The organism is Streptomyces sp. NK15101 (assembly GCF_020400725.1).
Classification (GTDB): Bacteria; Actinomycetota; Actinomycetes; order Streptomycetales; family Streptomycetaceae; genus Streptomyces.
Window position 1 is genome coordinate 1 of sequence record NZ_JAINVG010000044.1, and the last position, 57,671, is coordinate 57,671.

Annotated in this window: 40 protein-coding genes, 1 tRNA gene and 1 pseudogene (1 of these 42 running past the window's edge); 18 read left to right on the forward strand and 24 right to left on the reverse strand. The window is 72.8% G+C overall.

Annotated features, from left to right (window positions below; all coding sequences use genetic code 11):
- The first annotated feature begins 454 nt into the window (after positions 1-454).
- The 3 genes from K7G60_RS22935 to K7G60_RS22945 all read left to right on the forward strand — a co-directional run bounded on the left by K7G60_RS22935 (position 455) and on the right by K7G60_RS22945 (position 7,007).
- Complete coding sequence (locus tag K7G60_RS22935) at positions 455-1,321, forward strand: GNAT family N-acetyltransferase (RefSeq protein ID WP_225802807.1); 867 nt, start codon at positions 455-457, stop codon at positions 1,319-1,321.
- A 686-nt stretch (positions 1,322-2,007) separates the two neighbouring features.
- Entirely contained in the window at positions 2,008-3,774 is a 1,767-nt protein-coding gene (locus tag K7G60_RS22940) for a S8 family serine peptidase (protein ID WP_374115665.1), read from the forward strand.
- Positions 3,775-4,001: 227 nt separating this feature from the next.
- Entirely contained in the window at positions 4,002-7,007 is a 3,006-nt protein-coding gene (locus K7G60_RS22945; protein ID WP_225802808.1) for a LuxR family transcriptional regulator, read from the forward strand.
- A 246-nt stretch (positions 7,008-7,253) separates the two neighbouring features.
- On the opposite strand, the gene rox is transcribed toward K7G60_RS22945, so the two are convergent.
- Both rox and K7G60_RS22955 read right to left on the reverse strand, forming a co-directional pair.
- Entirely contained in the window at positions 7,254-8,690 is a 1,437-nt protein-coding gene (gene rox, locus K7G60_RS22950; RefSeq protein WP_225802809.1) for a rifampin monooxygenase, read from the reverse strand.
- Between the two features lie 204 nt (positions 8,691-8,894).
- Positions 8,895-9,704, reverse strand: a complete 810-nt coding sequence (locus K7G60_RS22955; protein WP_225802810.1) for a caspase family protein — start codon at positions 9,702-9,704, stop codon at positions 8,895-8,897.
- 246 nt (positions 9,705-9,950) lie between these two features.
- On the opposite strand from K7G60_RS22955, the gene K7G60_RS22960 reads away from it, so the two are divergent.
- From K7G60_RS22960 to K7G60_RS22970, 3 genes are all read left to right on the forward strand, one after another.
- A complete protein-coding gene (locus tag K7G60_RS22960) occupies positions 9,951-10,853 on the forward strand; it encodes a DNA/RNA non-specific endonuclease (protein ID WP_225802811.1) in 903 nt (300 codons plus the stop codon).
- 187 nt (positions 10,854-11,040) lie between these two features.
- Entirely contained in the window at positions 11,041-16,449 is a 5,409-nt protein-coding gene (locus tag K7G60_RS22965) for a trypsin-like peptidase domain-containing protein (protein WP_225802812.1), read from the forward strand.
- Positions 16,450-16,455: 6 nt separating this feature from the next.
- Positions 16,456-17,529 (forward strand): serine protease, encoded by a 1,074-nt coding sequence (locus K7G60_RS22970; protein WP_225802813.1) that lies wholly within the window; start codon positions 16,456-16,458, stop codon positions 17,527-17,529.
- A 7-nt stretch (positions 17,530-17,536) separates the two neighbouring features.
- Here the strand turns inward: K7G60_RS22970 and K7G60_RS22975 are convergent, their stop codons facing one another.
- On the reverse strand, positions 17,537-18,187 hold the full coding sequence (locus K7G60_RS22975; RefSeq protein ID WP_225802814.1) for a 1,4-alpha-glucan branching protein: 651 nt from the start codon (positions 18,185-18,187) through the stop codon (positions 17,537-17,539).
- A 131-nt stretch (positions 18,188-18,318) separates the two neighbouring features.
- Between K7G60_RS22975 and K7G60_RS22980 the strand changes: the two genes are divergently transcribed.
- The 3 genes from K7G60_RS22980 (at position 18,319) to K7G60_RS22990 (ending at position 20,953) form a co-directional block, all read left to right on the forward strand.
- A complete protein-coding gene (locus K7G60_RS22980) occupies positions 18,319-19,560 on the forward strand; it encodes a serine hydrolase (RefSeq protein ID WP_225802815.1) in 1,242 nt (413 codons plus the stop codon).
- Between the two features lie 99 nt (positions 19,561-19,659).
- The gene (locus tag K7G60_RS22985; RefSeq protein ID WP_225802816.1) at positions 19,660-20,124 is read left to right on the forward strand and encodes a GreA/GreB family elongation factor; all 465 of its coding nucleotides are present in this window, start codon (positions 19,660-19,662) and stop codon (positions 20,122-20,124) included.
- A gap of 4 nt (positions 20,125-20,128) precedes the next feature.
- Positions 20,129-20,953 carry a hypothetical protein gene (locus K7G60_RS22990; RefSeq protein ID WP_225802817.1) on the forward strand — a complete coding sequence of 275 codons (825 nt, stop codon included), beginning with the start codon at positions 20,129-20,131 and terminating at the stop codon, positions 20,951-20,953.
- 12 nt (positions 20,954-20,965) lie between these two features.
- On the opposite strand, the gene K7G60_RS22995 is transcribed toward K7G60_RS22990, so the two are convergent.
- From K7G60_RS22995 to K7G60_RS23005, 3 genes are read right to left on the reverse strand one after another with little or no spacing between them, the layout of a single operon-like run.
- Positions 20,966-21,601: a DUF1345 domain-containing protein gene (locus K7G60_RS22995; RefSeq protein WP_225802818.1), complete on the reverse strand. Its 636-nt coding sequence runs from the start codon at positions 21,599-21,601 to the stop codon at positions 20,966-20,968.
- A 4-nt stretch (positions 21,602-21,605) separates the two neighbouring features.
- The gene (locus tag K7G60_RS23000) at positions 21,606-22,421 is read right to left on the reverse strand and encodes a family 1 encapsulin nanocompartment shell protein (protein ID WP_225802819.1); all 816 of its coding nucleotides are present in this window, start codon (positions 22,419-22,421) and stop codon (positions 21,606-21,608) included.
- Complete coding sequence (locus K7G60_RS23005) at positions 22,418-23,407, reverse strand: Dyp-type peroxidase (RefSeq protein WP_225802820.1); 990 nt, start codon at positions 23,405-23,407, stop codon at positions 22,418-22,420. The genes K7G60_RS23000 and K7G60_RS23005 overlap by 4 nt, the downstream gene beginning before the upstream one ends.
- A 360-nt stretch (positions 23,408-23,767) precedes the next feature.
- Between K7G60_RS23005 and K7G60_RS23010 the strand changes: the two genes are divergently transcribed.
- A complete protein-coding gene (locus K7G60_RS23010; protein ID WP_263986214.1) occupies positions 23,768-25,951 on the forward strand; it encodes an FdhF/YdeP family oxidoreductase in 2,184 nt (727 codons plus the stop codon).
- A gap of 7 nt (positions 25,952-25,958) precedes the next feature.
- Here K7G60_RS23010 and K7G60_RS23015 read toward each other — a convergent pair whose 3' ends face one another.
- Positions 25,959-27,830: an FUSC family protein gene (locus K7G60_RS23015; protein ID WP_225802821.1), complete on the reverse strand. Its 1,872-nt coding sequence runs from the start codon at positions 27,828-27,830 to the stop codon at positions 25,959-25,961.
- Between the two features lie 230 nt (positions 27,831-28,060).
- On the opposite strand from K7G60_RS23015, the gene K7G60_RS23020 reads away from it, so the two are divergent.
- Complete coding sequence (locus K7G60_RS23020; RefSeq protein ID WP_225802822.1) at positions 28,061-30,394, forward strand: FdhF/YdeP family oxidoreductase; 2,334 nt, start codon at positions 28,061-28,063, stop codon at positions 30,392-30,394.
- A 177-nt stretch (positions 30,395-30,571) separates the two neighbouring features.
- Positions 30,572-31,501 (forward strand): LysR family transcriptional regulator, encoded by a 930-nt coding sequence (locus K7G60_RS23025; RefSeq protein ID WP_225802823.1) that lies wholly within the window; start codon positions 30,572-30,574, stop codon positions 31,499-31,501.
- 57 nt (positions 31,502-31,558) lie between these two features.
- On the opposite strand, the gene K7G60_RS23030 is transcribed toward K7G60_RS23025, so the two are convergent.
- Complete coding sequence (locus tag K7G60_RS23030; protein WP_225802824.1) at positions 31,559-34,072, reverse strand: ATP-dependent Clp protease ATP-binding subunit; 2,514 nt, start codon at positions 34,070-34,072, stop codon at positions 31,559-31,561.
- A gap of 179 nt (positions 34,073-34,251) precedes the next feature.
- Here K7G60_RS23030 and K7G60_RS23035 point away from each other — a divergent pair, with 179 nt between their 5' ends.
- Positions 34,252-35,538: a YhgE/Pip domain-containing protein gene (locus K7G60_RS23035; RefSeq protein ID WP_225802825.1), complete on the forward strand. Its 1,287-nt coding sequence runs from the start codon at positions 34,252-34,254 to the stop codon at positions 35,536-35,538.
- A 67-nt stretch (positions 35,539-35,605) separates the two neighbouring features.
- Here the strand turns inward: K7G60_RS23035 and recQ are convergent, their stop codons facing one another.
- The 7 genes from recQ to K7G60_RS23070 all read right to left on the reverse strand — a co-directional run bounded on the left by recQ (position 35,606) and on the right by K7G60_RS23070 (position 43,018).
- Complete coding sequence (gene recQ, locus K7G60_RS23040; protein WP_225802826.1) at positions 35,606-37,681, reverse strand: DNA helicase RecQ; 2,076 nt, start codon at positions 37,679-37,681, stop codon at positions 35,606-35,608.
- An 87-nt stretch (positions 37,682-37,768) separates the two neighbouring features.
- Positions 37,769-39,586, reverse strand: coding sequence for an ABC transporter ATP-binding protein (locus K7G60_RS23045; protein ID WP_225802827.1), 1,818 nt, complete (start codon positions 39,584-39,586; stop codon positions 37,769-37,771).
- A gap of 109 nt (positions 39,587-39,695) precedes the next feature.
- Positions 39,696-40,163, reverse strand: a complete 468-nt coding sequence (locus tag K7G60_RS23050; RefSeq protein ID WP_225802828.1) for a hypothetical protein — start codon at positions 40,161-40,163, stop codon at positions 39,696-39,698.
- A gap of 129 nt (positions 40,164-40,292) precedes the next feature.
- Positions 40,293-40,377, reverse strand: a tRNA-Leu gene (locus K7G60_RS23055).
- A gap of 109 nt (positions 40,378-40,486) precedes the next feature.
- A complete protein-coding gene (locus tag K7G60_RS23060; protein ID WP_225802829.1) occupies positions 40,487-41,650 on the reverse strand; it encodes an oxygenase MpaB family protein in 1,164 nt (387 codons plus the stop codon).
- A gap of 44 nt (positions 41,651-41,694) precedes the next feature.
- A complete protein-coding gene (locus K7G60_RS23065; protein ID WP_225802830.1) occupies positions 41,695-42,750 on the reverse strand; it encodes a polyprenyl synthetase family protein in 1,056 nt (351 codons plus the stop codon).
- Positions 42,740-43,018 (reverse strand): polyprenyl synthetase, encoded by a 279-nt coding sequence (locus K7G60_RS23070; protein ID WP_225802831.1) that lies wholly within the window; start codon positions 43,016-43,018, stop codon positions 42,740-42,742. The genes K7G60_RS23065 and K7G60_RS23070 overlap by 11 nt, the downstream gene beginning before the upstream one ends.
- A 197-nt stretch (positions 43,019-43,215) precedes the next feature.
- Here K7G60_RS23070 and K7G60_RS23075 point away from each other — a divergent pair, with 197 nt between their 5' ends.
- Positions 43,216-43,527, forward strand: coding sequence for an STAS domain-containing protein (locus tag K7G60_RS23075; protein ID WP_225802832.1), 312 nt, complete (start codon positions 43,216-43,218; stop codon positions 43,525-43,527).
- Between the two features lie 114 nt (positions 43,528-43,641).
- Here K7G60_RS23075 and K7G60_RS23080 read toward each other — a convergent pair whose 3' ends face one another.
- Complete coding sequence (locus tag K7G60_RS23080; protein WP_225802833.1) at positions 43,642-43,800, reverse strand: hypothetical protein; 159 nt, start codon at positions 43,798-43,800, stop codon at positions 43,642-43,644.
- A gap of 195 nt (positions 43,801-43,995) precedes the next feature.
- Between K7G60_RS23080 and K7G60_RS23085 the strand changes: the two genes are divergently transcribed.
- The 3 genes from K7G60_RS23085 (at position 43,996) to K7G60_RS23095 (ending at position 46,738) form a co-directional block, all read left to right on the forward strand.
- Positions 43,996-45,225 carry an alcohol dehydrogenase catalytic domain-containing protein gene (locus K7G60_RS23085; RefSeq protein ID WP_225802834.1) on the forward strand — a complete coding sequence of 410 codons (1,230 nt, stop codon included), beginning with the start codon at positions 43,996-43,998 and terminating at the stop codon, positions 45,223-45,225.
- A gap of 164 nt (positions 45,226-45,389) precedes the next feature.
- Complete coding sequence (locus K7G60_RS23090; protein ID WP_225802835.1) at positions 45,390-46,262, forward strand: serine protease; 873 nt, start codon at positions 45,390-45,392, stop codon at positions 46,260-46,262.
- 137 nt (positions 46,263-46,399) lie between these two features.
- Complete coding sequence (locus K7G60_RS23095; protein ID WP_374115666.1) at positions 46,400-46,738, forward strand: SCO0607 family lipoprotein; 339 nt, start codon at positions 46,400-46,402, stop codon at positions 46,736-46,738.
- A gap of 10 nt (positions 46,739-46,748) precedes the next feature.
- Here the strand turns inward: K7G60_RS23095 and K7G60_RS23100 are convergent, their stop codons facing one another.
- Complete coding sequence (locus K7G60_RS23100) at positions 46,749-48,473, reverse strand: acyl-CoA dehydrogenase family protein (protein ID WP_225802836.1); 1,725 nt, start codon at positions 48,471-48,473, stop codon at positions 46,749-46,751.
- Positions 48,474-48,519: 46 nt separating this feature from the next.
- A complete protein-coding gene (locus K7G60_RS23105; protein ID WP_225802837.1) occupies positions 48,520-49,077 on the reverse strand; it encodes a PadR family transcriptional regulator in 558 nt (185 codons plus the stop codon).
- A 132-nt stretch (positions 49,078-49,209) separates the two neighbouring features.
- Between K7G60_RS23105 and K7G60_RS23110 the strand changes: the two genes are divergently transcribed.
- Positions 49,210-51,552, forward strand: a complete 2,343-nt coding sequence (locus tag K7G60_RS23110; RefSeq protein ID WP_225802838.1) for an ADP-ribosyltransferase domain-containing protein — start codon at positions 49,210-49,212, stop codon at positions 51,550-51,552.
- Positions 51,553-51,668: 116 nt separating this feature from the next.
- Here the strand turns inward: K7G60_RS23110 and pntB are convergent, their stop codons facing one another.
- From pntB to K7G60_RS23140, 6 genes and pseudogenes are all read right to left on the reverse strand, one after another.
- Positions 51,669-53,087 (reverse strand): Re/Si-specific NAD(P)(+) transhydrogenase subunit beta, encoded by a 1,419-nt coding sequence (gene pntB / locus K7G60_RS23115; protein WP_225802839.1) that lies wholly within the window; start codon positions 53,085-53,087, stop codon positions 51,669-51,671.
- Between the two features lies 1 nt (position 53,088).
- The gene (locus tag K7G60_RS23120; RefSeq protein WP_225802840.1) at positions 53,089-54,618 is read right to left on the reverse strand and encodes a Re/Si-specific NAD(P)(+) transhydrogenase subunit alpha; all 1,530 of its coding nucleotides are present in this window, start codon (positions 54,616-54,618) and stop codon (positions 53,089-53,091) included.
- 262 nt (positions 54,619-54,880) lie between these two features.
- Positions 54,881-55,114 (reverse strand): annotated as a pseudogene (locus K7G60_RS23125) (hypothetical protein); the annotation flags it as partial.
- 26 nt (positions 55,115-55,140) lie between these two features.
- Positions 55,141-55,827, reverse strand: coding sequence for an HAD family phosphatase (locus K7G60_RS23130; protein ID WP_225802841.1), 687 nt, complete (start codon positions 55,825-55,827; stop codon positions 55,141-55,143).
- A complete protein-coding gene (locus tag K7G60_RS23135; RefSeq protein WP_225802842.1) occupies positions 55,824-56,579 on the reverse strand; it encodes an SDR family oxidoreductase in 756 nt (251 codons plus the stop codon). The genes K7G60_RS23130 and K7G60_RS23135 overlap by 4 nt, the downstream gene beginning before the upstream one ends.
- Before the next feature lie 77 nt (positions 56,580-56,656).
- Positions 56,657-57,671, reverse strand: the 3' portion of a protein-coding gene (locus K7G60_RS23140) for an acetyl-CoA C-acetyltransferase (RefSeq protein ID WP_225802843.1). Its footprint extends 212 nt past the window's final position; only the last 1,015 of its 1,227 coding nucleotides appear in the window; its start codon lies beyond the right edge, outside the window; it ends in the stop codon at positions 56,657-56,659.

The window sequence follows — 57,671 nt, forward strand, 5'->3', positions numbered from 1 at the left end:
ACCACCCGCGTCGAAGGCCTCCTGGAGGCGGGGCGGGGGCTGCGGCTCACCGTCGAGTCGGACCGCCTGGTCGCCTTCGGCGACGGCGTCGAGTCGGACGCCCTCGAACTGACCTGGGGCCAGACGGTCCGCCTCGCCGTGGCGCCCTCCCGCCTGCGGCTGGTCCACTGAAGCGGCGCCCCCGCCCCCGTTGTGGGCGGCCGTTCCGCGCCTCGTCGTCCGTTGTGGGCGGTCGTCCCGCTGGGGCAAGGGGGGTCCCCCCTTGCCCCAGCGGGACGACCGCCCACACGGAGGCTGGCCAGGGCACCGCCCAGCCGGGCGCGGGTCCACACGGGTGGGGCGTCGCGCGGCCGGAATCGATCGGCAGGGCCCGGCGCGACGTTATGCTCGGCGCGCTTTGCCCGGGTTCCGACCCCCGGGCGTCCGCCCGCCCCCGGCCGTCGAAGGACACCCCATGGCCTCCGCCCCCTCCGGTTCCCTGTCCGTCTCGTCCGCCACGCCGCAGGAGTGGGCGCTCGTGCGGTCCTGGGCCGCCGAGGAGGGGTGGAATCCCGGACTCTCCGACGTTCCGGCCTTCTTCGCCCAGGACCCCGCCGGCTTCTTCCTCGGCCGGATCGACGGGGAGCCCGTCTCCGCCGTCTCGGTCGTCGACTACGACGACTCCTACGCCTTCCTCGGCTTCTACCTCGTCCGCCCCGAACTCCGCGGCCTCGGGTACGGACTGGCCACCTGGCGGGCCGCGCTCGCCCACGCCGGCGACCGGGCCGTCGGGCTCGACGGGGTGCCGGACCAGCAGGACAACTACCGGCGCTCCGGCTTCGTCACCGCCTACCGCACCGCGCGGTACGTGGGCGAGGTCCCGGCTCCCGACCGCCCCGTGACCGGCCTCGTGGCCGCCGAGCAGATCGATCGGGCCGCCCTCGCCGCGTACGACGGCCTCTGCCACCACGCCGACAGGCCCCGGTTCCTGAACGCCTGGCTGACCACCCCCGGCCATCGGGCGCTGGCGCGCGTGACCGATGGCCGATTGACCGGATACGGGGTGGTTCGTCCCGCCGAGGACGAGGCCCGGGTGGGGCCGCTGTTCGCGGACACCCCGGCGGACGCGGCGGCCCTGCTCGACGGGCTCGCCGCCGAGGCGCGGAAGTTCGGCGCGCCCCGGATCGCGGTCGACATGCCGGAGACGAATCCGGCGGCGGCCCGGCTGGCCCAGGAGCGCGGCCTGGAGCCGACGTTCGAGACGGCCCGGATGTACACCGGCCCGGTCCGTCCCGTCGCACGGGAGCGCGTCTTCGGCGTCACCACCCTCGAACTCGGCTGACCCCGCCGCCCTCCGCGCCGGCAAGGGGAGGCGGGGAGGAACCGGCCCCGAGTCGGTGACTTCCCCGAGCCGACCACCTCACCCGACCGGCAGCCTGCCCGAGCCGACCACCTCACCCGACCGGCAGCCTCACCGAGCCCTCTCCGCGCCCCTCCAAGGCTCCGCACAGCCTCCCCGCACCCTCACCCAGGGCCCTCACGGCCTCCGCCGCAGGCCCCAGCCCCAGGCTCCGCCCCGCCCAGTTCCCACTCAGCTCCGGCCCAGTCCCCACTCGGCTCCCGCCCAGTCCCTGCCCAGTCCCCGCGCGCCCCTCACCCCCCTCCCCTCCCCGGACCCCCACCGCCCCCTGAGGGGTGACAAGGGTTTTCCCCGTATCGGGTTCACCCCCCCGTTCCCTACTGTCCTCCGCACCGGCAGATATCATCCCCCGAGCGCACCGTGACAGGTGCATGCGGAGGGTGCTGTCCGCCGGTGGCGGCCTTGACCCGGGTCGTCGCGCCGGTGGCGGCGCACGGGCCCCCCAAGCCCAGGGAACTGCGGACGCGACCCCACTTCGCCCCGTGTGTCCCCGCGCCGCCGCCACTGCTCCGCAGTTACGTCGTACTTGAAAGGGCCACACCTTGAACGGTTCCAGGCGGAGAGTCATATCCGTGGTCGCGAGCGCCGCGATCCTCGGTGCCGCTGCCATGACTTCCGGGGCGTTCGCCGCCACCCCGGTCGCTGCCAGCCCGAAGCCGGCTCCGGCTTCGCAGGCGATGGGGACGCTGCCCAGCGCCCCCGTCGAGAAGGTGATCGTCACCTACAAGAACCGGACCGCCGAGGCCGGTTCCAACGCCGCCGCGAAGAGCGACACGGCGGAGAAGGCCGCGAAGACGGGCGAGAAGCTCTCCTTCGAGCGCCGCCTCGCCGGCGGTGGCGCCCTCGTCGACCTGGGCGACGAGGCCACCAAGCAGGACGTCGCCGAGGTCATGGACGCGTTCCGCGCCGACCCGGCCGTCGCCTCGGTCGAGCCCGACATCCGCGCCTACGCGATGGCGGTCACCCCGAACGACACCGACTACGCCAAGCAGTGGGACCTCTTCGAGGCCACCGGCGGCATGAACGTTCCCGCGGCCTGGGACAAGACGACCGGCTCCGGCGTCACCGTCGCCGTCATCGACACCGGCTACGCGGCCCACTCGGACCTGGCGTCCAACGTCATCGCCGGTTACGACTTCATCTCGACCTCCGCCGACGCCCGCGACGGCAACGGCCGCGACGCGGACGCGAAGGACGAGGGCGACTGGAACGCCACCGACGGCGAGTGCGGCACCGGCTCCAAGGCCTCCACCTCCTCCTGGCACGGCACCCACGTGGCCGGCACCATCGGCGCCGTCACGAACAACACCAAGGGCATCGCGGGCATCGCGTACAACGCGAAGATCCAGCCCGTGCGCGTGCTCGGCAAGTGCGGCGGCTCGTCCTCCGACATCGCCGACGCGATCACCTGGGCCTCCGGCGGCTCCGTGCCGGGCGTCCCGGCCAACCCGAACCCGGCCAAGGTCATCAACCTGAGCCTGGGCGGCGCGAGCTCCACCTGCCCGAGCGTCTACCAGACCGCGATCAACGGCGCCGTCTCCCGCGGCACCACGGTCGTCGTCGCCGCGGGCAACAGCAACGCCAACGCCTCCGGCTTCACCCCGGCGAACTGCTCCGGCGTCATCACCGTGGCGTCGACCAACCGCGCCGGCGCCCGGTCGTACTACTCCAACTACGGCACCATCGTGGACGTGGCCGCGCCCGGCGGCGAGACCCGCAACGCCACCGACACGCCCGGCACCGTCACCACCCCCGAGAACGCGATCTACTCCACGCTGAACTCGGGCACCACGGTGCAGTCGACCGAGAACTACAAGCCCTACCAGGGCACCTCGATGGCCGCGCCGCACATCGCCGGCCTCGCCGCCCTGCTGAAGTCGGCCAAGAGCACGCTCACCCCGGCCGAGATCGAGTCCGCGATCAAGAACACCGCCCGCCCGCTGCCCGGCACCTGCACCGGCGGCTGCGGCACCGGCATCGCCGACGCGACGAAGGCCGTGGACTCGGTCCTCAACACCACCCCGCCGTCCGGCACCGTCTTCTCCAACGCGACGAACGTCACGATCTCCGACAACACCACCGTGTCGTCCTCGATCGCCGTCACCGGTCTCACGGGCAACGCTCCCGCCACCCTCAAGGTCGGCGTGGACATCAAGCACACCTGGCGCGGAGACCTGGTCATCGACCTGGTCGCCCCCGACGGCACGGTGCGCAACCTGAAGACCTCGTCCTCCTCGGACAGCGCCGACAACGTCCTGACCACCTACACGGTCGACGCGTCGAGCGAGCTCGCCAACGGCACCTGGAAGCTGCAGGTCCGCGATGTGGCCTCGGGTGACACCGGCTACATCGACTCGTGGAGCCTCACTTTCTGACGCACCGCCCGCAGCACCTCTGAACCACCCCCCACATCAGCATCATTGCTGGTCAGCAACGCGTCAGTGGTATACACCACTGGCGCGTTCTGGCGTGGTGGGAGCGCGTCCACCCCAGGCCCCCTGTCCGTATGCCGGACAAGGGGCCTGGACTGTGCCGGTGGGCTCCGTATCCTCTGCGCACGGGGTTCATGGGCCGGGCCCCGAGGGGCCGGAGGTGGTGGACAGTGACGACAGCTCCGCAGAGCCCTGCTCCGGTGGGCCGGGAGGAACTCCTCACCCGTCTCGAACGCGCGCTGCACACCCGGGGCCGCGCCCTGCTCACCGGCCCCGCCGGCGTCGGCAAGACCGAGGTCGCGCTCGCCGAGGCGGCCCGCGCGGAGGCGCGCGGCGAAACCGTGCTGTGGCTCGCGACCCTGCCGTCCGACCGCGAGATACCCGGGGCCGCGGCCGCGGCGCTGGTGGCCTCGGTGGCGGCGACCGTCACCTGGCCGGGGCTCGGCACCAGCCGCCCCGAACCTCCCGTCCCCGCCGCCGAGCCCTACGGATCCGGAGCGTCCGGAGCCGAGCAGGCCGCCGCGGGCGCGCTCGCCTCCGGGCCCCTCTCCCCCGGCTCGCTCGCCTCCGGGATCCTCACCTCCGGCGTGCTCAACTCCGGGATCTTCTCCTCCGGCGTCTTCGACCAGCTGCCGGGCCCCCAGCGCACCGCCGTCGCCATGCTCTGCCGCGAGGCGCCGATCGACGCCGGCGGCTGGGACCCGATCGCGCTGCGCCTCGGCATCGCCCGGATCCTGCGGGCCCTGACCTGCCGCGGCCCGGTGCTGCTCGTCGTCGACGGGGTGCAGCACGTCGACGCGGACAGCGCGGACCTGCTCCGGTTCGCCCTCCATCTGGCCCCGCCCACGCTGCGGGTGGTCGCGGTGGAGACCCCGGAGCCGTACGCCGAGACCCATGAGCCGCACCGCGAGAGCCACCGTCCCGAGGACCCGCACGCCGCGCACCTCTGGGTGCCGTCCGAGGCGGACGTGCTGCGCGTCCCGCCCCTGCAGGCCGACGAGATCGCCGAACTCCTCATCCACCACCGGCTGCCCTCCCGGATGGCCGGCCGCATCCACCGCGCGAGCGGCGGCAATCCACGGCTCGCGCTCGCCGTCGGCCGCTCCCTCGCCGACGCGCGGACCCCGGTGCACCACGCGGAGGCGCTGACGCTCTCCGGGCGCGCCCGCGACCTCGCCCGCCAGCTCCTGGGCGCCGCGCCCCCCGCCGTGCGCGAGACGCTGCTGCTCGCCGCGCTCGCGCTGCGTCCCTCCGCCACGCTGGTGCGGCGGGCCGGGCGGCCCACCGCGGAGGCGGACCTCGCCGCCGCCGAGCGGGCCGACCTGGTGTCGCTCTCCGAGGACGGCTCGGTGACGTTCACCGCCGGACTGCTGCCCTCCACCCTGGTGCACGACGCCGGTTGGGCCGAGCGGAGCGCCGGGCACGCGGCCCTCGCCGAGGTCGTGGACGACCCCGTCGAGGCGGTACGGCACCGGGCGCTGGCCACCGAGCGGCCGGACGAGGAGCTCGCCGCCGAGGTCGCGGCCGCCGCCGAACTGGCCCGGCGGCGCGGCAACAGCGCGCTCGCCGCCGAACTGGCCATGCTCGCCGCCGAGTCGACGCCCGGCCGGCACGGGACCCGGCGGATCACGCGGCTGGTCGACGCCGCCGAGGAGGCCGCCCGCGCCGCCCGCGCCGACCTCGCGATGCGGGCCGCCACCGATCTGCTCGCCCGGGACGCGGGGCCGTCCGACCGGGTCAGGGCGCGGCTCGCCGTGCTCGACACGGCGGGCCAGGGGCTCACCGGGCTCGACGAGATGTACGTCCACGCCATGGAGGACTCCGAGGGGGACACCGCCCTGCGGGCCGCGGTGCAGCTGCGGCTCGCCGTCAAGTACGTGCTCGCGGACGGCGATCCGGAGCGCTCGCGGACGGCGGCGGTCGAATCGGCCGCGCTGGCCTCCTCGATGGGCGATCCCCGCCTGGCGGCGCAGGCCCTGACCGTGCAGGCGCGGATGGAGCGGGCCCTCGGCACCCCGGACGCCGAGGCCGTGCTCGCCCAGGCCCGCGCCCTGGAGCTGTCCGAGCGTCCGCTCGGCATCCGGAACGCCGCCCAGATCCTGACGATCCGTCACGCCCTCTTCGACGACCGGCTGAACGACGCCCGGGACGAGCTGAACGCGCTCCTGCCCCTGGTCCAGCGGCGCGGCTCGGTGGAGGACACGATCGAGCTGTTCTCCACGCTGGCCGCGATCGAGTCCCGCCGGGGTGCCTGCGCGGCCGCGCTCTCGCACGCGGGGCAGGCGCTCGCCCTCACCCTGGAGGCCGGCCTCTCCCCCGGCCCCGCCTGGTACACCCTGGCGCTCGCGGAGACGGCCGGCGGCAGCTTCGCGCGGGCCGCGAGCTACGCGCGCCGGAGCGTGCAGGCCTCGGAGGAGGAGGGCGACCGCGTCTTCCTCTCCCGCAGCCGGTACGCGCTCGGCCGCGTCCAGCTGATCACCGGTGACGTCGCCACCGCCCTGGAGACGCTGCGGCGGGTCCAGGCCGACGAGCGCGCCCAGTCGACGGTGGACCCCTCGATGCTGCGCTGGCACGAGGAGCTGGCCGAGGCGCTGCTCGCCCAGGACGAGGCCGACGAGGCCCTGGCGCTCCTGGCGGAGGTGCGGCCGGTGGCGGAGCGCCTGGGCCGGTCCACGGTCCTGCTGGGCTGCGACCGGGCGTACGCGCTGTGCCTGGCGGCGGAGGGACGTACGGACGAGGCGGCCGAGCTGCTCACCCGTACGGCCGAGAGCTTCGGCCGGGCCGGGCTGCCGCTGGAGCGGGGGCGCGTGCTGATCGCCCTGGCCCGGGTCGAGCGCCGTCGCCGGCGTCGGTCGGCGGCGCAGACGGCCCTGCACGAGGCGGCCTCGGTCTTCGAGCGGGCGGGGGCGGCTCCGTGGCTGGCCCTGGCGAGCGAGACGCCGGCGGGCGAGGGCACCGGTCCCGGGGCCGGCGGCGAGGAGTCGGTCTCCGCGCTCTCGTCGCTGACGGAGGCGGAGCTGCGGCTGGCCCGCCTCGTGGGCCAGGGGGCGAGCAACCAGGAGGCGGCGGCGAAGCTGTACCTGAGCGTGAAGACGGTGGAGGCGCGGCTGACCCGCATCTACCAGAAGCTCGACGTCCGCTCCCGCGCCCAGCTGGCGACGGCCCTGCGCCCGTGACGGACGGCGGTACGCCGCCCCCCGCGCCCCGGTGGCCCCGCATCCCGCACGACCGCTCCGCCGGCACGAGCCCGCCCCGCCCCGCCCCACCCGAAGGCCCTGCCCACGACAGGCCCGCGCCGAAGCCCCGAAGCCCGAGGCGCGACGGATCGGCCCCCGCCCGCCGGCACGCCCTAGGCGAGGCGCGACGGACCGACACCCGTCCGACGGGCGGTCCGGTCGACCGGACCGCCCGTCGGGGCGCCGTCACGCGGTTCGGGCCGTCGCGGCGCCGAACCACTCGGCCAGGCGGCCCCGGAGCTCCTCCTGGTCCTCGCCGACCCACACCACGTGGCCGTCCGGCCGCATCAGCACGGCGGGGGCGTCCAGTTCCTCGCTGACGTCGACGACGTGGTCGACGCGGTCCGCCCAGCCCTCCGCCGAGAGCCGGCCGGTCTGGTCGAGCAGCAGTCCGCGGCCGCCGTGCGTCAGCTCGTACAGCCTTCCCCGCTTCAGCGTCACGTCCCTCAGCCGCCGGCCGAGGAGTTCATGGCCCTCGCCGAGGTCGTAGCGGACGTCGACGGCGGTGATCATGCCGGTCACGTACCGGTTGACCTCCTCGAGGTCCATCAGCTCCGAGAACAGCTCCCGCAGCGCGGTCGCCCCGGGGTCGGTGCCGAGCAGCGTCATCTGCGCGCGGGTGTTCTTCACGACGCGGGCGGCGACCGGGTGCCGTTCGGCCTCGTACGTGTCGAGCAGTCCCTCCGGCGCCCAGCCGGCGACCGCGGCGGCCAGCTTCCAGCCGAGGTTGAAGGCGTCCTGGACCCCGAGGTTGAGGCCCTGGCCGCCGGTCGGCGGGTGGATGTGCGCCGCGTCGCCGGCCAGGAACACCCGGCCGACCCGGTAGCGCTCGGCCTGCCGGGTGGCGTCGCCGAAGCGGGACAGCCAGCGGGGCGAGTGCACGCCGAAGTCGGTGCCGGCGACGGCCCGCAGTCGCCTCTTGAACTCGTCCAGCGTCGGCGCGCCCGCGCTGTCCTCGGCCACCCCGTCGGCGGGCACGCCGACGCGGCACACGCCGTCCGCGAGCGGGGTGACGCCGAACCGGAGCTGCGCCTTGCGGACCTCCGCGACGACGGAGGCGATCGTCTCCGGGTCGGCGGTCACCTCCATGTCGCCGAGGAGCGTCCAGACGGTGGCGGGCTCGCCGGGGAAACCGACGCCGAGCAGCTTGCGCACCGTGCTGCGGCCGCCGTCGCACGCGGCGACGTAGCGGGAGCGCAGTGCGGTGCCGTCCGCGAGCTCGACGGTCACCCCGTCCTCGTCCTGGCCGATCCCGACCACTTCGGCACCGCGCCGGATCTCCGTGCCGAGTTCGAGCGCGCGCTCGTTCAACAGCCGCTCGGTGACGGGCTGCGGCGTGGCGAGGCCGTACGGGTGGGCCGTGTCCAGCCGCTCCGGCCACGGCTTCATCACGCCGCCGAAGAGGCCGCCGACCTGGAACCTCTCGCTGACCGCGGCGAACCGCTCCAGGAGGCCCCGCTGGTCCATCATCTCGACGCTGCGCGCGTGCAGGCCCTGGCCGCGGGACTCCCGGGTCGGCTCGGCCAGCTTCTCCAGGACGACCACGCGGACGTCGTGCAGCCGCAGTTCGCTCGCCAGCATCAGACCGGTCGGTCCGCCGCCGACCACGATCACGTCAATCATCAGTACGCCCCGTTTTCCGTGGTTCCTCGCTTCGAACGGGGATTCTGCGGCACGACGGGGGCCTTGCCGCAAGGCCCCCGGTGCGCTATATCTTGAGAGTGGCAAGGAGAGGGTGTCCCTCCTTGCCTTTGTCGTTTCTCCGGTCTTTCGCCTCCGGATCGCCCGGACCGGATCACTCGGATCGGATCGCCCGGACCGGATCGCTCAGATGGTGAACGGGCGCTGGCTCAGGAAGTCCGGGGCCGGGGTGCCGGTCAGATGGAGGTTCGGGCTCTGGGTCGGGGGCAGCCGGCGCTGGATGCGCCGGTGGAAGGTGCGGTAGTCGCCCCGGAAGGCGCCCTCGTCCCACACCTGGAGCAGCGCCCCGGTGAAGGCTCCGTTGACGTCGCCGTCGGCGGCGACCTGGTTGTCCTGGCAGGCGGAGACGAGGAGCGCGTCGTGGCCCGTCCCGTCGGCGGGGGCGTCCTTCGCCAGGGTCCGCTGGAGGTCCTCGAGGTAGGACCGGTCGCGCTCGTAGAGCTGCCGCTGCCGCGGCTCCGGCATGTAGCGGCCCGTGCTCTCGTCCGGCCCGCCGCCGGGGAGTTCGATGCCGCTGCCGCTGTGGCAGCAGTCGAAGAGGGCGACGATCCGCACGTCGTCGGCGAAGGCGCGGAAGGCCTGCTGGACCTCGTCGTCGAGGAACTGGCGGTCGTAGAGCACGAGGGTCTCGTCGAGGGCGTCGGGTTCGTCGTCGGAGCCCGTGACGTCGGGGACCTGGCCGCCGTGGCCCGAGTAGGTGAAGAGCAGGATGTCGCCGGGGACCAGCCGGGCGGCGGCCTCGCGGAGCACGGAGGTGACGTTGGCGACCGTGCCGTCCGGGGTGAGCAGCGTGGTGGTCTCGAAGCCGGCGGTCCTGGCCAGCCGTGCCATGTCGTGGGCGTCGTTCTCGCAGGCGATCAGGGTGCCGGCCCAGCCCTCGTACCGGGCGGGGTCGACCCGGTTCAGTCCGACGTGCAGGGAGAGTCCGGTGGCCATGGGGTGCCTCCTCGTGCGGAGCGGAAGGATGCCGGGGCGGAAGAGCCGGGGCGGGGAACGGTGGGAATGCCGGGGAAAATGGGGGGCGGGAAACGCCGGGGCTGAGGAAACGCCGGGGGAAAGGGCTGCCGTGACAGGGGGGCGCCAGGGGCGGGGATGCCGGGGTCCGGCGCCGCCGGGGCGGCTGATCGAGTGGCCTGTGGTCCTGCGCCGAGCACGACCCCCTCCACGCGGTACTTACATCGTATGAATCCTTCCGATCCTCCGCTCCCTCCCGCGTCGCCCGTCGTCGCCGGACCCGACGCCCGCCGCGCCGCCCTCGCCGGCCGCTCCGGCTACGACGAGGCCTTCCTCGGCCCCGTGGTCCCGCTGGCGCTCCCGGTCCGGGACACGATCGAGACGGTGATCCTGCCGTACACCCACTTCACCGTGGTCTTCCGGCCCGACCGGCGGCTCGCGGCCTCGACCGCGGTCTGCATCGAGGGCGGGGCCCTCGTGGAGGACATGCCCCGGGAGGACGTCTGGGAGTTCGATCCCCGGCTGCCGGAGGAGCAGCAGGCGGGCGACGAGATCTACCGGAACAACAGCCTCGACCGGGGGCACCTGGTCCGCCGGCTCGATCCGGTCTGGGGCGCGCCCGCCGTGGCGGCCCTGGCCAATACGGACACCTTCCACTTCACCAACGCCGCTCCCCAGTCGGACGTCTTCAACCAGGGCAAGCAGCTCTGGCAGGGCCTGGAGAACCACCTGCTCGACCACGCCGCCGAGTACGACCGGAAGCTGTCGGTCCTCACCGGCCCGGTGCTCCAGGACTCCGACCCGCCGTACCGCGGGGTGCAGGTGCCGATGCGGTTCTGGAAGGTGGCCGCCTTCATCCAGGACGGGGCGCTCGCCGCAGCCGCGTACGTCCTCGACCAGAGCCCCGACCTGTCCCGGGACGCCGAGCGGGCGCTGGCCGGGGCCACGGCCGGCGCGCCGCCGCCGCTGGGCCCGTTCCGCACGTACCAGGTGCCCGTCTCGGACGTCGCCGAGATCACCGAGCTGGAGTTCGGTCCGCTGCCGGACGTGGACGTGATGCCGGTCTTCCGCACCCCGGAGGAGCGCTGGCGGCGCCTGGAGTCGTACGCGGACATGGTGCTGCACCCCTGACGCCGGCGGGGCCGTGAGCAGCGATTGCGACCGTCCCCTGCCAGTGAAACGATGAGAGAGATCAGCCAGTTCGTCTGGCCTCGACCGTTCACGTCCGGTCACGACCGACATGACCGGTCACGACTGATCTGTCAGGTCCGGCGCCGGAGCGACCGGCGCTGCGCGAAGAGCGCCGGGCAGGTGCGGTATGCCGCTCACCGAGACGGAGTGGGGGCTCGTCGCCAGCTGGGTGCGGGACCACCTCCTCGACACCCCCGAGCCACGGGTCCGGCTGCTGCGCGCCGGCCTTCCGGCCGACTTCGTCGAGGACCTGCCGCTCACCCCGGACGCCGGCCGGAACGCCCTGCTCGTGGTCGCCGCGGCCCGCCGGGACATCGCCCACCAGCGCCGGCTGCTCTCCGTGCTCGCCGGTCTCGACGCGCTGGCCGCGATCGACGATCCGCACGGCTTCGAGCAGGGCGCCGAGGCCCGGAACCTGCTGACGCGGCTGCGGGAGGACGAGCGGCTGCGACGTTCCCCCCGGGACCCGTTCCACAGCACGCTCCTGAAGCACGGCACGGAGGTGTTCCTGGACCGGAGCGAGCTGCGCGAGAAGCTCCGGGGCTTCCTGGCCGACCCGGAGCAGACGGTGTTCGTCGTCGACGGCCCCCCGGACAGCGGCCGTTCCTACACGTACGAGCTGATCCGCCACCTCGGCCAGCACTGCGGCTTCCGGCCGGTCCGGGTCACGCTCTCCCGCACGTCCACGGCGGCGCGGCTGATGGAGCGGATCTCGGCCTTCGTGGCGGGCCCGGAGGGCGACCGGGTCCCGCCGGACCCCACACGGCTGAACGACCCACTGCCCTGTCTCGAGGACGCAGCGCACCGGATCGTCGCCCGGGCGACCGCCGCCGAGGACCGCTTCTGGCTGGTCCTCGACGACTGTGACCGGCTAGACCCGCACTCGGACGTGTGGGACTGCATCGGCGTCCTCGCGCGGGCGATCTACGAGCACACCCCGGTCCGCGCCGAGACCGTGCCCCGCCTCGTCCTGCTCGGCTACGCGACGACCATGCGGCAACTCCCGTACGAGATCCGCAAGAACGAGTGCCGGGACACGACCCGCCTCGCCGACGAGGGCGATCTGCGGTCGTTCTTCCGGGAGTTCTTCACCGACACCGCCCCCGCCGCACAGGAGGAGACCGTCCACGAGCTCACGGAGACGGCCGTGGCCGAAGTGCTGCGGGCCGTCGAGTCGCCGTCCTCGGAGGACAGCTACATGCGGCGGCTGTGCGCGGCCGTGGAGGACGTCGTACGGCTCCACCGGACGCTCCCGCCGACGTCACCGCCGCCGGGCGAGGCCGGTCACGTGCTGCGGGACGCGCTGCGCACCGGCCTCGCCGCCCCCGCCGCCGCCCTGCCCGATCTGCGCAGGTCCTACCGCGAGGCGGCCTGTCTGCTCCAGGAGTTCGACCCCGCGCGGCTCAGGCTCGCCGACGAGGAGCAGGCCACCGGGCGGGCCGTCCTGGAGCTCGTCGACGACTGCACGGCCCTGCCGGCGCCCGGGGCCACCGTGTGGACGCTCAAGCCCGAGATCCGCGACGCGGCGCTGACCGGCCTCGCGGGCCCCGGCGCCGCCCTGCGCGCCCTGCGGACCAACATCGGCCTCCGGCCCGAGGGCCCGGGACCGGAGCGCACGGCCCTCGCCCTGCTGACGGGCGCGGGTCTGCCGCCGACGGGGACGGAGCCGGCCGGGACGGAGCCGGCGGACCCGGACGCCGACTCCCACGACGAGGTCGAGGCGCTCTCCGACGCGCTGCAGGCCACGCTCTGGCTGAGGCGGGTCCCGGGCGTGACCGGACTGCCCGGGGTCGACGAGGTGCAGCAGCGCCTGGAGCGGGCCCGGCTCCTCCAGCCGATGCGCCGCCTCGTCCGGGGGACCTTCCACGGTCGCACCGCCGAACTCGACGCCCTGCACGCCTACCTCGCGCTGCCCGAGGAGCCGGCGGAACCGCCCGTCCTCCTGCACGGCGTCGGGGGCATCGGCAAGAGCACCCTGCTCGCCAAGTTCCTCGTCGACGCGCTCGACGCGGCCGGCCCGGCCGGATTCCCCTTCGCCCACATCGACTTCGCGCGCCCGACGCTGTCCATCCACGAACCCGCCACCGTGCTCGCGGAGATGGCACGGCAGCTGGGCGTCCACCATCCGGCCCACCGCGCGGCCTTCGAGGAGCTCGCGGACGAGTGCGAGCGGACGGCGGCACTCCAGCGCGGCGAGCGCAACGAACTCGACGAGCTCTCCCGGCTGGCCGGCACCCGGGCGACGCTCGGCCGCGACTACTCGTCCGACTTCCACGCCCGGGCCAGCGCCCGCGAGCAGGAGCTCGCCCACCGGGTCGCGTCCCTGGTCGCGGAGGCCGTCCGCCCGGCGCCGGGCGAGCAGCGTCCGCCGCTGCTCGTGGTCGTCGACTCCTTCGAGGAGGCCCAGTACCGGGGCTCGCCCGTCATCGCCCGCATGTGGGCCGTCTGGACGGCCCTGCGGGCGGCCTACTCACGGCTTCGGTTCATCGTCTCCGGGCGCGCGCCGATCGACCATCCGGCCAGGGTCCTGACCCCGCGCACGATGGAGCTGACCGAGCTGGACCACGAGGCCTCCGTGGACCTGCTGATGTCCTCCGGGGTGGCCGACGAGCCGCTCGCCGAGGACCTCGCCGACCGGATCGGCGGCCATCCGCTGAGCCTCAAACTGGCCGCGCGGACGGCGGCCGTCCTGGGCGCCGGCTCCTCCTCGCTCGGCGAACTGCTGCGCGGACTGCCCTCCCGGCGCCGCTACTTCGACCGACAGGTCGACCAGATGCTGATCCAGGGCACACTGTACGACCGATTGCTCAAGCACATCGCGGAGGACGACGTCCGGGCCCTCGTGCAGGCGGGTCTGGCCCTCCGCTTCATCACCCCCGACCTGATCCGGGAGGTCCTGGCCGGGCCGGCGGGACTGCGCGTCGACACCCCCGGCGAGGCCCGGCGGCTCTACGGGCTGCTCACCTCCAGGGTCGACCTGATGGAGTCGGCGGGACCGGAGGCCATCCGGCACCGGACCGATCTGCGGGCGATCATGCTGCGCCTCTCGGACAGCGCGCGGACCGACCTGATGCGGGCGGTGGACCGGAGGGCCGTCGCGTACTACGCGGCCCGCGAGGGGCCCCGGGAGCGCGCGGAGGAGATCTACCACCGGCTCCGGCTCGGCGAGAACCCACGGACGGTGGAGGCCCGTTGGGAGCCGGGCGTCGCGCCCTACCTGGGCGGGGCGACGTACCGGGAGATGGCGCACCGCTCGGCGGCGTTCCTCCTCGGCCGGATCGGCGGCCACGTGCCCGACCAGATCATGACCGAGGCCGACCAGGAGGACTGGGAGCGGATCGCGGCGCGCGAGGTCGAGGACCTGCTCACCCAGGGATACGTGGAGGCCGCGGGCCAGCGGCTCTCGGAGCGGCGGCCGTGGACGCCGTGCAGCAGGCTGCACGCGCTGCTCGCCGAGACGCTCGCCCGCTCCGGACGGACGGCGGAGGCGCGCGAGGGCGCCGAGCGGGCCGTGGACCGGGCGGAGGAGGCCGGGTGCGCGGAGACCCAGCTCGAACTGCTCCAGCTGTCGGCCCGGCTCGCCCAGGACACGGGCGACTTCGCGGGGGCGGACCGCGACCTCCAGGAGGCGGAGGAGATCGCAGCGGGCCTCGGGCTGCGCTACGAGTCGCTGGGGGTCCTGGTCGCCCGGTCGCGTCTCGCCGCGCTCGCGGACGTCGACACCGCCCCGGCGGAGGAGCGCCTGGCCCGGACGCTGCGCGGGATGCCGGACGAGGACCTGGCCCAGCAGCCCTCCCTGGCCCGTACGGCGGCGGCCGCGGCCTACCGGGCGGACCCCCGGCTCCTGGAGCACACGCTGCGGCTCGTGGGGCTCCCGGCGGACGAGGAGGCGGTGGTGACGGAGCTGGCCCACTGGATCGACGCCACCCTCACCGACGAGCCCGGCCTGCGCGGGCCGCTGACCCGCATCCTGGAGTCCGCCGCCGGGTCCGCGCCCTCCCCCGGCGCGGCCCCCGGGTCCGTGCCCTCCCCCGGCGCGGACCGCCCGGACCTGGAGCGGATCGAGCGGGACCTGCGGGAGGCGCGGCGGCGCGGCACCCTGGACAGCGTCGCCCGGCAGGCGCTGGCCCTCCGGGACGGCAGCGGGGACCTGCTGACCGGGGTGGCCGCCGCGATGGACACGGGCCCGGCGCCGCCGGGAGCCGTCCCTCACGGGGAACCTCCGCCCGGAGCCGACGCGACCGGACGCGACGCGGACCCGGGAACCGGTCCGCGCTCCCCGCGGGGAGGCACCGGCCGGTGGGGCCGTCCCCGGCAGGGAGGCACCGGTCTGTGGACCCGCCCGCCGCCGAACGCCGCCGGGGCCGCACTCCGGAAGGTGCCGTTCCTGCCGCAGGAGGAGCTGGTCCGGGTCCGCAACGCCGCCATGGAGGCGGGGCTCGCCGACCGGGCCCTGCGCCCCGCGCTGCTGAAGGGCGTCCCCGGCTACTTCACGGCCACGCTCGAACCGCTGGCGGACCCCCGGGAGCAGACGCACGCCGACCTCGACGCGATGAACCAGGTCGAGCGGCTCCTGGACGGTCTGGTGCCCCTGGAGATCTGGCTGCACAACGCGGTCGAGCAGACCCGTGAGCCGGGCCCGCGCGCCGTCCTCCAGGGCGCCCTGGACGCCGTGGCCCGTGCGATCACCGGCGAGGCGGAGCTCCCGGCGGAGATGATGCCCGGGGAGATGAAGGAGGAGATCGTCCTCCAGGACGACACCGTGCCGTACGGGTTCCTGCAGGGCGGCATCCGGGCCGGTGCCTCCGTCGCGCTGCTGCGGATCCCGCCGTACGAGTCGGGCGCGCCGCTCCTCCCCTCGTACCCGCACGGCGGCACCGGCTGGATGATCGCCCCCGGACTGCTGATCACCAACCACCACGTGGTGATGGCCCGTTCGTGGGAGTCGGGCGTCCGGCCGTACGTGAGCGACGAGGACCTGCGGCTCCAGGCGCTCATGTCGCGCTCCCGCTTCGACTTCGTCGAGGACGCGGCGGGCGCGCCGGAGGCGACGGCGGGCGAACTCGCGGCCTGGGACGCGGCGCTCGACTACGCGATCGTGCGGCTCTCCGTCGGCCAGGAGGAGCGGCCGACGCTGCGGATCGCCACCCGGCCGCTGCTCGTCGGGGAGCGGCAGCGCGTCCCGGTCAACATCATCCAGCACCCGGGCGGGCTCCCGAAGCGGGTCGCGCTCCGCAACAACCTGGTCTACCGGGCGGACGAGCACGACATCCTGTACTTCACCGACACCCGGGGCGGTTCCTCCGGCTCCCCGGTCTGCCTCGACGACTGGACGGTCGTGGGGCTGCACCGGGGGACGCGGAAGGTGGACGAGGTCGAGTTCCAGGGCGCCCGGACGCGGTTCGTGAACGTGGGCACCCAGATGAGCGGCATCCTGGCCCATCTGCGGGAGTTCCGGCCCGAGTTGTACGAGGAGATCATGGCGGCCCAGTCGGGGCGGCCGGTCCGGGGGAAAGCGAACGCGGAACCGAGGTGAGCGACCATGCCGAACGGACCACGGAGCGTGTCGCCGGTGGCGACCGGTACCGAGCGGATCTTCGGTGATCTGCGGGAGGTGGCCGCGCGGGTGCGCGCGGAACTGGAGGCGGAGATCGTCGAGTCCGCGCTCGAACTGCCCGCCGGCGCGGCGCCGGCGGCCGAGATCTCCCGCTTCGCCCGCGACGAGCGGGCCCGCGTCCTGGAGGCGGGGGTCAGCGGTCTGGAGAAGCTGGCCGGGCACCGCGAGGACGAGCTCGACGAGGGCGAGGTCTTCGGCGTGGAGGCGATCGTCCTCCTGGAGGGCCGGCCCGCGATCCTGGTCCAGCGCCAGGACTTCGCCCCGCAGCACGACGAGTGGGCGGTCCTGGAGCCGCAGCGGCCCGCGATCCGGGAGTCGCTCGCGCGGGTCGGCCGGGTCGAGGTGACCGGGCACCCCAGTCTGGACTGGATCGGCACGGCGTTCCTGGTCGGTCCGCGCACGGTGATGACGAACCGCCACGTGGCGGCGGAGTTCAGCCGTCTGGAGGGCGAACGCTGGATGCTGGAGTTCGGCATGTCGGCGCGGGTCGACCCGGCGGAGGAGCTGCCCCTCGAGGGCGAGCCGCCCGGGCCCTCGGTGCCGTACGAGATCACCGACGTCATCGGCATCCACCCCGACGTCGACATGGCCCTGCTCCGCGTCGAGCCCTCGGCCGAGGACGGCCTGCCGACGCCGCTCGCGGTCGCGGCGGACGCGCCCGCGAGCCTGCCGGGCCGCCCGGTGTACGTGATCGGCTACCCGGCCTGGGACGGCCGGCGCAACGAGCCCGAGTCGATGCGCCGGATCTTCATGGACGTCTACAACGTGAAGCGGCTCCAGCCGGGGGCGGCCACCGAGTTCACCCCGGGCGGCCTGGTGATGAAGCACGACTGCTCGACGCTCGGCGGCAACAGCGGCTCCCCGGTCTTCGACCTCGTCGACCACCGGGTCCTGGGGCTGCACTTCGGCGGCCGCTACCGCACGGGCAACTTCGCCGTCCCGCTCTGGGAACTGGTGGACGACCCGCTGCTGGAGAAGGCGGAGGTCAACTGGGTCTGAACGGCCCCTACTCGGCGAGGGCCACGGTGAACGTCCCGCGGGCGGCGGTCCCGTCGGGAAGGCGCCATTCGGCCGTGACCCGACCGCGGGCCGGTGTGCCGTCCGTGCCGGGGCGCAGCACGCGCCGCACCCGGAGCGTCAGCGGTGCGGCCGCGCCGGTCTCCCGTACCTCCACGTCGGTGTGGTCGGCGCCCTCCGTGACCCGTACGGGTTCCGCGTCGGTGCCGGCGGGGGCGAGCGAGGCGGAGACGGTGGGGTCGGCCGTGTCGTCGACGGACTGGTGCTGCGCCTCGGCCCGGCCGGCGAGCAGGGCGTACAACTGGGCGACGAGCACCGGGTCGTGGGTTCCGTCGTAGATCCAGCGCGTGCCGAGGACGCCGTGTTCCGAGGTGCCGATGAGGGCGTGCTCGGCGCCTTCCAGGGGCGCGCCCCGGTAGGTCATCGGGACCAGGTAGGCGACCGCGTCCGGTCCGGTGCCGTCGGTGACGACCATGAACTCGATGCCCACCTCGCCGGCGGGGTCGTCCAGCCGGAAGCCGCCCGCCCTGGCCGGCCGCGGTTCCCCGGCTCCACCGGCGTACCAGGCGCGGGTGGGCAGCCAGGAGGCGAGCAGCTCCAGCTTGGTGGGCTGCATCGTGGTGTGGTGGATGACCGCCATGGTGCGCTTCTCCCTCTCGGTCCGTCGCCGAAGGACCGCAACCTAACAGACGGAACGGGTCGCGGTGCGAGGGCCTCCACGGCGACCTAGCCTGGAGGTGGAGTGTTGTCCCGGCCGGCAGGAGGCCCGCCGTGAGGTACTCGCACACACGGATCCGGCGCGTCTGCGCGACCTTCGCGACCCTGGGGGTCCTCGTCGTCCCCGTGGGCACGGGCGCGGCCCTCGCGGCCGAAGCGCCCGCCCCCGTCGCCCTGGTGGCATCCCCGTCCCCCTCGGCGGACGCGGGCTTTCCGGAACTCACCCCGGCCGTCGCCGCCCGCCTGGACCGGGCGGTCCGGGACGTGATGAAGGAGACGGGCGTCCCGGGCGTCACCGTCGGTCTCTCGGCGCCCGGCAAGGGCACGTACATCCGCTCCTTCGGGGTCGCCGACAAGGCCACCGGGCAGCCCATGGACCCGGGGCTCTACATGCGGATCGGCAGCGAGACCAAGACGTTCACCGTGACCGCCCTGCTCGAACTGGTCGACCGGGGGAAGGTGAGCGTGGACGACCCGATCTCGAAGTACGTCGACGGCGTGCCGAACGGCGACGAAATCACCCTGCGCAACCTGGCGTCCATGCGCAGCGGCCTCTTCAACTACTCGGCGGACGAGGGCTTCTACAAGGCGCTCACGTCGAACCCCGACCGGCCTTTCACCCCGCAGGAGCTGCTCGCCTACTCGTTCAAGCACCCGGTCCAGTTCCAGCCGGGAGCCGAGTTCGACTACTGCAACACGAACCTGATCCTGCTCGGGCTCGTCGTCGAGAAGGTCAGCGGGACGCCGCTGGACGAGTTCGTCCGGAAGAACGTCCTCGCCCCCGCGGGCCTGCGCCACACGGTCTTCCCGACGGACGCCGCGTTCCCGAACCCGCACGCCCACGGCTACACCGTGCAGACCGCCTCGGGCAAGCTGGAGGACTCCACCGACTGGAACCCCTCCTGGGGCTGGGCGGCCGGTGCGATGATCTCGAACCTCCAGGACCTGCGCACCTGGGCCAGGGTGGTCGCGACCGGGACCCTGCTGACCCCGAAGACTCAGGCCGAGCGGCTGAAGACGTACCCCACCGGTCTCGCCGGCGCCGGTTACGGCCTCGGCATCTTCGACGTCCAGGGCTGGATCGGCCACAACGGCTCCCTGCCGGGCTACGAGTCGCTCACGATCTACCTTCCGGAGGCCAGGGCCACGCTGGTCGTCCTGCTCAACACGGACGTCCTGCACGACGGCAACGAGCCCAGCACGCTCTTCGGCCGGGCCGTCACCCGCGTCGTGACACCGGACCACGTCTTCGACATCCCGGCGACGGAGCCCAAGCCGAGTCCGAGCGGAAGCTGACGCGCGTCCCCACCCCACGACCACCCGCCTGTTAATCTCCTCTTTGTCCTGAATGATCCCCCGGCAGTCGTTCGTGCCGCCGCAGAATCGGGAGCAGCAATGACCGGTGGACCCGAGCCCATCAGCGCCGTCGCCCGCGAGGAACTCGAACGCGAGCTCGCCGAGCTGCGCGCCGAACGGGAGGCCGTCGCCGCCACCCTGCGGGACGGCGGTGGCGACGAGGTCGGCGACCGGGCCGACCAGGCCGACGAGTTGCAGCGCGCCGACGACCTCGACCGCCTGAACGCCGACATCCAGGAGATCGAGGGACGGCTCCGGGAGGGATCCGCCGCGCCGGCTCCGTCCTCCGACGCGGTCGGCGTGGGCAGCACCGTGACCGTGCGGTTCGAGGACGGCACCGAGTCGACCGTGCAGATCGGCGAGCTCGCGAACGCCCTGGACGCGACCCTGGTCACCGCGGACAGCCCGCTCGGCCGAGCCCTGCTCGGCCACGGCGCCGGCGACACCGTCACGTACGAGACACCCGAGGGCCGGACGACCGCGGTCGTGCTCTCGCTCGGCTGACGGTGTGCCGGAAGCCGCCGCCTCCGGGCCCGGCCGTCAGGAGATCCGGGAGGCCGACCGCAAGGGCGGCCCGGGGCACACCGTCCTGGTGGCACTGGCCCTCGCGGTGCCCGTCACCAAGTTGGCGTACACGGTCGGCGGCGGCGACGCCGTGCGCGACGTGCTGGTGGGCATGGAGCCGGCGAACTGGCCGGACGTCCTCGTCGGCATGGTGATCACGGACCCGCTGCTCGGGTCCGTCCTCGGCGTCGTCGTCTCCCGGGTGGTCTTCGCCCTGTTCGCCGCGCGCGGGGCGGTCCCCCTCGGCGGCGGGACGGCGCGGGCCGTGCGGCGGGCGGCGCTCACGCTCGTCAACCCGATCGCCGTCGGGGTCATCGACGCCTGTTTCTTCGGGCCGTGGTGGGGGCTCGCCACCGGGCTCGCCGCCTTCGCGCTGCGCCAGGGCGTGGTCGTGGAGCACCGCACGGGACGGCGCCGCCCGCACCACCGGCACGAACGGGACCGGGCCGGGTACGTCGATCCCGGCTACCGGCCGCCCTCCTGGCTGCGCAGGGCCGCCGGTGTGGAGCAGTGGGCGGCGTTGTCCCTGACGGTGGTCGTGCTGCCGTTCCTGGCGTTCGTCTCGGCGCTCGACGGGCAGGCGTGGACGTCGATCGTCGAGTGCCGCGTGGCGGAGGGCGGACGGACCGGGAACGACCGTCTGATCGAGCTGAGCCGCGAGGGGGACGGCGTGGTCGGCTGGAACCTGAACTCCGGACAGATCTCCAACGGGCTCGGCTGCACGAGCGACGGGAGCCGCTACGTGCGCGAGCCGTGGTGGCGTCGCTGACGGCCGCGCCGGTCAGCCCGTGACGATCCCGTTGACGAGGTTGATGGTGGTGGCCAGGATGCTCGCCCCGAAGAGGTACGGCAGCAGGCAGTGCCGCAGGACGACCGCCCGGACGGTGGGGCTGGAGACGTTCGTGTCGGAGACCTGGTAGGTCATGCCGAGGTTGAAGCTGAAGTACAGGAAGTCGCTGTACTTCGGCGGAGCCTGGGAGTTGAAGTCGATCCCGCCCCCGGGTTTCGGGGCGTAGTAGAGGTACGCGTACCGGGTGGCGTACATGAGGTGGAGCGCCCCCCAGGCCATGAAGACGCCGCAGAGCGCCGTCGCGGCCGCCGCGTGGCTCAGGTCGGTGTGGCCGACCAGGAGCAGCACGACGATGCCGACGAGCCCGCACAGGGAGGTCGCGACGACGACGAGCTCCTCGACGACGGGCCGGAACTCCTCGCGCCGGACGTTGTGGTGCGTCGTGGCGGCGTCCATGGGCCACAGGACGATCCAGCCGGTGACGACGAAGAGGGTCTCGGCCGCGGCGATGCCGGCGAGGACGCCCAGCGGGGCGTGGGTCAGGGCGGCGACGACCGCGCCGGCCGCCGCCCCGGCGAGTGCCGAGGCGGCGAGCCGGGGCACGGCGCCGAGGAGCCGTCGGCCCATCGGCTCAGGGCTCCAGGACGACGACGGCCTCGTCCGTGTAGGCGAGGAAGGTCAGGGTCTCCTGGAGGTACAGCTCCACGGTGGTCGCGTCGTGCGCGGTGTAGCCGATCGCCACGTCCTGGCCGATGCGCAGTTCGAAGTCGCCGCCCCGGGTGGAGAGGACGAAGCCGCCGTCGAGGGCGGGCGCCCAGATCGGGGACCCGTCGAGCATCCGGGCGAGGTGGGCCGCGATCGGGTAGCCGTGGTCGGAGGTCTCGCTGACCGCCCGGTACTGGTCGGCGCCGAGCAGCAGGGCGTACGGTCCGTCGACGCCGGCGAGCCGCAGGGCGGTGAGGGCCCGGCTGACCGCGTCGGGATAGTCGCGGGGTTCGGTCGGCAGTCGCAGCACCGGGTTGGAGCTGCGGCCGCGCAGCCCCTCGACGCCGGCGGCCTCGTATCCCTCGAAGACCATGCGGTCCTCGATGAGCGCCAGGGAGCGGGCCGCGTCCTTGACGGGCTGCCAGTCGGAGTCCTTGGAGCCGCGCTCGACGTCGTCGACGGCGGCCCGGTCGACGGTGAACGGCACCCGGACCTCGACGAGGGGCCGCGCCTCGCGCAGCCGTGCCCTGACGCCGGGCGCGGGCGCCCCCAGGTCGGAGAGGTGCCCCGTGCCGACGGCCGAGAGCTCCGGTCCGGCCGGGTCGGGGACGTCGACGACGCGGCGGCCCGCGACGTTGCGGCGGAAGGTGCGGCGGGCCTCCTCCTCGATCTCGGCCCAGGCGGCCGTGGTGATCGGGGCGAGTTCGCGGTGGAGGTTGCTGGTGGACTCGGGGGGCGTCATGGGGCGAGGGCTCCTTTCAGGCTGCCGATGCCCAGGGTCTCCCCGGGTGCCGCGGCGGCCGGCGGGGCGGGGAGGTCGTCGAGCAGGTCGGCGCTCGGCACGAAGAAGAGGCCGCCGGTCACGGCCCGGGAGAAGTCGAGGATGCGGTCCGTGGTGCCGGGGGGATCGCCGAGGAACATGTTGCGGAGCATCCGCTCGGTCACGGCGGGCGTCCGCGCGTAGCCGATGAAGTAGGTGCCGAACTCGCCGGTGCCGACCTGGCCGAACGGCATGTTCGCGCGGAAGATCTGCTGCTGGACGCCGTCCTCGTCGGTGACGGTGTTCAGCGTGACGTGCGAGTCGGCGGGCTTGACGTCGTCGGACAGTTCGATGTTGGACCCCTTGTTGCGCCCGATGACGCGCTCCTGCTGCTCGACGGTGAGCGCGTCCCAGGCGGCCATGTCGTGCACGTACTTCTGGACCACCACGTAGCTGCCGCCCCGGAAGTCCGGGTCCTCGTCGCCGATGTGGACCGCGTCGGCGGCCGTCGCCCCCTCGGGGTTCTCGCTGCCGTCGACGAAGCCCAGCAGGTCGCGGTCGTCGAAGTACGCGAAGCCGTGCACCTCGTCGACGACGGTCACCGCGGTGCCGAGGGCGGCCACGATGTGCCTGGCCAGTTCGAAGCAGAGGTCCAGGCGGCGGGCGCGCAGGTGGAAGAGGAGGTCGCCGGGGGTGGCCGGGGCGCGGTGGCGTGGTCCCCGCAGCGGCGGGAAGGGGTGCAGCTCGCGGGGGCGGGGTCCCCCGACCAGCCGGTCCCACCCCTCGGAGCCGATGCCGGCGACGCAGCTGAGGTACGAGTCGGGGGCGCGGAACGCCACCGAACGGGTCAGTCCCGAGAGGTCCTGGAGCGCCTCCCGCACCGCGGTCTCACCGCCCGGGTTGACGGTGGCCACCAGGAAGACGGCCGCCCCCGAGGGCGGGGTGACGACGGGCTGGGGTACGACCATGACGCTCCCACGAGAGATCGGAAAATACGGAGGAAAGGGACAGCGCCAGCGTAGGTGCGCATGATCCGGTACGCAGCCCGGACACCCGTCACCCGTGGGGTGGCGGGCGCCGGACGGCGGGCTTAGCCTGCCCGAAGGGGTCCCTTTGTCCCATCATGCCCATGCGTCCGCAGGGCGAGAGGGTGAAGCGCCTTGAGCACCGACCAGGACAAGAACCCCACCCGGGACGGGGACCCCGCCCCGGACGATCGGGTGGCCCCGGAGCACCGGGTGGGCCCGGAGCCCGAGGGAGAGCCTTCGTTCCGCCCGTACCACCATCCGGCGGCGGGCTGGGGCGCGGCGAAGAGCGTGACCCGGTTCATGGTGCGCGAGGGCGCCCTTCCGGTGGACGGCCCGCGCGCGGTCATGAAGATGAACCACGAGAACACGGGCTTCGACTGCCCCGGGTGCGCCTGGCCGGACGACACCAAGGGCCTGCACCTGGACATCTGTGAGAACGGCATCAAGCACGTCACCTGGGAGATGACCCGCAAGCGGGTCGGGCGCGACTTCTTCGCCGCCCACTCGGTGACCGAGCTGGCCGGCTGGACGGACTACGACCTGGAGAACGAGGGCCGGCTGACCGAGCCGATGGTGTACGACCCGGTGTCGGACCACTACGTCCCGATCTCCTGGAAGGACGCCTTCGCGCTCGTCGGCAGCACCCTGCGCGAGCTGGAGGACCCGGACCAGGCCTCGTTCTACACCTCGGGCCGGCTGGGCAACGAGGCCACCTTCCTCTACCAGCTGATGGCCCGCGAGCTGGGCACGAACAACCTTCCCGACTGCTCCAACATGTGCCACGAGGCCAGCGGCAGGGCCATGCAGGCGTCGCTCGGCACCGGCAAGGGCACCGTCGACCTGGCCGACTGGGAGACCGCCGACGCGCTGTTCATCATGGGGGTCAACGCCGCCTCCAACGCCCCCCGCATGCTCACCGCCCTCACCGAGGCCCACTCCCGGGGCGCGCAGATCGTGCACGTCAACCCGCTCGTCGAGGCCGCCGCCAGGCGGGCGATCATCCCGCACGACTTCAAGGACATGGCGACCTTCCACGCCACGAAGACGTCCACGCTCGACCTCCAGGTGCGCATCGGCGGCGACATGGCGCTCATCCGCGGGATGGCCAAGGCGATCCTGGAGCAGTCGGCGACCGATCCCAAGGCGCTGGACCAGGAGTTCGTCGAACGGCACACGACCGGCTTCGAGGAGTACAGGGCGGTGTGCGAGGCGACCTCGTGGGAGGAGATCGAGACACAGTCCGGGCTGAGCCGCGCGGACGTCCTCGAGGCGGCGCGGGTCTACCGCGAGGCCGACCGTTCGATCATCAGCTGGTGCCTGGGCATCACCCAGCACGAGCACGGCGTCGACACCGTCCGGGAGATCGTCAACCTGCTGCTCCTCCGCGGCAACCTGGGCCGGGAGGGCGCGGGCCCCTCCCCGGTGCGCGGCCACAGCAACGTCCAGGGCAACCGCACCTGCGGCATCGACCACCGCCCCGGCGAGGAGTTCCTCGACCGGCTCGCCGAGGTCTGCGGGATCGAGCCGCCCCGGGCACACGGTCTGGACACCGTCGGCACCATCAAGGCGATGCACGACGGCGACGTGAAGGTGTTCGTCGGCATGGGCGGCAACTTCGCCCTGGCGGCTCCGGACACCCCGTACACCTACGAGGCGCTGCGCAGGTGCGAGCTCACCGTCCAGGTCAGCACCAAGCTGAACCGCAGCCACGTCGTGCACGGCCGCCGGGCCCTCATCCTGCCCTGCCTCGGCCGGACCGAGAAGGACCACCAGCGCAAGGGGATCCAGAGCACCTCGGTCGAGGACTCGATGAGCATGGTGCACCTGTCCGTCGGCATGAAGCGGCCCGCCTCGCCGCACCTGCTCTCCGAACCGGCGATCATCGCGGGCATGGCGCGGGCCGCGCTGCCGGACAGCGCCACGCCCTGGGAGTGGTACGTCGAGGACTACGACCGCATCCGCGACACCATGGCGAAGGTCCTCGACGGCTTCGAGGACTTCAACCGGCGCGTACGGCTCCCCCTCGGCTTCCGCATCAAGCAGCCCGCCCGCGAACTGGTCTTCCGCACCCCGTCCGGCAAGGCCGAGTTCGCGAGCCCGCCCCTGCCGGACGTGCTTCCGGAGCCCGGCGTCCTGGCCCTGGGCACGATGCGCTCCCACGACCAGTGGAACACCACGATCTACTCCGACAACGACCGCTACCGGGGCATCGAGAACCTCCGCACGCTGGTCTTCATGAACCGGGCGGACATGCGCGAGCGCGGGATCGCCGACATGGCCCCCGTCGACATCACGAGCACCGCCAAGGACGGCAGCCGACGGCATCTGAACGGCTACCTCGCCGTCCCGTACGACATCCCGCGCGGCTGCGCGGCCGGCTACATGCCGGAGATGAACGTGCTGTGCGCCCTGGGCGACTACAGCACCCAGAGCGACCAGCCGATCATGAAGCACGTCAAGGTGACGATCGAGCCCGCTTCCTGACGTCCGGTCACCACCGGCGGGCCAGCCGGTCCAGGAGGAGGTACGCGCGCCGCTCGGCGGCGGCGAGCTCGGTGGGGTCGATCTCGGCCGGCCACAACTCGCCCGCCGCGGCGTCGTCGGCCTCCCGCAGCTCCACCGCGGCCGCCGCGAGCCGCGCCTGTACGAGCGGGAACGACCGCACGGCCCCTTCCCCCAGGGCCCGTTCGGCCCGCTCCGACGCCGCCGTGCAGGCGGCGAGGGCGCGCTCCGCCCGTACGGCCGCCCGGTCGTGGACCACGATCAGCGCGCAGCCGAGCGCGACGCCGACCCCGAGCACGCTGCTCAGCGCCCGGTCCCGCACGAGGGTCCCGGGCGGGGCGGGGGCGGCCAGATCGGTCAGGAGTAGCGCCAGCGGGGTGAGGAAGACGACGCCGAGGCCGTAGTTGCGGGCGACGACGTACTCCAGGAGGAACTCGAGGAGCACGATCACCAGGACGAGCGCCACGGGCTCGGGGCCCAGGGCGAGGACGCCGAGGGCGAGCAGCAGGCCCGCGACCGTGCCGAGGGTGCGCTGCACGGCCCGCTGGGCCGCCGTCCGCACGTTGACCGAGTGGAGGACGGCGGCGGCGGAGATCGCCGCCCAGTAGCCGTGCCCGAGGCCCAGGAGGAGGGCCGCCCCGCCCGCGAGGCCGGTGCCGAGGACCATCCGCAGGGCCGGCACCAGGAGGACCGCCGCGCGGCCGTGGACCGGTCCCGTCACCAGGGCGGCGGCGCGGAGTTCGGCGGCGCGCAGGGTGGTCGGATCGACCGGCACGGGGCCCGGTCTCGGTCCGGGTCCAGGCCCAGGTCTGGGCCCCGGCCCCGGTCCGGGGGCGGGTCCCGGACCGGGTGCAGATACGGGTCCGTGGACGGACGTCCCGGCTCCGGCCGCCTCGCCGTCGGGGCCCGGCCGGGCGGATGTGCCGGCCCGGGCGAGCGGGACGGGGAGCATCAGGTCGGGCAGGATCCGCGGGGCCCGTCGGCGGCGGGCCGCGAGCAGCCCGGCCTGGCGGCGCAGGATGCGGGCCAGGCCGGCGGGGTCGTCCGGCGGACGACGGGTCGAGCCGACGAGCAGCGACCAGGACAGGTCGGCGAGGCGTACGCAGGTGTCGCCCCGCCCGCGCCGCTCGGCGCCCGACGGGGGCAGGACACCGAGCGTGCGGTACGCCTGGAGGACGGCGGCGGTCGCCCGGTGCCGTACGGGCCCGGTCCCGCCGCCCGCCTCCCACAGCTCCGCGAGCTCGCGGAGCGCGGCGGCGACGGCGAGCCTCTGCGGACGGTCCGGATGTACGAGGAAGCCCGCCACGGCGAGGACCCAGGCGACGGCTGCCCCGCACGCGGCCAGGCCGGCCCGGGGCAGGACGTCGGCGGGGGACGGGGCGCCGTTGGCGGCGACCGCGAAGGAGAACAGCAGCAGCACCGCGCCGAGGCCGCCCAGCCGGGCCGCGTCGCAGGCGGACTTCGCGAGCCCGGCGACCAGAGCCGTGGCCACGACCGTCAGCGCGGCGCCCGCTCCCCCGTCCCGGGGCTGCGCCCGGGCGGCGAGCGCCGCGCCGCAGCCGACGCAGGCGGTCATCGCCACGGCGACGACGGCGAGCACACGGGCGCGGCGCGCGTAGGGCAGGTTGCGGCCGAAGGTGGTGGTGAAGGACCCCAGCATGGCGCAGACGGCCTGGTCGGCCCGCCCCGCGAGCGCCATCGGAAGCGCGGGCAGCGCCATGGCGAGCGCGGCGCGCAGGGCGAAGGACAGGGCGCCGTCCACGCCCTGCAGGGCGAGCGCGCCCCTCGGGGAGAGGGCCCGCCCCAGACGGGCGGCGGCGCGCCGCGGTCCGCCCGGCGGGCGCCGGCGACAGGAATTCATGACCCGATCACCCTCGGCGAATTCCTTTCGCGAGTCAAAGAGGCATTTCCGATGACGTCATAGGCATCGCCCGTCCGGGCTTTTCGGGCTGGTCAGCCGCATGAAAAAGCGAGCGATAGGCCGCACCTCTCAGCTCATCGAAAACATCTCTTTGACTTCGCTCCGGAACGGGCCGAATCTGCTCTGCGGCGAGAATCCGATATGTGCGAGGAAATGAGGCGGACCAGAGCATGAGCGGCATAGAGGACCCGGTCGACGACCTGAAGGTCACCCCGCCGAAGACCTGGGCGACGGGACTGCCCGCCGTGACGCACGCGCTGGAGTACTCGCTGAGCCAGACGTCCCCGCGGCGCACCGCGCTGACGCTGCTGAACGTCAACCAGCCCAAGGGCATCGACTGTCCGGGCTGCGCCTGGCCGGAGCCGGCGCCGGGCGAGCGGCACCGGAACGAGTACTGCGAGAACGGCGCCAAGCACATCAACGACGAGGCCACCTCGCGGCGCGTCACGAGGGACTTCTTCCGCGAGCACTCGATCGCGGAGCTCGACGGCATGTCCGACTACCGGCTGAACCAGCAGGGCCGGCTCACCGAGCCGATGGTGAAGCGGCCCGGTGCGACGCACTACGAGCCGATCGACTGGGACGAGGCGCTCGGTCTGCTCGCCGGCGAGCTCAAAGCGCTCGCCTCCCCCGACGAGGCCCTCTTCTACGTCTCCGGCCGGCTGAACAACGAGGCCGCGTTCCTCCTCCAGCTCTTCGCCCGCGCGTACGGCACGAACAACCTGCCGGACTGCTCCAACATGTGCCACGAGTCGAGCGGTTCCGCGCTGTCGGAGACGCTGGGCGTCGGCAAGGGCAGCGTCTCCCTGGACGACATCCACCACTCCGACCTGGTCTTCGTCGTGGGACAGAACCCGGGCACCAACCACCCCCGGATGCTGTCGGCCCTGGAGGAGACCAAGCGCAACGGCGGGCAGGTCGTGGCCGTGAACACGCTGCCCGAGGCCGGGCTCATGCGCTTCAAGCACCCGCAGAAGGCCCGCGGGATCATCGGCCGCGGCACGCCGATCGCCGACCAGTTCCTGCACATCCGCGCCGGCGGCGACCTCGCCCTCTTCCAGGCCCTGAACCGGTTGCTCCTGGAGGCCGAGGACGCCGCTCCCGGCACCGTCCTCGACCGCGGCTTCATCGAGCGGAACACCACCGGTTTCGCCGACTTCGCCGAGCACGCGCGGCGGATCTCCTGGGAGGACGTCCTGAGGGCGACCGGGCTGTCCCGGGAGGAGATCCAGGAGGTCTTCGAGCGGGTGCTGCGCAGCGAGCGGATCATCGTGTGCTGGGCGATGGGCCTCACCCAGCACAAGCACGGCGTCCCCACGATCCGCGAGGTCGTCAACTTCCTCCTCGCGCGCGGCAACATCGGCAGGCCCGGCGCGGGCGTGTGCCCGGTGCGCGGCCACAGCAACGTGCAGGGCGACCGCACGATGGGCGTGTGGGAGCGGATGCCGCAGGGCTTCCTCGACGCCCTGGGGCGGGAGTTCGGCTTCACCCCGCCCGCCCGTCACGGCCTGGACGCGGTGAACGGCATCCGCGCCATGCACGAGGGGCGCGCCAAGGTCTTCCTGGGCGTCGCCGGCAACTTCGTCCGGGCCGCCCCCGACAGCGCGGTCACCGAGGAGGCGATGCGGCGGTGCCGGCTCACCGCGCACGTCTCCACCAAGCTCAACCGCTCCCACACGGTCTGCGGCGAGACCGCCCTCATCCTGCCCACGCTGGGCCGCAGCGACCGGGACGTGCAGGGCGGGGTCGAGCAGTTCGTCACCGTCGAGGACTCCATGAGCGACGTCCACGCCTCCCGGGGCAAGCTGCCGCCCGCCTCCCCCGGCCTGCTCAGCGAGGTCGCGATCGTCGCGCGTCTCGCCCGCCGGACCCTCGGTGACGAACCGGACGTCCCCTGGGAGGAGTTCGAGCGCGACTACGGCACCGTCCGGGACCGGATCTCCCGGGTCGTGCCCGGTTTCGAGGACTTCAACGCGCGCGCGGCCCGGCCGGGCGGCTTCCACCTGCCCCATCCGGTGAACCACGGGGTCTTCCCCACCCCGAGCGGGAAGGCCGTCTTCACCCGCAACGCGTTCACGATGCCGCACGTCCCCGAGGGGCACCTGCTGCTGCAGACCCTGCGCTCGCACGACCAGTGGAACACCGTCTGGTACGCCCCGAACGACCGCTACCGCGGCATCCACGACGCCCGCCGGGTCGTCCTCGTCAACCCGGCGGACCTCGACGCCCTCGGCCTCGCCGACCGCGAGCTCGTGGACCTGGTGGGCGTCTGGCACGACGGCCGGGAGCGGCGCGCGGAGGGCTTCCGGGTGGTCGCGTACCCCACGAGCCGGGGCTCCGCGGCGGCGTACTACCCCGAGACGAACGTGCTGGTGCCGCTGGACAGCGTCGCCGACATCAGCAACTGCCCGACGTCCAAGGGCGTCCTGGTCCGCCTGGAGCCGGCCCGTGCCCCCGTGCCGGAGAGGGGCCGATGGAGATCCGGGTCGGCGGGCGCCCGCTGACGGTGACGATGCGCACCCCGGGCGACGGCTTCGACCTGATGGCCTGTTTCCTGCTTCCTGCGCGGTGCGTCGATGAACGTCCACTGCGGTGAGGAGCGGCTGGAGGCGGAGCCGGCGGCCGTGGGGTGACGGCGGCGCCGACTGGCGTTCCGGCGGGCGGTCGGGTAGACCCGTGAGGTGCTGTTCCGTCAACTCGAGTACCTGGTGGCCCTCTCGCGGGAGCGCCATTTCGCCCGCGCCGCCCAGGTCTGCCACGTCTCCCAGCCGGCGCTCTCGGAGGCGGTCCGGAAGCTGGAGGACGAGCTCGGCGTCCCGCTGGTCCTGCGCGGCCGCCGGTACGAGGGGCTGACGCCCGAAGGCGAGCGGGTCGTGGTGTGGGCGCAGCGGCTCCTGGCCGACCGGGACGCCCTCAAGAGCGAGGTCGGTGCCCTGCGGACGGGGCTGAGCGGCCGGCTGAGGATCGGTTCGGTGCCGACGGCGTCCGGTGCGGTCGCCCTGCTGACGGCGCCGTTCTGCCTGGCGCACCCGCTGGTGAACGTGGAGGTGGCGGCGGACCTCCGGTCGGAGGACATCCTGCGGCAGCTGCGGGACTTCGAGCTCGACGCCGGGGTGACGTACCTGCACAAGGGGCTCGCGGAGAACTTCCGGGCGGTGCCGCTGTACGAGGAGCGGTACGTGCTCCTCACAGGCACCGCCGACGCCCCCGCGCACCGGACGACGGCGACCTGGGCGGAGGCCTCGCGGCTGCCCCTCTGTCTGCTGACCGGGTCCATGCAGGGACGTCAGGTGCTCGACGAGGTGTTCGCCGAGGCCGGGGTGCGGCCCTCGCCGCGGGTGGAGACCGACTCGGTGGCGGCGCTCTTCGCCCATGTGCGGACCGGCGGCTGGACGAGCATCGTGCCGCACACGTGGCTGCACGTCTTCGGGGTGCCGCACGGCATGCGTGCGGTGCCGATGACGGAGCCGGCGCGGTCGGTGTCGATGGGCCTGGTGACGGTCGTCCGGGAGCCGGAGCCCGGGCTGGCCCGCGCGCTCCGGGAGGTCGCGGGCCGCACCGACGTCGCCGCCACGCTGGACCGCCTCCCGGGAGACTCCGCACCGAGGTGAGGCAGGGGCACGGGGCCGCTCGGGACGGCCCCGTGCCCGGTTCTCGCGCGGCGGCCGTCAGGCCACGGCGGTGCTGCCCGCGCCCTCGTGCTTGCGGACCGTGCAGTGCAGCGAGTCGTCGACGACGTCCGCGACGATCGTGTCGCCGGGGTCCGCCTCGCCGCCGAGGAGGAGGGTGGCGACGCGGTTGTCGAGTTCAGTCTGGATCGTGCGGCGCAGCGGCCGGGCACCGAAGGCCGGCTGGTAGCCGTGGGCGACGAGCAGCTTCTTGGCCGCCTCGGTGACCTCCAGGGTCATGCCCTGGGCGTGGACGCGGTGCTTGCTGCGGTCGAGGAGGTGGTCGACGATCTCCGACAGGTCCTTCTCGGTGAGGCTGTGGAAGACGATGATGTCGTCGATGCGGTTGAGGAACTCGGGCAGGAAGCGTCCCCGCAGGTCCTCCATCAGCTCGTCCTTGAGTTCGGCTGCGTCGCCTTCGTGCGCGAGGATGCGGTGGGCGCCGATGTTGGACGTCATGATGACGACGCAGTGGCGGAAGTCGACCGTGCGGCCCTGTCCGTCCGTGAGGCGCCCGTCGTCGAGGATCTGGAGCAGCGTGTTGAAGACGTCGGGGTGTCCCTTCTCGACCTCGTCGAAGAGCACGACGCTGTACGGCTGGCGGCGGACCTTCTCGGTGAGCTGGCCGGCCTCCTCGTAGCCGACGTATCCGGGGGGCGCGCCGACGAGCCGGGCGACCGTGTGCTTCTCCTGGAACTCGCTCATGTCGAACCGGATCATGCGGTCCTCGGCGCCGAAGAGCAGCTCGGCGAGGGTCTTGGCGAGTTCGGTCTTGCCGACGCCCGTGGGTCCGAGGAAGAGGAAGGATCCGACGGGCCGGTTCGGGTCGCCCATGCCGGCCCGGTTGCGGCGCACGGCCTCGGAGACGGCGGTGACCGCCTCGTCCTGGCCGACGATCCGGGCGTGCATCTCCTCCTCCAGCTTGAGGAGCCTCTCCTTCTCACTGGCGGTGAGCTGCGAGACGGGGATGCCGGTGCGGCGGGAGACGATGTCGGCGATGTCGGAGGCCGTGACCGAGACGACGCCCTCGCGGCGCTCCTCGATCCCGGCGAGCTCGCCCTCGATCTCGGCCATCTGCTCCTTGATCTCCTTGGCCTTCTCGAAGTCCTCGCGGGCGACGGCCTGGTCCTTCTCGCGCCCCAGCTTGGCGAGCTCGTCCTCGCGGCTGACGACCTCGGTGGAGCGGCCGCCGCTGCGGAGCCGTACCCGCGCGCCGGCCTGGTCCATCAGGTCGATGGCCTTGTCGGGCAGGAAGCGGTCGCTGATGTAGCGGTCGGAGAGCTCGGCCGCCGCGGCGAGGGCGCCGTCGGCGAAGCGGACCTGGTGGTGGGCCTCGTAGGCGTCCCGCAGTCCTTCGAGGATCTGCACGGTCTCCTCGACGGTGGGTTCCGGGATCAGGACGGGCTGGAAGCGGCGTTCGAGGGCGGCGTCCTTCTCGATGTGCTTGCGGTACTCGTCGATGGTGGTGGCGCCCACGACGTGCAGTTCGCCGCGCGCGAGGGCGGGCTTGAGCATGTTGCCCGCGTCCATCGAGCCCTCGCCGGTGGCGCCGGCGCCGACGACCGTGTGCAGCTCGTCGATGAAGAGGATGATGTCGCCGCTCGCCTCCTGGACGTCCTCGATGACCTTCTTGAGGCGTTCCTCGAACTGTCCCCGGTACTGCGCTCCGGCCACCATGCCGGACAGGTCCAGGGAGACGACCCGTTTGCCCTTCAGGGTGTCGGGGACCTCGTCCGCGACGATGCGCTGGGCGAGGCCCTCCACGATGGCGGTCTTGCCGACGCCGGGCTCGCCGATGAGGACGGGGTTGTTCTTGGAGCGCCGGGAGAGGATCTCGATGGTCTGCTCGATCTCGTCGGCCCGGCCGACGACGGGGTCGAGCCTCCCCGCCCTGGCCTCCTCCGTCAGGTCCCGGCCGTACTCGTCGAGGGTCGTGGCCGGCTGTTTCGCGGCGGCGGGGGCGCCGCCCTGCTCCGGGCGGGCCGACTGGTCGGTGAGGCCGCGCAGCTTCTTCACGTCCAGGTCCTCGGCCCGCAGGAAGCGGGAGGCGCCGGAGTCGGCGTCGCCGAGGAGGGCGCTGAGGATGTGCTCGGGGCCGATGTAGGAGACGCCGGCCGCCTGCGAGTAGGCGTGGGCGGTGGCGAGGGTCCGCTTGGCCGCCGGGGTGAGGCCGGGTTCGGCGGACGGTTCGGCGGCCTCCCGGGGGAGGACCTTGGCGAGCCGGTCGGCGAGCTGGTCGGGGTTCACCCCGCCCTGGGAGAGGAGCCGGCGGGTCGGCTCGATCTGGGTCGCCGCCCACAGGAGGTGTTCGGTGTCGAGGTCGGAGCTGCCGTCCTCGTCGGCCCTGCGCGCGGCCGTGTTCAGCAGTTCGTGGGCGGACTCGGTCAGCAGCCGCCCGATGGGCACGCGCTGCACCGCGGGGGGCGACGAGGCCGGCGACATGCCGAAGAACCGGTTGAACAGGTCGCTGAACGGATCCGACGAACCGAAGGGTGAACCGAACGCCATCGACATGGCAGCTCCTGAAGGGGCGAAAGAGGGTCTTACCCACTCAAACCCGGCGCCGACTGCTCCGCAATCGGAGCGGGACCGGCGGTCCGCCCGGCACGCCGCCCCGGGCGGAAGCCGACACGCCGCCCCGAACGGGCGCCCGAAATGCCCGGATTGCGGCTCCGTCCGCCGACGATGGCCCCATGACCTCCGCGCTCTCCCCGAACGCCCCGGATCCGGCCCCCGGCCCCCAGGTCCGCGCCTCCGCGCTCGTACGGCACGCCAAGCTGTGGCTCGTACCGACCGTCCTGTGCGCCCTGGTGTCGCTGCTGCTGTCGCTCCTCTACATGGGCGGCATCCTCAGCCCGAGCGACCACCTGGACCGGCTGCCCATCGCCCTGGTCGACGAGGACGAGGGCCGCCCGCTGCCGGGGCAGCGGGAGAACCTGGGGAAGCAGATCACCGACTCGATCGTCTCGACGGGCCCGTCGAAGGCCGTCGACTGGCGCCGCCTCGACCGCGCGGCGGCCCAGGACGCGCTGGCCTCGGGCAAGGTCTTCGGCGCCCTGGTCGTCCCGGCGGACTTCACCGCGTCCGTCGCCGCCCTGACCACGAACCGGGCGACGGTCCGCCCGACCCTGACCGTGCTCACCAACCCCGGCCTCGGCAGCCTGGGCTCGTCCCTGGCGTCCCAGATCAACCAGAGCGCGGCCCACCGGGCCTCGCTGACCATCGGCAGACAGCTCTCGGCCACCTCCGCCGCGCCGACCACGCGGGTGCTCCTGTCCGACCCCGTCGCGGTCGTCACCCGCGTCGGCCATCCGATCGGCCGGCACAGCGGCCTGGGTCTGACCGCCTTCTACTACACGCTGCTGCTCGTCCTGGGCGGCTTCATCGGCGGCAACATGATCCACAGCGGCGTCGACACCGCGCTCGGCTACGCCGACAGCGAGATCGGGCCCTGGCACACCCGCCGTCCGACCGTCCCCGTCAGCCGCACCCAGACGCTCGTCCTGAAGATGCTGATGACCGCCGGGATCGCGCTCCTGACCACCACGCTCGTCATGGTCGCCACCATCGGGATCCTGGGCATGGACGCCGACCACCTGCCGATGCTCTGGCTCTTCTCCTACTGCGCGACGGTCGCCGTCGGCCTCGGCGTCCAGGCCATCAACGCCGCCTTCGGCGGCATCGGCCAGCTCGTGTCCATGTTCGTCTTCATCGCGCTGGCCCTCCCCTCCTCCGGGGCGACCGTCCCCCTGGAGGCCACCCCCGCCTTCTACCGCTTCCTGGGGATCTTCGAGCCGATGCACCAGCTCAGCTCGGGCGTCCGGTCCATCCTGTACTTCGACGCCCAGGCCGACGCGGGGCTCGCCCGCGGCTGGATCATGATCGCGGTCGGCACGGTGGGGGCCCTGGCCTTCGGCTTCGTCATGACCCACTACTACGACCGCAGGGGGCTGCGCCGCCTCACGCCGCAGCCCGAGTGAGCGGAAACCGGCCGAAGGCCGGGCCGGACGTCTCCGGCACGGCCTCCGACGCCCGGGCCGACCCGGGCTACTCGTCCTCGTCCCACGGCGGTTCGAGCCCGTCCTCGTCCCACGGCGGCTCCTCGTCGTAGAACGACGGAACGTCCGGCTCCGCCCTGCGCGCCGACGGCACGGAGGCGGCCGGGGCTGCGGCACCGGACGCTGCCGCGGCGGCGGGCGGCGGGGGCGCGGATGCGGGCGGGCCGGCGGGCGCGGAGGACCCGGTGGCACCGTCGGGATCCGCGCCGCCGGACTGCGCCAGGGTGGCGAGGACGCCCTCGGCGTACTTGGCGAGCTTGGCCTCGCCGACGCCGCCGATGGTGCCGAGCTCCTCGACGCCGGCGGGCAGACGGGTCGCGATCTCGCGGAGCGTCGCGTCGTGGAAGACGACGTACGCCGGCACGCCCTGCTCGCGCGCCGTCGCGGCCCGCCAGGCACGGAGGGCCTCGAAGACCGGCACGGCGGCCGGGGGCAGGTCGACCGGCACGCGCGCGCCCTTCCCGGAGCGGGCCCCGGGCTCCTTGCGGGAGGGGGCGGCCGCCTTCTCCTTGCGCATCTGGACCTGGCGGCGGCCGCCGAGCACCTCGCCGCTGTCCTCGGTGAGCACGAGCGTCCCGTAGTCGCCCTCCACCGCGAGCAGCCGCTGCGCGAGGAGCTGGCGGACGACGCCGCGCCACTCGGCGGTGCCCAGGTCCGACCCGACGCCGAAGACGGACAGCTGGTCGTGGTCGAACTGGATGACCTTGGCCGTCTTCTTGCCCTGGAGGATGTCGATGATCTGGCCGGCGCCGAACTTCTGCCGCCGTTCCTTCGCCAGCCGCCACACCGTGGACAGCAGCTTCTGCGCGGCGACGGTCCCGTCCCAGGACTCCCCCGGCGTCAGGCAGGTGTCGCAGTTGCCGCAGGGCTTGCCGGACTGCCCGAAGTACTCGAGGAGCCGCACGCGGCGGCAGTCGACCGTCTCGCAGAGGGCGAGCATGGCGTCCAGGTGCATGGCCAGGGAGCGGCGGTGCGTCTCGTCGCCCTCGGAGCCGTCGATGAGCTTGCGCTGCTGGACGACGTCCTGGAGGCCGTACGCCAGCCACGCCGTGGCCGGCTCCCCGTCGCGGCCGGCGCGGCCGGTCTCCTGGTAGTAGCCCTCGACCGACTTGGGCAGGTCGAGGTGGGCCACGAAGCGCACGTCCGGCTTGTCGATGCCCATGCCGAAGGCGATGGTCGCCACCACGACGACCCCGTCCTCACGCAGGAAGCGGGCCTGGTTCGCCGCGCGCGTCCGGGCGTCCATGCCAGCGTGGTACGGGACGGCGTCGATGCCGTGCTCCACGAGGGCGGCCGCCGTCTTCTCCACCGAGGCCCGCGAGAGGCAGTAGACGACGCCCGCGTCCCCGTCGTGCTCGGTCCTGATCAGCTCCAGGAGCTGCTTGAGCGGGTTGTTCTTCGGGACGATGCGGTACTGGATGTTCGGCCGGTCGAAGCCGGCGACGAAGTGGCGGGCGTCCTCCAGGCCCAGTCGCTTCGCGATCTCGGCGTGGGTGGCCTCGGTGGCCGTCGCCGTCAGCGCGATCCGCGGCACCTTCGGCCACCGCTCGTGGAGCATGGAGAGGGCGAGGTAGTCGGGCCGGAAGTCGTGGCCCCACTGGGCGACGCAGTGCGCCTCGTCGATCGCGAAGAGCGACACCGTGCCCCGGTCGAGGAGCCGCTGGGTGCCCTCCGTGCGGAGCCGCTCGGGGGCCAGGTAGAGCAGGTCCAGCTCGTCCGCGAGGAAGGCCTGCTCGACGGCCTGCCGCTCGTACGGGTCCTGCGTCGAGTTCAGGAAGCCGGCCCGCACCCCGAGCGCCCGGAGCGCGTCCACCTGGTCCTGCATCAGGGCGATCAGGGGCGAGATCACGACGCCCGTGCCCGCTCTGACGAGGGCCGGGATCTGGTAGCAGAGCGACTTGCCGCCGCCCGTCGGCATCAGGACGAGCGCGTCGCCGCCGCCGACGACCTGCTCGATGATCTCCTGCTGCTTCCCGCGGAAGGAGCTGTATCCGAAGACACGGTGGAGCACCCGAGCGGCGTCGGAGGTCTCGGCGGAGGCGGCAGGGGCGTCGGAAAGGACCATTCTCGAAGCCTAGCCGTCCGCACCGACACCCCGGCCCCGCCCGGGACAACCTGTGGACAACCCTCCTTCCGACGCCCCGGACCGACATCACCGCAGGCCGGCCGCCGCGGGGGCGTCGTCGATGAAGCCGCCCGACTGGTGCTGCCACAGCTTCGCGTAGGCGCCCTCGGCGGTGAGCAGCTCCTGGTGCGTGCCCTGTTCGACGATCCGTCCGCGGTCGAGGACGACGAGCCGGTCCATGGTGGCCACCGTGCTCAGCCGGTGGGCGACCACGAGCGCCGTCCGCCCCTCCATGAGCCGCCACAGCGCGTCCTGCACGAGGATCTCGCTCTCCGAGTCCAGGGCGCTGGTCGCCTCGTCGAGCAGCAGGATCGGGGCGTCGCGGAGGATCGCCCGGGCGAGGGCGACCCGCTGGCGCTGGCCGCCGGACAGCTTCACGCCCCGCTCGCCGACCATGGTGTCGAAGCCCTCGGGGAGGGCGTCCGCGAACTCCGTGACGTGCGCCGCCTCGGCCGCGCGCCGGATCTCGGCCTCGGTGGCCTCCGGCCGGGCGAAGGCGATGTTCTCCCGCAGGGTGCGGTGGAACATGGCGGGGTCCTGCGGCACGTACGCGATCAGGCTGCGCAGGTCGGTCTGCTTGAGCCGGCTGATGTCCTGGCCGCCGATCGTGATCCGGCCGCCGTCGATGTCGGTCATCCGCAGGAGCAGGCGGGTGAGGGTGGTCTTGCCGCCTCCGGACCGGCCGACGAATCCGATCTTCGCGCCGCTGGGCACGTCCAGGTCGAGGCCCTCGAAGAGCGGCTTCGCGCCCGCGTGGGCGAAGGTCACCTTCTCGAACCGCACCTTCGCGTCCTCGGGCCGGAGGGGCTCCGGGGACTCCGGGTCGAGGACGGTCGGCTTGTCGAGGAGGAGTTCGGTGAACTGCGCGGCCTCCGTCATCGAGCTTTCCAGGCGCCGGTAGATCTGGTTGAACTCGAACATGATCCGGGTGGCGTTGGCGTAGTACGTGAAGGCGACGATGACGGCCTCCACGCCGTGCTCCCCGCCGCCGAGGGCGACGGCGAGGACGAGTCCGAGGAGGTTCGTCAGGACGGACATCGGCGCGACGAGCGTGTCGATGCGGAGGTTGCCGTAGTCCCAGGAGCGCAGGGTGAGCCGACGTGACTCCGCGACGCGGGAGCGGTGTTCGGCGGCCTCGCGCCGCTCGGCGCCGAAGGCCCGGACCGTGTCCATGTTGGTCAGGCTGTCGGCGACGTGGCCCGAGACGCGGGCGATCGCCTGTTCGCGCTGGGCGACGAGCGCCTGACGGCGCCGGATCAGGGGTGTCACGCCCACGCCGGTGACCGTGATGAGGAGCAGGAGTCCGGCCACGAGCAGCGGGTCGTACTGCCAGAGCACCACCGAGGCGAAGACCAGCGGCACGAAGCTGCCCATGACGGAGAAGGTCAGGGTGTCGACGCACTCCTCGAAACGGGAGGCGAAGCTGAGGACCCGCTTGGTCAGCGAGCCGGCGAAGTTGTCGTGGAAGAACGCGGCGTCCTTGGCGAACAGTTCGTCCATGCCGATGACGTAGAGGTTCTCGATGCCCCGCGCGTCGAGGCGGTTCAGGCAGTGCAGCCCGACGCGCCACAGGGCTTCTCCCAGCAGCAGGACGCCGGCGAAGCCGAGGACGTACGGGAGGAGCGGGCCGAGCCCTCCGCCGTTGCCGTCGCCGGCGATGCGGCCGACGAGCTTGGCGACGATGAGAGGGGCGATGTAGTTGATGCCGATGTTGCCGAGTGCCGGCAGGAGCAGGGCGGGAGCGGTCAGCCGTCGGAGGCGTACCAGTTCCCGTCCGTAGAAGCGGACTGCAAGGAGTACCGACCCTTTGTTCGGCAAACCTCCGTGCGATTCAGGTGATCCCATACCCAACCCTGTGTGGTCGTACCGAAGGTGAGCAAAAGGAGTCTCCCGTGCGGGCGTCCGCTCGGTCCAAGCATTTTTCGTCCGACCGTCCGGTCGGGACCCCGGACCGTCAGGAGCCTTCGGCGGGCGTCGCGTTGACGGTGTCGAAGACCATGAGCCCCGCCGCGGGATCCAGGTGGAACTCGCCGGTGTACGCGCCCCGGGTGACCTCGGAGGTGAACTCCCGGCTCGTCCGCCATGCCGTCCCCGCGGGCACCCTGGGCGCGATGCCGCCCAGGACGTCCGGCGGCTCCTCGGCGGGCGCCCAGTCGTACTCCTCGACGAGCCGCCGGACGTCCGCCTTCGCGAGGGCCGCCACGCCGGAGAGCCGGACGTCGGTGGGCCCTGGTGCGCGGGAATCCGCGCGGCCGAGGGGCGCCGCCGCCCACTCGACTCCGGTGAACCTCCCGAACTGCGGGAACCGCTTCTCCACCGGCTCCCGGTCCGTCTCGACCTTCGCCTCCGGCGGTTGCTGCGAGGCCGAACGGGCCGACGGTCCGGTCACGCCGCCGCAGCCGCCGACCAGAGCCAGCACCATCAGGACCCCGACCGCCGTTAGGCGCGGACCACCCGGACTCATCGGCCACCCCCGGTGACGTGTGACGACGCGCGGAAACACCACGTGGTGGCCGGGAGTGATCCCGACCACCACGTGGTGCTCTTCTTGTGTCCGAGGGGGGACTTGAACCCCCACGCCCGATAAAGGGCACTAGCACCTCAAGCTAGCGCGTCTGCCATTCCGCCACCCGGACGGGTGATCGTCGTTCCGGGGTTTCCCCGCGGCGACAGAGAACAATCTACCAGGCCTTCGGGGTGCTCTTCACCCACGTTTCCGGTGGTCAGCGGGGGTGGGCATGAGCGTCATGGGGAGACCGTGGCGGCCGGCGGGGTCCAGCGGCGGGTGCGGGGCGGTCCCGTCGGGAGGCCGTAGTCCTTCTTGAGGTGTTCGGGGATGGCGTAGTGCATGACGCGGCCGCGGGTGAGGGAGGACAGTTCGAGGACGGTGGCGAGATGGCCGAGGCGGTCCAGGGCCCAGGCGCCGAGCGGGGAGCGGTCCTCGATGGTCTCCAGGACGCCGAGGAGGTGGGGGACGGCCTTCACGACGGTGTCCCAGGGCGTGCGGGGGACCTCCAGCCAGTCGCCGCAGGTGTCGCCGACGAGGTGACGGATGAGGGCGGAGACGATCGGGTCGAAGAAGGTGCCGGGGACGACCTCCTCGTAGAGGTCGATGAGCTGCCGGGTCAGGTGGACGCCCTCGGGGGACGGTCCCATGTGGCGGATCATGTAGAGGTCGAGGAAGCGGCGGGCCTCGTCGAGGGTCTTCGGTACGGCCTCCTGGTCGACGCCCAGCATCGCGCCGACCACGCGCCAGGCGTAGTAGTAGGCGTCGGCCCCCTCGGAGGACATGTGGATGCCGAGGCGGTGCAGGCTGTCGAGGACGAGCATCGAGAAGAACATCTGCCCGCCGATCATGTCCTCCTGACAGATCGGCACCCCCGACGCCTCGACGTCCCAGCGGTTCTCGCGCCGCAGGTGGTGCCGGATGGAGGCGTGCAGCAGGCGGACCTTCTGCGCGGCCGGGACGAAGCGGCCGCCGGCCTCGAAGGCGTCGGGCCGCATCAGGTAGACGGTGAACTGGCCGGTCTCCGCCATCCGCTTGGAGGGGTACTTCAGGCCGTGCGTCGCCGACAGCAGCTTCGCCACGTGCGGGACGAGGTAGCAGGCGGGCATGGAGGCGAAGGAGAGCGCGGTGGAGATGTGCACGTTGTTGTCGATGAAGAACAGCCGGGCCTTCTCCATCTCTCCCCAGTCCACCCAGGACGGCGGGGTGCCCGTGGCGTGGAGGTACTCCCGGGCGACCTCGGGCAGCCCGTCCGGCAGGGGGGAGCCCGCGGTGGAGACGTACCGCATGAGGGTGTTGAAGGTGCCGACCTCCCCGCGTTCGAAGAGGGTGGCGACCGTGGCGTCGGCGAGTTCGTCGCCGGCGTGCCGCAGGGCGTCCATGGACGCCTCGGTGGGGGTCATGGGCAGGGGGCTCCTTGTTCTGCGTCGTTCTGCGTCGTTCTGCGTCAGGAACGGCGGACCGCGGCCGAGTGCGCCAGGGCGGTGAGCGCGGCGGCGGGGGCCGCGGACAGGTTCAGCCCGTCGAGGGCGCGGAGGGCCTCATCGACCCGCTCGGTGATCATGGCCTCGACCCGGTCGGGCGCCTTCAGCCGCCGCATCACCTCGCGTACGGCCTCCAGGGCGTCCCCGTCGGGTTCGCGCCGGCCCAGCAGCTCCCGCAGCCGTCCGCGTTCCTCGTCGCCCGCGAGCCGCCAGGTCTCGGCGAGCAGGGTCGTGGGCCGGTGTCCGCGCACGTCGTCGGCGTCGGCCTTGCCGGTGGCCCCGGGGTCGCCGAACAGGCCGAGCAGGTCGTCCCTCAGCTGGAACGCCTCGCCCAGCGGCAGCCCGTACGCGGAACAGCCCTCGCGCAGACGGCCGCCCGCCCCGGCCAGGGCGCCGCCGATCAGCAGGGGCTGCTCGACGGTGTACTTGGCGGTCTTGTAGCGGATCACCTTCAGCGAGGCCGCCGTGTCCGGGGCGGCGCCCGTGCGCAGGATCTCCAGGGACTCCCCCGCGACGAGGTCCCGGGCTAGCGCCGCCCAGAGCGGCCGGGCCCGGCCGAGGTAGGCGGCGGGCAGGCCGCTGGTGGCGAAGAGCTGCCCGGCGAGCGACATGAGCAGGTCGCCGACCAGCATCGCGAGCGACCGGGCTCCCGCGGCGGGCCGCGGATGGTGCTCCACCGCGCCGCGCAGGGCCATGTGCGCGGTGGGCCGGCCGTGCCGCAGCGGGCTGTCGTCGATCAGGTCGTCGTGCACGACGGCGGCCGCGTGCACGAGCTCCATGGACGCCGCCGCCCGCACCAGCGCGTCGCTGTCGGGCTGCCCGGCCGCCCGCCAGCCCCAGTAGCAGAACGCGGCCCGCAGCCGTTTGCCGTCCGCGACCGCCGCCTCCAGCTGGTCCGCCACCGGGCCCAGGGCCGGGTCGACCGCCGTGAGCTCCTCGGCCTCCAGGGCGACGTGATTCCGCAGCACCCCGTCGACGCGCGCCTTGAACGCGGCCGGCTCCCACCGCTCAGCCGTCATCGCCGGCCCGCCGCGCCAGCACGTGCCGGGCGAGAACCTCCAGGTGCGCCGGAGGTGGGGACGTGTACCGGTCGAGCACGAGGCGGCCGCGCGCCTCCAGGTCCCGCTCGGCCTCGGCCGCCATCTCGGCGGTGTCCGACCGCCTCAGCAGCCCCCGCACGAGCCCCAGGCCCGAGCCGAGGGTGCTCACCGCCAGATCGGCGAGACCCGCCGCCAGTAACACCGCCCGCTCGTCCAGCCCCCCGTGGGATCCCGGTTCTCGCGTCACGTCCGCTCCCCTCCCGCTCCCCTGCCGCCCTTCGCCCCCCAGCGTGGCGTCCGGCCGGCGGGCGGAGCGGCGGAACTCACCAACGAGTGATCCACTCGACGATGCGTACGAGTCGCGCGGGACTCCCACACGGCCGGCCGCGGCAGGCGTGAAGCGGGCCGTGCCGGGCAGGGGCCGGATGTACGAGGAGGCTTGCGATGGCAGTCCGTGACGATCCGTACGTGATCCGTGTGATCGGCGACATGGACCTCAACAGCGCGGAGGAGCTGCGCACCGCGCTCATGAGGGCCGTCGAGGAGACGCCCCCCGGCTCGGAGGTCGTCGTCGACCTGCAGAACTCGTCGTTCTGCGACTCCGCGGGGCTCAACGCCCTGCTGGCCGCGAGGGAGCGGGCGTGGGTCTCGGGGCACACGCTCAGGCTCGCGGCGCCCAGCCATCAGATGGTGCGGCTGCTGGAGCTCACGGGCACGGAGGGCCTCTTCGTCCTGGGCCCGGCCGTGTCGTACTGAGACCGTGTCGGACCGAGACGGCCCGCCGCTCCGTGCCTCGCTCCGCGGCGGGAGGGCGCGGGCGGGCCGCCGCGTGGTGCGTGCGGCGGCCGTGGCGTGACGGAGTGCCTGTGGTCAGTCGTCCCCGCGGACGATGTGCCGCTCCGGGTCGCTGCCGTCCCGCTCGTCCGCTGTCAGGTCTTCCGGCCCCGTCCGGGCGGGACGGCAGGTGCGCAGGGTGGGATCGTGACTGTGGATCCCGTCGTCGGTGTGGGTGTCGATCCGCGTGTTCATCGCGGCCGGCTCCTCGGGTCGAGCCCGGTCGCACGACCGGGGTCTCGCCGAGGCGGCTACCCACCACGGGACGGTCGACTCCTCCGGGGCGGGGCGAGTAGGCCCGCTCCCCCCGGGTAGCCGCCGCAGCGACATCGCCGAGCTTCCGGGACGGGGGAGCGTCCGTCGTCCCGGACGGACGGGAAGGTGGCCACCATGAAGGCCGTCACGTGGCAGGGCCGGCGGAAGGTCTCGGTGGAGCAGGTGCCGGACCCCGTGCTGCAGGAGCCCACGGACGTGATCGTCCGGATCACGTCGAGCGGGCTGTGCGGTTCCGACCTGCATCTCTACGAGGTGCTCGGACCGTTCCTCGACGCCGGCGACGTCCTCGGGCACGAGCCGATGGGCGTGGTGGAGGAGGTGGGCTCGGAGGTGCGGCGGCTCCGGCCGGGCTCGCGGGTCGTGGTGCCGTTCAACGTGTCCTGCGGCACCTGCGCGATGTGCTCGCGGGGGCTGCACTCCCAGTGCGAGACCACGCAGGTGCACGCGTACGACACGGGCGCCGCCCTGTTCGGCTACACGAAGCTGTACGGGCAGGTGCCGGGCGGCCAGGCCGAGTACCTGCGCGTGCCGTTCGGGGACACCCTGCCGATCCCGGTGCCGGACGGGCCGCCGGACGACCGCTTCGTCTACCTCTCGGACGTGCTGCCGACGGCGTGGCAGGCCGTCGAGTACGCCGAGGTGCCGCCGGGCGGTTCGGTCGCGGTGCTCGGTCTCGGTCCGATCGGCGACATGGCCGCGCGGATCGCCCTGCTGCGGGGCGCCGGTCTCGTCGTCGGCATCGACCCCGTGGCCGAGCGGCGGGGCCGGGCGGCGGCCCGCGGGGTGCACGTCCTGGACTCGTCCGACGACGATCTGATCGACCGGGTGCGGGACCTCACGGACGGGCGGGGTCCCGACGCGGTGATCGACGCGGTCGGCATGGAGGCGCACGGCGCCCCGGTCGCCAAGGGGCTGCACACGATGGTCGCCCTGCTCCCGGACGGGCTCGCCGGGCGCATGATGCGCCGCTTCGGGGTGGACCGGCTGTCCGCGCTCCACCTGGCGGTCGAGCTGGTGCGCCGCGGCGGAACCGTGTCGCTCTCCGGGGTGTACGGGGGCGCCGCGGACCCGATGCCGTTGTTCGCCATGTTCGACAAGCAGATCCGGCTGCACATGGGTCAGGCGAACGTGCTGCGGTGGGTCGACGACCTGCTCCCCCTGCTCACCGACGACGATCCCCTGGGCGTGGACGACTTCGCCACGCACCGGCTGCCCCTGGACGCGGCGCCCGAGGCGTACGACATGTTCCAGACCAAGCGCGACGGCGCCGTGAAGATCCTCTTCTCCCCCGGCGCGCACCTCCCGGACGGCGAGGCCCCCGCCGGGGAGCCGCCGACCGCCTGATCCCCGCCACGCCCCCAGGGCCGCTTCGGACCGTTCCGAAGCGGCCCTGACGCGTTTCCCCTCAACCCCGTTCGCGGTCTTGCCAGTTGGGGTTCCCCCTTCAAAGAATGTGCATGACAACCGAAGGATCTTCGGTTGCACAGCCATCAGAGGGGAACCCCCACATGAAGAAGCCTCTCGCCGGCGCCCTGCTCGCCCTGCTCCTGGCAGGCGCGACAGCGGTTCCGGCCGCGGCCTCCACACCCCGGGAGACGGTCGCACAGGCCCCGGCTCCGGCCTCCGCACCCCGGGCCCAGGCCGTGACCGCCGTCGACTTCGCGGGAACGGTCGCGCTCAGCAACTGTTCCGGCTCCGTCGTCCGCACGCCCAGCTCCCTGCCGAGCGACCCCGCGCTCGTCCTCTCCAACGGCCACTGCCTGGAGACCGGCATGCCGGCGCCCGGCCAGGTCATCAAGGACCGGCGGTCCAGCCGCTCGTTCACCCTGCTCAACTCGGCCGGCACCGGTGTCGGCACGCTGCGTGCGAGCAAGATCGCGTACGGCACGATGACCGACACGGACATCTCGATCTACCAGCTGACCAAGACGTACGCGCAGATCCAGAGCACGTACGGCATCAGCGCCCTGACCCTCGACGACGCCCACCCGGTCCAGGGTTCGGCGATCAAGGTGGTCTCCGGGTACTGGAAGCGGATCTACAGCTGCGCCGTCGACGGCTTCGTCTACCGCCTGAAGGAGGGCGGGTGGACCTGGAAGGACTCGGTCCGCTACACCTCGACGTGCAACACGATCGGCGGCACGTCCGGTTCGCCCGTGATCGACACGACCACCGGCAAGGTCGTCGCCGTCAACAACACGGGCAACGAGAGCGGTGAGAGCTGCACCGTGAACAACCCGTGCGAGGTCGACGAGAACGGCACCGTCACCGTCCGCCAGGGCATCAACTACGCCCAGCAGACGTACACGATCGTCCCCTGCGTCGGCGCCGGCAACGTGATCGACCTCAACCGCCCGGGCTGCGTCCTGCCCAAGCCGTGACACTCCTGCCGTCTCCGCCGGCCGCCCCGGGCGGACGGCCGGCGGAGACGGCCCCCCGCTCAGGGCCGGTTGAGTACGCGTACTCATCACGGAGACCTCACGCTCGCCGAGACTGTGTGCACCAGCGAGAGAGGCCCGTGACAGTGACCACGCAGCAGACCCGACGCCCCCGTCAGCCCCACCGCATCCTTCCCGGCCTGGTGGCCGCGGGGGTGGCGGCCCTCCTCCTGACGGGCTGCACGAGCCAGGAGCGGGTCTGCGGCACCGGCCGCTACCCGGTCAAGGCGGTCGGCAACACCGACGGCCAGGACTGCGTCGCCGACGGCCAGGAGCCGCCGGAGGGCTGGGTCCGCTACCCCGAGGGCATGGTGCCCGAGCACGTCGGCGACAAGTGGGACAAGTACTGGAGCACGCTCATCGTGGACGCCGAGGGCCGGACGACGGGAGGGGTGACGCCGACCCGGCCCGGGGCATGAGGGGACCGGTTCAGGGCGTCATCTCGTACGCGCCCGACAGCGCCTCGACGCGCTGCCAGACGCGCCCCGACCGCGCCTCGTCGACGACGGGGCGCCGGACGGCGCCGAGCGCCCAGAGCTGCTGCTGCTCGGTCGCGGAGTCCTTGCCGTGCAGCTCGACCGCGTGCGCGGAGAAGTCGCGGGCGAGGACGGCGAACAGCTCGTCGAGGACGTCCTCGTCGAGGCCGGTCAGGGCGGCCTGCTCCAGGACCAGCTGGCCGTGGACGACGAGCGCGAAGAGCTGGCCGACGGCGAGGAGCAGGTCGAGGTCGCGGCTCTGCTCCTCGTCGGGGGCGGCCTTGAGCACGAACTCGCAGAGGGCGTCGGCCTGTTCGCGGAAGCGGGCCACGTTGGGCACGTGGGCGTACGCCTCGTAGGCCGGCCGCCAGTCGTGGAAGCGGACCGAGCCGAGGCCCCGCGCCGGGCCCTGCCGGAAGAGGAACGCGTCGTCGGCCGCGTCCAGGCGGGTCGGGACGGGCTCGTACGCGACCGGGTCGAGGAGGTGGTTGCGCATGAACTTCAGGATCAGCGCCAGATTGACGTGGACCGTGCCCTCCAGCTTCGGCAGGCCGCGGATCTCCACGGCGGCCTCCGCGAAGTAGTTGTCCTTCTCGAAGCCCTTGGCGGCGATCACGTCCCACATCAGGTCGATGACCTTCTCGCCCTCCGTGGTCACCTTCATCTTCGTCATCGGGTTGAAGAGGAGGTAGCGGCGGTCCTCGGGACCGGCGGTGCGGAAGTAGTCGACGGCGCGGTCGCTGAACAGCTTCATGCCGACGAGCCGGACGTACGCGTCGGTCAGCTCGCGCCGCACGTGCGGGAAGGCGGTGACCGGACGGCCGTACAGGATGCGGTTCTGCGCGTGCGTGACGGCCTCGTACATCGCGTGCTCGCAGATGCCGATGGAGGCGGTGCAGAGGTTGAACTTGCCGACGTTGACGGTGTTGAGGGCGGCGTCGAAGGCGGCGCGCCCGGTGTGCAGGACGTCCTCCGCGGCGACGGGGTAGTCCTCCAGACGGAACTCGCTGACGAACTTCGACGAGTCGACGACGTTCTTGACGAGGTGGTACGCCGGGTGGCGGCTGTCGGCGGCGAAGAAGACGTAGCCCTCGGGACCCTCGACGTCGGTGCGGCGGCCGAAGACGGAGACGAGCCCGGCGGCGTTGCCGTTGCCGATGTAGTACTTGGAGCCGGTGGCGCGGAAGCCGCCCGCGCCGTCGGGCTCCAGGAGCATGTCGGTGGAGTAGATGTCCGCGCCGTGGGACTTCTCGGAGAGGCCGAAGGCGAACACCTCCCCCTGGGAGAGGAGTTCGGCGGCGCGGGCGCGGGCGGCGGCGTTGTCGCTCTGCCAGACCGGGCCGAGGCCGAGGATGGTGACCTGCCAGGCGTACCAGTAGTCGAGGCCGTAGAAACCGAGGATCTCGTTGAGCGCGGCGATGCGGGCGGTGTCCCAGCGCTTGTCGCCCTCGTCCTCGCCGGCGGCGGAGGACGGCGTCAGGAAGGTCGCGAAGAGCCCTTCCTCCGCGGCGAAGGCGAGGAAGTCGCCGAGCCAGGCGCGGGTCCGGTAGTCCTCGATGATCCGTCGCTTGCCGCGCGCCTCGAACCAGTCCACGGTGGCGCGCAGCAGCCTGCGGGTCTCCGGGTCGAAGTGGACGGGATCGTAGGTGTGCGGGTTGAACAGCAGCGGGTCGGCCATGACGTCCGCCTTTCGGCTCGGGATGGGGGTGGATGGTGAGGGGGTTTCAGCGCCCGGCTTCGAACCGGGCGAGCGTGGCGAGGACGTCGTCGAGCCAGGCGATCATCATCCGCTCGTACGCGATGCCGCCGCGCAGCACGGCGTGCTGGAGCTCCCGCTCGGCGTCGAGCGGACCGTCCGCCGCGGTCCGCGGGAAGTCGCGCGCCTCGCCCGCGAGGTAGTGCTCCAGACGATCGGTGTGTGCCCGCCGGTGCCGCTCGACCTCGCCGATCAGTGCGGCCGGATCGTCGAAGGCGGCTCCCCGGATCTTCACCGCGAGGTCGTGCCGCACGCTCTCGGGCTCGATCGGTTCGTGCAGCCACGTGGAGAGCGCGTCCCGGCCGGGTCCCGCGACGGAGTACTCCTTCTTGTCGGGACGCCCCTGCTGCGGCACGTCCCGGACGTCCACCCAGCCGTCGCTCTCCATGCGCTTGAGCACGCGGTAGATCTGCTGGTGGGTGGCGGTCCAGAAGTATCCGATGGACCGCTCGAAGCGCCGGGCCAGCTCGTAGCCGGATCCGGGCTTCTCGAGCAGGGACACGAGGATCGCGTGGTCGAGCGCCATGCCCTCGATCTTGCTATGCAACGAGTTGCATAGCAAGGGTGGACCGGTTCGATGAGACACGGCTCACGGGCGTTGTCAGTGGTGCGCGATAGCTTCGAGATCGTTCGGAAGATCGCCTGACAGGGGGAATTCGTGGGTGTCGAGCGTGCGTTGAAGGTCGTTCTCGTCGACGTCAACGACGAGGTGGTGACGGCCTGGCGGTCCGCGTTCGCGGACACGCCCGGGGTCGAGATCCGGCGGGGTTCCGTTCTCGACGTGGACGTCGACGCGTGGGTCTCCCCCACCAACGCCAAGGGCCGGATGGACGGCGGGGTCGACGCCGTCGTCAAGCGGCACCTCGGTGCGGGTGTCCAGGTGCGGGTGCAGCGGGCGATCCGCGAGCGGTTCGGCGGGAGCCTGCCGGTGGGCAGCGCGGTCTGCGTCCCGTCCGGGGCGGCCGTGCCCCGTTATCTGATCTCGACGCCGACGATGCGGCAGTCCTCGCAGAACGTCAGCGACACGATGAACGTGGCGTTGGCGTGCGCGGCGGCGTTCCAGGCGGTGCACCTGCAGAACCTGGCGAAGCCCGGCAGCATCCGGTCGGTGGCGCTCGTCGGGATGGGCGCGCGGACGGGCCGGGTGCCGGCGCAGGTGTGCGCCAATCTGATGTGGACGGGATACACGCTCTTCCACGACCACGGGTTCGCGGACTACGACGAGTTGCGGGCCGCGGTGCTCGGACAGCTCGCCGACATCGAGGGCGCGGGGCCGGCGCAGCGGGTCCGGATCAAGGTGCCGGAGCAGACGCCGGCCGTCACGGCCCCGGAGGCACCGGGGCAGGCCGGGGCGTCCACCGCCACCGCCCCGGAGGCACCGGGGCAGGCCGGGGCGTCCGCCGCGGCGGCCTCGGATCCGTTGGGGCTGGCCGAACTGTTCACGGGCGGCGGTGAGCCGTGGCTGCCGCTGCTCGCCCCGGTGATCGAGGCGCAGCCGGGGGCCGGTGCCTTCATCGGGCCGAAGCGGAGCCCGGAGGTGGTTCCGGTGCGCGAGCTGACGTTCCAGGCGCTGAAGCCGCATCCGCCGCACAAGTGGAAGGTGGTCGCCTTCGGGCAGAACCCGTATCCGCGGGCGGAGAGCGCGACCGGCATCGCGATGTTCGACAACACCTTCCACGACTGGAAGGACAGCCAGTTCGGCCGGGTGGTCAGCATCCGCTGCCTCATCAAGGCGGCCGCGATGTGGAAGTACGGCATCGCCAAGAAGACGCCGATCGCCGACGTCCGGGCGCTGTTGAAGAAGGAGGACACGGTTCAGCCGCCGGAGTGGTTCCAGGCGATGCTCACCCAGGGTGTGCTCCTGCTGAACGCGTCCCTCACGGCGAGCGCGGACGGGGCCGTGCCGACCGAGCAGCACACGTCCTTCTGGCGGCCCGTGGCCGAGCAGATCGTCGAGGAGATCCTCCGGGCGAAGCAGGACGCCTCGGAGGAGGACCGCGGGGTGGTGTTCGCCTGGTGGGGCGCGCACGCCCGGAGCCTGAAGCGGGTCGTGCAGCGGCTGGAGAAGAAGTACCCGGGGGTCGAGGTCCGGCACCTGGACCACGTGAACCCGGCGGCGCAGGGGGACGTCTTCTGCGAGGGGGACCACTTCGCCCAGGTGAACGGCGCCCTGGCGGCGGTGGGGGCCGAGCCGGTCGACTGGCTGCCGTCCAAGGGCTGGGATCAGGCCCCGGCCGGGACCGGCGGGACCGGCGGCGGCGGTGTCGCGGAGCGCATGGGCGCGTTCATCGCGTCGACGATGGAGCTGCACCAGCTCTATCTGGAGCGGCTGACGAGCGTCAAGGACGAGGGGCTCGTCCTGCCTCCGATCACCGGGGTGTTCGACACGCCGGTGATGGACTTCCGGAAGGCCGTCGAGCCGGTGACGCGGGTGCTCGCGAACCTGGACCGGTACGTGGAGCGGTCGAGCCGGTTCGCGGAGGCGAAGGCGACGGAGGCGGGGGCCGCGGGCGGTCTGTCCGCCGACGCGATCTCGGCGCTGTACCTGTACACCTGCGAGTCGGCGTTCTACCGCGAGATCAACGCCGTGCTGCGGTCCCCGGACCGGGAGCGCCTCGTGCCGTACCTGCCGTACCTGCGTCTGCTGTTCTCGGCCGTCGCCGAGCTGCCGCCGCAGACGCGGCCGCTGTGGCGCGGTGTGGCGCTCGACCTGCGGTCGCAGTACCCGCTGGGGCGCACGGTGACGTGGTGGGGCGTCTCGTCGTGCACGTCCGAGCCGAGCGTGGCCCGGGCCTTCCTCGGGAGCCGCGGCCGGCGGACGCTGTTCGAGGTGACGCCGGCGCGTGCGGTGGGGATCCGGCGGTTCTCCGCGTTCACGGGCGAGGAGGAGTACATCCTCACCCCGGGCACCCAGCTGAAGGTGACGGACGTGAAGACCGAGCGCGGCGGCCTGTGCACCGTGCGCCTCACCGAACTGGAGGGCCAGGGGCTGGTGTCGTAGGCAACCTGCCCGACGGCTGCGGTCCGGCCGTCGACGGAACGCCGGACGACCTGTGACGGGCCCCTCCTGGGCCGTGCTCGGCCCAGGAGGGGCCCGACGGGTTCCGGCCCCGCGGGTCAGAGCGCGCTGACGATGTCCTCGACCCGTTCCTTCGCGTCGCCGAAGAGCATGGAGGTGTTCTCGCGGAAGAACAGCGGGTTCTGCACGCCCGCGTAGCCGGAGGCCATCGAGCGCTTGAAGACGATGACCTTGTTCGCCTCCCAGACGGTGAGGACCGGCATGCCGGCGATCGGGCTGCTGGGGTCCTCGGCGCCGGCCGGGTTGACCGTGTCGTTGGCGCCGATCACGAGGACGACGTCGGTGTCGGCGAAGTCCTCGTTGATCTCGTCCATCTCGAGCACGATGTCGTACGGCACCTTGGCCTCGGCGAGCAGCACGTTCATGTGGCCGGGGAGGCGGCCGGCGACCGGGTGGATGCCGAACCGTACGTCGACGCCCTTCGCGCGCAGCTTCGAGGTGAGCTCCGCGACCGGGTACTGCGCCTGTGCCACGGCCATGCCGTAGCCGGGCGTGATGACCACGGACCGGGCCGCGCCGAGGAGTTCGGCGGCGCTCTGGGCGGTGATCTCGTGGTGGTCGCCGTAGTCGACGTCCGAGCCCGAGGGCGCCTCGATGCCGAAGCCGCCGGCGATGACGGAGATGAACGAGCGGTTCATCGCCTTGCACATGATGTAGGACAGGTAGGCACCGGAGGAGCCGACCAGCGCGCCGGTGATGATCAGCAGGTCGTTGCCGAGCAGGAAGCCGGAGGCCGCCGCGGCCCAGCCGGAGTAGCTGTTGAGCATCGAGACCACGACCGGCATGTCGCCGCCGCCGATCGAGGCCACCAGGTGCCAGCCCAGGGCGAGCGCCAGGACCGTCACGGTGATCAGCAGCCACAGCTCCGGCGCGATCACGAACCACACCGTCAGGGCGACGAAGAGGCCTAGCGCGCCGAGGTTCAGCGCGTTCTTGCCCGGCAGCACCAGCGGCTTGGAGCTGATCCTCGCCGAGAGCTTCAGGTTGGCCACGATCGAGCCGGTGAAGGTCACCGCGCCGATGAAGAGGCCGATGATCACCTCGGCGTGGTGGATGCCCAGCGTGCCGAGCGCGTCCAGGGCCACGGCCTCGTGCCCGTCGGGCTCGTGCTCGACGTTCAGGTAGCCGTTCCAGCTGACCAGCACGGCCGCCAGACCGACGAAGGAGTGCAGCAGCGCGATCAGTTCGGGCATGCCGGTCATCTCGACGCCGCGGGCACGCTGCAGACCGATCAGCGCGCCGATCAGCATCGCCACGGCCATCAGGCCGAGGCCGGCGCCGCTGATGTCGCCGTCGATCGCGAGCACGATCGTCGCGACGAGCGCGACGCCCATGCCGAGCATGCCGAACGCGTTGCCGAGCCGTGCCGACTCGTGCTTGGAGAGTCCTGCCAGCGCCAGGATGAACAGCAGCGCGGCAACGAGGTAGGCCGCCTGTGCGGCGAGGGTCGCAGACATGTCAGCTCCGGTTGAACATGGCGAGCATGCGACGCGTCACCGCGAAGCCGCCGAAGACGTTGATACTGGCCAGGAGGATCGCCACGCACGACAGCACCGTGACCACCGTGCTCGTCTGTCCGATCTGCAGCAGCGCGCCGACGACGATGATCCCGGAGATCGCGTTGGTCACCGACATCAGCGGCGTGTGCAGGGCGTGGTGCACGTGTCCGATCACGTAGTAGCCGATCACGATCGCGAGCACGAAGACGGTCACGTGGGGCAGCAGGGCCGCCGGCGCGAACCCGGCGGTGAGGAACAGCGCCAGCGCGCCGACGGCCACCGCGCCGAACCGCCGGGCCGGCGTCATCGGCTCCTTCTTCGGCTTCGGCGGCGCCGTCTCAGCCGCCGCGGGCGCGGCGGCCGGGGCCGCCGAGACCTGGACCGGCGGGGGCGGCCACGCCGACTCGCCCTCGCGGACGACGGTGATCGAGCGCTGTACCGGGTCGTCCCAGTCGAGGACCAGCCGCCCGTCCTTGCCGGGGGTCATCAGCTTCAGCAGGTTCACCAGGTTCGTGCCGTACAGCTGCGAGGCCTGGGCCGGCAGCCGGCCCGCCAGGTCGGTGTAGCCGATGATCGTCACGCCGTTGTCCGTGACGACCTTCTCGCCCTTCACGGTGCCCACGACGTTGCCGCCGTTGGCGGCCGCCATGTCGACGATCACGGAGCCCGGCTTCATGCTCGCCACCATCTCCGCCGTGATCAGCGTCGGCGCGGGACGGCCGGGGATCAGCGCGGTGGTGATGACGATGTCGACCTCACGGCACTGCGCGGCGTAGAGCTCGGCCTCGCGCGCCTTGTAGTCGTCGCCCATCTCCTTGGCGTAGCCCGTCTTCGAGACCTCGACCTCGGCGGACTCGATCGACAGGTACTCGCCGCCCAGCGACCGGACCTGGTCGGCGACTTCGGGCCGGGGGTCGGTCGCCCGTACGATCGCGCCGAGCGAGCCCGCCGCACCGATGGCGGCCAGTCCCGCGACGCCGGCGCCCGCGACGAGCACCTTCGCCGGCGGCACCTTGCCCGCCGCCGTCACCTGGCCGGTGAAGAACCGCCCGAACGTGTGCGCCGCCTCGACCACGGCCCGGTAGCCGGCGATGTTCGCCATCGACGACAGCACGTCCATCGACTGCGCCCGGCTGATGCGCGGCACGGCGTCCATGGACAGTGCCGTGAACGGCCGGCGGCCCAGGTCCTCGACCATCTCGGGGTCGAACGCCGGGGCGAACAGGGCGATCACCGTCGCCTCCGGCCGTACCCCGTCCAGCTGAGCGGGGCTCGGGGCGTTGACCCCGAGGACCACGTCCGCGGCCGTCGCGTCGCCGATGGTCGCACCGGCGGCCTCGTAGGCGCTGTCCGTGAAGCCCGCCGCGACACCCGCGCCGGAGTCGACGACGACGTCGTAACCCAGTTTGCGGATCGGCTCGATCGTGGCGGGTGTGGCCGAGACACGGTTCTCACCTGCCCGCGCCTCCTTGAGTACTCCGACAATCACGAGTGTTCTCCGTTCGCTGCAGTTGCCGTCGACGACTGTTCTCTACTTCGACTCTGGTTCGAGTCTCGACCCCATCAGAATCGGCTCGCTCCCGCCTCGACCGGAAGCGTGCCGGCGGTGATCAATGCCACACCACTTCACCTACCCATCGTGAGTGACCGTCCCGCGGGCACGGCGGACTCACCGGGGCTCCTGGTCGAGGATGGGCTCACGTTAGGGGTCCCCGGTCTCCCCACGACACCGGCGGTTCGAAGGGGATAGCTCATATTGACGCGCGACTCGTCGCGCTCCTAGGCTCCGCCCCCCTCGGGCGCCACGGCACCACCACGGTGACGGTGTCGGCCACGCACACCGGCTTGTCGCCGCCTTCGCGCTCGATCGTGATGCGGGTGACGACCTGGTGGCGCCCGCCGCCGGGGGTCACTTCGAGGAGCTCGACACCGGCCCGCACCCGGGAGCCGACCGGAACGGGCGCGGGGAACCTGACCTTTTCGGTCAGGCCGTCGATCGTTCTCGGGGTGGTCATCCTCCGGGGGCCCCGTTCGGCGCGGGGCTCAGCCCCGGGACGAGCGCGGCGAGGGCCGCGCGGGCGGAGGGGGCGTCGACGTGCAGGTGGGCCCGCATCCCGACGGCTCGTGCGCCGAGCACGTTGGGCTCGGCGTCGTCGACGAAGAGCGCGCTCGCGGGGGCGACGCCGAGGCGCGCGAGGGTCAGCTCGTAGATCGGGGCCGCCGGCTTGCGCAGGCCGACCTCTCCGGAGATGACGACGGGGTCGAGCAGGGCGTCGATCCGCTCGCGGGGGTAGGTGTTGCCCCAGCTGTTGGAGAGGAGGGCGACCCGGACGCCGAGCGCGCGCAGTTCCTCGACGAGCGCGAACATCGCCGGGTCGGGGCGCATCCCGGCGAAGAGCCGGGAGAGCACGCCCACCGGATCGACCGGACGGCCGTCGACCGTGGTGAGCTCCGCGGCGAGGAGGACGTCGAACTCCGCGACGCTCAGCTCACCGGTCTCCAGGCGGTGGATCGGTGTGCCGACGGGCGCGTCGCGGGACATCCAGGCCCTGAGGGTCCGGGAGAACGACTGCGGGTCGATGCCGTCGGCCTCGATCCAGGCCGCGATCGACTCCTTCACGGGAAGGGTGAGCACACCGCCGTAGTCGAGGACGACGGCCTCGACCGGTGCGGCCGGGGGTACGGCGGCGCCGGTCATTCGGCTGCTCCGACGCGCGTGACTCCGCCGTCGACGACGACGGTCTGGCCGGTGAGCCAGGCGGCGTCCTCGGAGAGCAGGAAGGCGACGACGCCGCCGATGTCCTCGGGCTCTCCCAGCCGCTTGAGCGGGTAGCGGGAAGCGAGTTGCTCCTCGCGGCCCTCGTACAGGGCGGTGGCGAACTTCGTCTTGACGACGGCCGGCGCGATCGCGTTGACCCGGATGTCCGGGCCCAGCTCGACGGCCAGGAGTTCGGTCATCGAGATCAGCATCGCCTTGCTGGCGCCGTACATGCCGATCATGGGCGCCGGCTGGACGCCGGAGACCGAGGAGACGTTGACCACCGCGCCGCCGTGCTCCTTCATCCACGCGCCGTGGACCGTCTGGGTCCAGGAGAGCGCGGCGAGGCAGTTGGTCTCCACGATCTTGCGGGCGGCCGCCAGGTCGAGCTCGATCATCGGGCCGTACACCGGGTTGATGCCGGTGTTGTTCACCAGCAGGTCCACGCTGCCGTACGCCTCGATCGCCTGGCGGACGGTGTCGGTCTGGTGCGCGGGGTCGTCGGCCTTGCCGGCGACGCCGAGGGCGTGCGCGGGACCGCCGAGGGCGGCGACCGCCTGGTCGAGCGTGTCCTTGGTGCGGCCGGTGACGACGACCCGGGCGCCTTCGGCGACGAGCCGCTCGGCGATGGCCAGGCCGATGCCTCGGCTGGCACCGGTGACGATCGCGGTCTTTCCCTCGAAACGCTTCATCTCTTCCGTACTCCTTCTCGGCTCGGACGTGCTCGGTCCGGACGTGCTCGGTCCGGACGTGCTCGGCTCGGACGTGCTCAGCTCAGACGCTCGACGACCATGGCCATGCCCATGCCGCCGCCGACGCACATGGACTCGACGCCGAACTGCTTGTCGTGCCACTGGAGCGAGTTGACGAGGGTGGCGGTGATGCGGGCGCCGGTCATGCCGAACGGGTGGCCGACGGCGATGGCGCCGCCGTTGACGTTGAGCTTCTCCAGGGGGATGCCGAGCTGCTGGGCGGAGCCGAGCGACTGCACGGCGAACGCCTCGTTGATCTCGAAGAGGTCGATGTCGTCGAGGCCGAGGCCGGCGCTCTTCAGCGCGGCCGGGATCGCCTCGACCGGGCCGAGGCCCATGATCTCCGGGGAGAGGCCGGTGACGGCGGTCGAGACGATCCGCGCGAGCGGGGTGAGGCCCAGCTCCCCGGCCCGGACGTCGCTCATGATCACCAGGGCGGCGGCGCCGTCGTTGAGCGGGCAGGCGTTGCCGGCGGTCACGGTGCCGTCGGGGCGGAAGACCGGCTTGAGGCCGCTGACGCCTTCGAGCGTGGTGCCGGGGCGCGGGCCGTCGTCGGCGGTGACGACGCTGCCGTCGTGGAGCGTGACCGGGGTGATCTCGCGGGCCCAGAAGCCCTCCTCGATGCGCTGGACGGCGAGGTTCTGGCTGCGGACGGCGAACGCGTCCTGCTCCTCGCGCGACATGCCGAGGACCTGCTGCACGTTCTCGGCGGTCTGGCCCATGGAGATGTAGACGTCCGGCAGCGCGCCGGTCTCGCGGGGGTCGGTCCAGTCGGGCTCGCCGCCTTGCGCGCGGTCGTGGGTGCGCCGGCCGGCGTCGCCGAAGGCCGGGTTGAGCATGTCGTGGCCCGGGATGTGGTCGCTGGTGCCGTTGGCGAAGTTGCTGACCGACTCCACGCCGGCGGAGACGTACGCGTGGCCCTCGCCGGCCTTGATCGCGTGGAACGCCATCCGGGTGGTCTGCAGCGAGGACGAGCAGTAGCGCGTGATCGTCGTGCCGGGCAGGTGGTCGTACCCCAGCAGCACCGCGACG

Bases quoted from the DNA above. Each gene is read 5' to 3' on its own strand.
- K7G60_RS23045 (WP_225802827.1), bottom strand. From the start codon at position 39,586: ATGGGATCACCTGAATCGCACGGAGGTTTGCCGAACAAAGGGTCGGTA.
- K7G60_RS22995 (WP_225802818.1), bottom strand. From the start codon at position 21,601: ATGGGCCGACGGCTCCTCGGCGCCGTGCCCCGGCTCGCCGCCTCGGCA.
- K7G60_RS22940 (WP_374115665.1), top strand. From the start codon at position 2,008: ATGACTTCCGGGGCGTTCGCCGCCACCCCGGTCGCTGCCAGCCCGAAG.
- K7G60_RS23000 (WP_225802819.1), bottom strand. From the start codon at position 22,421: ATGACGCCCCCCGAGTCCACCAGCAACCTCCACCGCGAACTCGCCCCG.
- K7G60_RS23085 (WP_225802834.1), top strand. From the start codon at position 43,996: ATGAAGGCCGTCACGTGGCAGGGCCGGCGGAAGGTCTCGGTGGAGCAG.
- K7G60_RS23020 (WP_225802822.1), top strand. From the start codon at position 28,061: ATGAGCGGCATAGAGGACCCGGTCGACGACCTGAAGGTCACCCCGCCG.
- recQ (WP_225802826.1), bottom strand. From the start codon at position 37,681: ATGGTCCTTTCCGACGCCCCTGCCGCCTCCGCCGAGACCTCCGACGCC.
- K7G60_RS23015 (WP_225802821.1), bottom strand. From the start codon at position 27,830: ATGAATTCCTGTCGCCGGCGCCCGCCGGGCGGACCGCGGCGCGCCGCC.
- K7G60_RS22960 (WP_225802811.1), top strand. From the start codon at position 9,951: ATGAATCCTTCCGATCCTCCGCTCCCTCCCGCGTCGCCCGTCGTCGCC.
- K7G60_RS22935 (WP_225802807.1), top strand. From the start codon at position 455: ATGGCCTCCGCCCCCTCCGGTTCCCTGTCCGTCTCGTCCGCCACGCCG.
- K7G60_RS23100 (WP_225802836.1), bottom strand. From the start codon at position 48,473: ATGGCCGACCCGCTGCTGTTCAACCCGCACACCTACGATCCCGTCCAC.
- K7G60_RS22955 (WP_225802810.1), bottom strand. From the start codon at position 9,704: ATGGCCACCGGACTCTCCCTGCACGTCGGACTGAACCGGGTCGACCCC.
- K7G60_RS23060 (WP_225802829.1), bottom strand. From the start codon at position 41,650: ATGACCCCCACCGAGGCGTCCATGGACGCCCTGCGGCACGCCGGCGAC.
- K7G60_RS22965 (WP_225802812.1), top strand. From the start codon at position 11,041: ATGCCGCTCACCGAGACGGAGTGGGGGCTCGTCGCCAGCTGGGTGCGG.
- K7G60_RS23090 (WP_225802835.1), top strand. From the start codon at position 45,390: ATGAAGAAGCCTCTCGCCGGCGCCCTGCTCGCCCTGCTCCTGGCAGGC.
- K7G60_RS23075 (WP_225802832.1), top strand. From the start codon at position 43,216: ATGGCAGTCCGTGACGATCCGTACGTGATCCGTGTGATCGGCGACATG.
- K7G60_RS23010 (WP_263986214.1), top strand. From the start codon at position 23,768: ATGGTGCGCGAGGGCGCCCTTCCGGTGGACGGCCCGCGCGCGGTCATG.
- pntB (WP_225802839.1), bottom strand. From the start codon at position 53,087: ATGTCTGCGACCCTCGCCGCACAGGCGGCCTACCTCGTTGCCGCGCTG.
- K7G60_RS23005 (WP_225802820.1), bottom strand. From the start codon at position 23,407: ATGGTCGTACCCCAGCCCGTCGTCACCCCGCCCTCGGGGGCGGCCGTC.
- K7G60_RS22985 (WP_225802816.1), top strand. From the start codon at position 19,660: ATGACCGGTGGACCCGAGCCCATCAGCGCCGTCGCCCGCGAGGAACTC.
- K7G60_RS23065 (WP_225802830.1), bottom strand. From the start codon at position 42,750: ATGACGGCTGAGCGGTGGGAGCCGGCCGCGTTCAAGGCGCGCGTCGAC.
- K7G60_RS23130 (WP_225802841.1), bottom strand. From the start codon at position 55,827: ATGACCGGCGCCGCCGTACCCCCGGCCGCACCGGTCGAGGCCGTCGTC.
- rox (WP_225802809.1), bottom strand. From the start codon at position 8,690: ATGATTGACGTGATCGTGGTCGGCGGCGGACCGACCGGTCTGATGCTG.
- K7G60_RS23135 (WP_225802842.1), bottom strand. From the start codon at position 56,579: ATGAAGCGTTTCGAGGGAAAGACCGCGATCGTCACCGGTGCCAGCCGA.
- K7G60_RS23105 (WP_225802837.1), bottom strand. From the start codon at position 49,077: ATGGCGCTCGACCACGCGATCCTCGTGTCCCTGCTCGAGAAGCCCGGA.
- K7G60_RS23030 (WP_225802824.1), bottom strand. From the start codon at position 34,072: ATGTCGATGGCGTTCGGTTCACCCTTCGGTTCGTCGGATCCGTTCAGC.
- K7G60_RS22970 (WP_225802813.1), top strand. From the start codon at position 16,456: ATGCCGAACGGACCACGGAGCGTGTCGCCGGTGGCGACCGGTACCGAG.
- K7G60_RS23035 (WP_225802825.1), top strand. From the start codon at position 34,252: ATGACCTCCGCGCTCTCCCCGAACGCCCCGGATCCGGCCCCCGGCCCC.
- K7G60_RS23080 (WP_225802833.1), bottom strand. From the start codon at position 43,800: ATGAACACGCGGATCGACACCCACACCGACGACGGGATCCACAGTCAC.
- K7G60_RS22975 (WP_225802814.1), bottom strand. From the start codon at position 18,187: ATGGCGGTCATCCACCACACCACGATGCAGCCCACCAAGCTGGAGCTG.
- K7G60_RS23050 (WP_225802828.1), bottom strand. From the start codon at position 40,163: ATGGTGCTGGCTCTGGTCGGCGGCTGCGGCGGCGTGACCGGACCGTCG.